52 protein-coding genes (2 of these 52 running past the window's edge) are annotated in these 56,501 nt (G+C 69.5%); 14 read left to right on the top strand and 38 right to left on the bottom strand.

The genetic code is table 11. The features are described 5' to 3' along the window. The 4 genes from NF681_14660 to NF681_14675 form a co-directional block, all read left to right on the top strand. Positions 1-492 carry the final stretch of a transglutaminase family protein gene (locus tag NF681_14660; GenBank protein ID UST53543.1) on the top strand. The gene continues 3,045 nt to the left of window position 1, outside the view, so the window shows 492 of its 3,537 coding nt (coding positions 3,046-3,537); its start codon lies beyond the left edge, outside the window; the stop codon is at positions 490-492. 71 nt (positions 493-563) lie between these two features. Further along, positions 564-3,290 carry a circularly permuted type 2 ATP-grasp protein gene (locus NF681_14665; GenBank protein UST53544.1) on the top strand — a complete coding sequence of 909 codons (2,727 nt, stop codon included), beginning with the start codon at positions 564-566 and terminating at the stop codon, positions 3,288-3,290. 4 nt (positions 3,291-3,294) lie between these two features. Next, positions 3,295-4,278 carry a transglutaminase family protein gene (locus tag NF681_14670; GenBank protein ID UST53545.1) on the top strand — a complete coding sequence of 328 codons (984 nt, stop codon included), beginning with the start codon at positions 3,295-3,297 and terminating at the stop codon, positions 4,276-4,278. Between the two features lie 82 nt (positions 4,279-4,360). Continuing rightward, positions 4,361-4,819: a RidA family protein gene (locus NF681_14675; protein UST53546.1), complete on the top strand. Its 459-nt coding sequence runs from the start codon at positions 4,361-4,363 to the stop codon at positions 4,817-4,819. A gap of 47 nt (positions 4,820-4,866) precedes the next feature. Here the strand turns inward: NF681_14675 and NF681_14680 are convergent, their stop codons facing one another. Genes NF681_14680 through NF681_14690 form a run of 3 tightly spaced genes read right to left on the bottom strand, consistent with a single transcriptional unit; the run spans position 4,867 to position 8,002 of the window. Further along, positions 4,867-6,033 (bottom strand): substrate-binding domain-containing protein, encoded by a 1,167-nt coding sequence (locus NF681_14680; protein UST53547.1) that lies wholly within the window; start codon positions 6,031-6,033, stop codon positions 4,867-4,869. Next, a complete protein-coding gene (locus tag NF681_14685) occupies positions 6,030-7,043 on the bottom strand; it encodes a D-glycerate dehydrogenase (protein UST55790.1) in 1,014 nt (337 codons plus the stop codon). The genes NF681_14680 and NF681_14685 overlap by 4 nt, the downstream gene beginning before the upstream one ends. A 41-nt stretch (positions 7,044-7,084) precedes the next feature. Beyond that, the gene (locus NF681_14690; GenBank protein ID UST55791.1) at positions 7,085-8,002 is read right to left on the bottom strand and encodes a sugar kinase; all 918 of its coding nucleotides are present in this window, start codon (positions 8,000-8,002) and stop codon (positions 7,085-7,087) included. A 371-nt stretch (positions 8,003-8,373) separates the two neighbouring features. Between NF681_14690 and NF681_14695 the strand changes: the two genes are divergently transcribed. After that, the gene (locus tag NF681_14695) at positions 8,374-9,465 is read left to right on the top strand and encodes an MBL fold metallo-hydrolase (GenBank protein ID UST53548.1); all 1,092 of its coding nucleotides are present in this window, start codon (positions 8,374-8,376) and stop codon (positions 9,463-9,465) included. Between the two features lie 5 nt (positions 9,466-9,470). Here NF681_14695 and NF681_14700 read toward each other — a convergent pair whose 3' ends face one another. The 4 genes from NF681_14700 to NF681_14715 are packed head-to-tail and all read right to left on the bottom strand — an operon-like array spanning position 9,471 to position 15,010. Further along, positions 9,471-9,665, bottom strand: coding sequence for a hypothetical protein (locus NF681_14700; protein UST53549.1), 195 nt, complete (start codon positions 9,663-9,665; stop codon positions 9,471-9,473). Between the two features lie 2 nt (positions 9,666-9,667). Continuing rightward, positions 9,668-12,064: a DNA topoisomerase IV subunit A gene (gene parC / locus NF681_14705; GenBank protein UST53550.1), complete on the bottom strand. Its 2,397-nt coding sequence runs from the start codon at positions 12,062-12,064 to the stop codon at positions 9,668-9,670. A 35-nt stretch (positions 12,065-12,099) separates the two neighbouring features. Continuing rightward, complete coding sequence (locus NF681_14710) at positions 12,100-12,966, bottom strand: lytic transglycosylase domain-containing protein (GenBank protein UST53551.1); 867 nt, start codon at positions 12,964-12,966, stop codon at positions 12,100-12,102. A 58-nt stretch (positions 12,967-13,024) separates the two neighbouring features. Further along, positions 13,025-15,010 carry a type IIA DNA topoisomerase subunit B gene (locus tag NF681_14715; GenBank protein UST53552.1) on the bottom strand — a complete coding sequence of 662 codons (1,986 nt, stop codon included), beginning with the start codon at positions 15,008-15,010 and terminating at the stop codon, positions 13,025-13,027. Between the two features lie 166 nt (positions 15,011-15,176). On the opposite strand from NF681_14715, the gene NF681_14720 reads away from it, so the two are divergent. The 6 genes from NF681_14720 to NF681_14745 all read left to right on the top strand — a co-directional run bounded on the left by NF681_14720 (position 15,177) and on the right by NF681_14745 (position 20,219). Next, a complete protein-coding gene (locus tag NF681_14720) occupies positions 15,177-16,400 on the top strand; it encodes an MFS transporter (GenBank protein UST53553.1) in 1,224 nt (407 codons plus the stop codon). A gap of 30 nt (positions 16,401-16,430) precedes the next feature. Next, a complete protein-coding gene (locus tag NF681_14725; protein ID UST53554.1) occupies positions 16,431-16,580 on the top strand; it encodes a hypothetical protein in 150 nt (49 codons plus the stop codon). Next, entirely contained in the window at positions 16,571-17,230 is a 660-nt protein-coding gene (locus NF681_14730; GenBank protein ID UST53555.1) for a class I SAM-dependent methyltransferase, read from the top strand. The genes NF681_14725 and NF681_14730 overlap by 10 nt, the downstream gene beginning before the upstream one ends. 81 nt (positions 17,231-17,311) lie before the next feature. Further along, positions 17,312-18,160 carry a 4-hydroxy-tetrahydrodipicolinate synthase gene (dapA, locus tag NF681_14735; protein UST55792.1) on the top strand — a complete coding sequence of 283 codons (849 nt, stop codon included), beginning with the start codon at positions 17,312-17,314 and terminating at the stop codon, positions 18,158-18,160. Positions 18,161-18,280: 120 nt separating this feature from the next. Continuing rightward, complete coding sequence (gene bamC, locus NF681_14740) at positions 18,281-19,366, top strand: outer membrane protein assembly factor BamC (protein ID UST53556.1); 1,086 nt, start codon at positions 18,281-18,283, stop codon at positions 19,364-19,366. A gap of 76 nt (positions 19,367-19,442) precedes the next feature. Further along, entirely contained in the window at positions 19,443-20,219 is a 777-nt protein-coding gene (locus NF681_14745; GenBank protein UST53557.1) for an MBL fold metallo-hydrolase, read from the top strand. 24 nt (positions 20,220-20,243) lie between these two features. On the opposite strand, the gene rlmB is transcribed toward NF681_14745, so the two are convergent. Both rlmB and NF681_14755 read right to left on the bottom strand, forming a co-directional pair. Beyond that, positions 20,244-21,002 carry a 23S rRNA (guanosine(2251)-2'-O)-methyltransferase RlmB gene (rlmB, locus tag NF681_14750; protein UST53558.1) on the bottom strand — a complete coding sequence of 253 codons (759 nt, stop codon included), beginning with the start codon at positions 21,000-21,002 and terminating at the stop codon, positions 20,244-20,246. Positions 21,003-21,085: 83 nt separating this feature from the next. Further along, positions 21,086-21,784, bottom strand: a complete 699-nt coding sequence (locus NF681_14755) for an ABC transporter ATP-binding protein (GenBank protein UST53559.1) — start codon at positions 21,782-21,784, stop codon at positions 21,086-21,088. On the opposite strand from NF681_14755, the gene NF681_14760 reads away from it, so the two are divergent. Beyond that, the gene (locus tag NF681_14760) at positions 21,783-22,448 is read left to right on the top strand and encodes an arylesterase (GenBank protein UST53560.1); all 666 of its coding nucleotides are present in this window, start codon (positions 21,783-21,785) and stop codon (positions 22,446-22,448) included. The two genes, NF681_14755 and NF681_14760, sit on opposite strands and share 2 nt — an antisense overlap. 115 nt (positions 22,449-22,563) lie before the next feature. Here NF681_14760 and NF681_14765 read toward each other — a convergent pair whose 3' ends face one another. The 22 genes from NF681_14765 to NF681_14870 form a co-directional block, all read right to left on the bottom strand. Beyond that, positions 22,564-22,767, bottom strand: a complete 204-nt coding sequence (locus tag NF681_14765) for a hypothetical protein (GenBank protein UST53561.1) — start codon at positions 22,765-22,767, stop codon at positions 22,564-22,566. Positions 22,768-22,837: 70 nt separating this feature from the next. Next, a complete protein-coding gene (locus tag NF681_14770) occupies positions 22,838-24,058 on the bottom strand; it encodes a PLP-dependent transferase (protein ID UST53562.1) in 1,221 nt (406 codons plus the stop codon). 14 nt (positions 24,059-24,072) lie between these two features. After that, the gene (locus NF681_14775) at positions 24,073-24,597 is read right to left on the bottom strand and encodes a phosphoribosyltransferase (protein UST53563.1); all 525 of its coding nucleotides are present in this window, start codon (positions 24,595-24,597) and stop codon (positions 24,073-24,075) included. Positions 24,598-24,611: 14 nt separating this feature from the next. Beyond that, positions 24,612-25,943, bottom strand: a complete 1,332-nt coding sequence (locus tag NF681_14780) for an adenylosuccinate synthase (protein ID UST53564.1) — start codon at positions 25,941-25,943, stop codon at positions 24,612-24,614. A 20-nt stretch (positions 25,944-25,963) separates the two neighbouring features. After that, a complete protein-coding gene (locus NF681_14785) occupies positions 25,964-27,130 on the bottom strand; it encodes an ATP phosphoribosyltransferase regulatory subunit (protein ID UST53565.1) in 1,167 nt (388 codons plus the stop codon). Positions 27,131-27,212: 82 nt separating this feature from the next. Beyond that, complete coding sequence (locus tag NF681_14790) at positions 27,213-27,401, bottom strand: DUF2065 domain-containing protein (GenBank protein ID UST53566.1); 189 nt, start codon at positions 27,399-27,401, stop codon at positions 27,213-27,215. 10 nt (positions 27,402-27,411) lie between these two features. Then, complete coding sequence (locus NF681_14795) at positions 27,412-28,302, bottom strand: protease modulator HflC (protein ID UST53567.1); 891 nt, start codon at positions 28,300-28,302, stop codon at positions 27,412-27,414. Between the two features lie 23 nt (positions 28,303-28,325). After that, entirely contained in the window at positions 28,326-29,693 is a 1,368-nt protein-coding gene (hflK, locus tag NF681_14800) for an FtsH protease activity modulator HflK (GenBank protein ID UST53568.1), read from the bottom strand. A gap of 75 nt (positions 29,694-29,768) precedes the next feature. Next, the gene (hflX, locus tag NF681_14805) at positions 29,769-30,938 is read right to left on the bottom strand and encodes a GTPase HflX (protein UST53569.1); all 1,170 of its coding nucleotides are present in this window, start codon (positions 30,936-30,938) and stop codon (positions 29,769-29,771) included. A gap of 69 nt (positions 30,939-31,007) precedes the next feature. Further along, positions 31,008-31,253, bottom strand: coding sequence for an RNA chaperone Hfq (hfq, locus tag NF681_14810; protein ID UST53570.1), 246 nt, complete (start codon positions 31,251-31,253; stop codon positions 31,008-31,010). Between the two features lie 219 nt (positions 31,254-31,472). Then, positions 31,473-32,816, bottom strand: coding sequence for a ribosome biogenesis GTPase Der (der, locus tag NF681_14815; protein UST53571.1), 1,344 nt, complete (start codon positions 32,814-32,816; stop codon positions 31,473-31,475). 21 nt (positions 32,817-32,837) lie between these two features. After that, entirely contained in the window at positions 32,838-33,986 is a 1,149-nt protein-coding gene (gene bamB / locus NF681_14820; GenBank protein ID UST53572.1) for an outer membrane protein assembly factor BamB, read from the bottom strand. A gap of 8 nt (positions 33,987-33,994) precedes the next feature. Continuing rightward, a complete protein-coding gene (locus tag NF681_14825) occupies positions 33,995-34,699 on the bottom strand; it encodes a tetratricopeptide repeat protein (protein ID UST53573.1) in 705 nt (234 codons plus the stop codon). Positions 34,700-34,705: 6 nt separating this feature from the next. Further along, on the bottom strand, positions 34,706-36,019 hold the full coding sequence (gene hisS, locus NF681_14830; GenBank protein UST53574.1) for a histidine--tRNA ligase: 1,314 nt from the start codon (positions 36,017-36,019) through the stop codon (positions 34,706-34,708). Between the two features lie 145 nt (positions 36,020-36,164). Next, complete coding sequence (gene ispG / locus NF681_14835) at positions 36,165-37,442, bottom strand: flavodoxin-dependent (E)-4-hydroxy-3-methylbut-2-enyl-diphosphate synthase (GenBank protein UST53575.1); 1,278 nt, start codon at positions 37,440-37,442, stop codon at positions 36,165-36,167. Next, positions 37,439-38,383, bottom strand: a complete 945-nt coding sequence (locus tag NF681_14840) for a helix-turn-helix domain-containing protein (GenBank protein ID UST53576.1) — start codon at positions 38,381-38,383, stop codon at positions 37,439-37,441. The genes ispG and NF681_14840 overlap by 4 nt, the downstream gene beginning before the upstream one ends. Further along, positions 38,376-39,227 carry a type IV pilus biogenesis/stability protein PilW gene (pilW, locus tag NF681_14845; protein ID UST53577.1) on the bottom strand — a complete coding sequence of 284 codons (852 nt, stop codon included), beginning with the start codon at positions 39,225-39,227 and terminating at the stop codon, positions 38,376-38,378. The genes NF681_14840 and pilW overlap by 8 nt, the downstream gene beginning before the upstream one ends. 4 nt (positions 39,228-39,231) lie before the next feature. Next, on the bottom strand, positions 39,232-40,386 hold the full coding sequence (rlmN, locus tag NF681_14850) for a 23S rRNA (adenine(2503)-C(2))-methyltransferase RlmN (GenBank protein UST53578.1): 1,155 nt from the start codon (positions 40,384-40,386) through the stop codon (positions 39,232-39,234). A gap of 23 nt (positions 40,387-40,409) precedes the next feature. Beyond that, on the bottom strand, positions 40,410-40,835 hold the full coding sequence (ndk, locus tag NF681_14855) for a nucleoside-diphosphate kinase (GenBank protein UST53579.1): 426 nt from the start codon (positions 40,833-40,835) through the stop codon (positions 40,410-40,412). Positions 40,836-40,955: 120 nt separating this feature from the next. Then, a complete protein-coding gene (locus tag NF681_14860) occupies positions 40,956-42,653 on the bottom strand; it encodes an rRNA pseudouridine synthase (protein ID UST53580.1) in 1,698 nt (565 codons plus the stop codon). After that, a complete protein-coding gene (gene scpB / locus NF681_14865; GenBank protein ID UST53581.1) occupies positions 42,650-43,276 on the bottom strand; it encodes an SMC-Scp complex subunit ScpB in 627 nt (208 codons plus the stop codon). Before scpB ends, NF681_14860 begins: the two co-directional genes overlap by 4 nt. A gap of 135 nt (positions 43,277-43,411) precedes the next feature. Next, entirely contained in the window at positions 43,412-44,380 is a 969-nt protein-coding gene (locus tag NF681_14870) for an RluA family pseudouridine synthase (protein UST55793.1), read from the bottom strand. Between the two features lie 80 nt (positions 44,381-44,460). On the opposite strand from NF681_14870, the gene NF681_14875 reads away from it, so the two are divergent. Continuing rightward, positions 44,461-45,270 (top strand): outer membrane protein assembly factor BamD, encoded by an 810-nt coding sequence (locus tag NF681_14875; protein UST53582.1) that lies wholly within the window; start codon positions 44,461-44,463, stop codon positions 45,268-45,270. 30 nt (positions 45,271-45,300) lie between these two features. On the opposite strand, the gene NF681_14880 is transcribed toward NF681_14875, so the two are convergent. Continuing rightward, positions 45,301-47,325, bottom strand: coding sequence for an ATP-dependent DNA helicase (locus tag NF681_14880; protein ID UST55794.1), 2,025 nt, complete (start codon positions 47,323-47,325; stop codon positions 45,301-45,303). Between the two features lie 416 nt (positions 47,326-47,741). On the opposite strand from NF681_14880, the gene NF681_14885 reads away from it, so the two are divergent. After that, the gene (locus NF681_14885; protein ID UST53583.1) at positions 47,742-48,527 is read left to right on the top strand and encodes a protein phosphatase 2C domain-containing protein; all 786 of its coding nucleotides are present in this window, start codon (positions 47,742-47,744) and stop codon (positions 48,525-48,527) included. Between the two features lie 28 nt (positions 48,528-48,555). Here the strand turns inward: NF681_14885 and NF681_14890 are convergent, their stop codons facing one another. The 6 genes from NF681_14890 to NF681_14915 all read right to left on the bottom strand — a co-directional run. Beyond that, entirely contained in the window at positions 48,556-49,197 is a 642-nt protein-coding gene (locus NF681_14890; GenBank protein UST53584.1) for a hypothetical protein, read from the bottom strand. Next, on the bottom strand, positions 49,197-50,294 hold the full coding sequence (gene zapE / locus NF681_14895) for a cell division protein ZapE (GenBank protein ID UST53585.1): 1,098 nt from the start codon (positions 50,292-50,294) through the stop codon (positions 49,197-49,199). The genes NF681_14890 and zapE overlap by 1 nt, the downstream gene beginning before the upstream one ends. 7 nt (positions 50,295-50,301) lie before the next feature. Continuing rightward, complete coding sequence (gene lpdA, locus NF681_14900) at positions 50,302-51,729, bottom strand: dihydrolipoyl dehydrogenase (protein UST53586.1); 1,428 nt, start codon at positions 51,727-51,729, stop codon at positions 50,302-50,304. A gap of 153 nt (positions 51,730-51,882) precedes the next feature. Next, complete coding sequence (gene odhB / locus NF681_14905; GenBank protein UST53587.1) at positions 51,883-53,154, bottom strand: 2-oxoglutarate dehydrogenase complex dihydrolipoyllysine-residue succinyltransferase; 1,272 nt, start codon at positions 53,152-53,154, stop codon at positions 51,883-51,885. A 96-nt stretch (positions 53,155-53,250) separates the two neighbouring features. Beyond that, positions 53,251-56,142 (bottom strand): 2-oxoglutarate dehydrogenase E1 component, encoded by a 2,892-nt coding sequence (locus NF681_14910; protein UST53588.1) that lies wholly within the window; start codon positions 56,140-56,142, stop codon positions 53,251-53,253. A 256-nt stretch (positions 56,143-56,398) separates the two neighbouring features. Continuing rightward, positions 56,399-56,501: the 3' portion of an isochorismatase family protein gene (locus NF681_14915; protein UST53589.1), read on the bottom strand. The gene runs 497 nt beyond the window's last position; only the last 103 of its 600 coding nucleotides appear in the window; its start codon lies beyond the right edge, outside the window — the gene reads right to left on this strand; it ends in the stop codon at positions 56,399-56,401.

Below are 56,501 nucleotides of genomic sequence, written 5' to 3' on the forward strand. Positions count from 1 at the left end.
CTCGAACCCTGGCACGTGATGGGCGAGGAAGGCTCCTCGGGCGGCACGGTGCGCTATGTGGACTCGTCGCTCGAACGCATCGAGGTGCGCGTGACCGGCCTCAACGAGAGCCGCCACGTCGTCACCGTCAACGGCAAGGTGCTGCCGCTGCAGCCCACCGGCACCACCGGCGAGTACGTCGCCGGCGTGCGCTACAAGGCCTGGAACCCGCCCTCCTCGCTGCATCCGAGCATCGGCGCGCACGCGCCGCTGACCTTCGATCTGGTCGACACGTGGATGAAGCGCTCGCTCGGCGGCTGCCAGTACTTCGTGGCCCACCCCGGCGGACGCAACTACGAGACCTTCCCCGTCAACGCCTACGAGGCCGAGAGCCGACGCATGTCGCGCTTCACCCGCATGGGCCACACGCCCGGCACGATGCGCACGCCGCCGGCAACGATCGAGCTGGCGGGCAGCCGCGAGTTTCCGTTCACGCTGGACCTGCGGCGCTGAGGGTCGGGGCCCCGGCGGCGATCCAGGATCGCCGCCGGGGCCCCTCCCGCAACGTTGACAATGTCGGTACCTTGGAACCGCACAACGAATCCCTCTTCGACGCGCACGCACCGGAATCGCCGGCCGCGCTGGCGGCCGCGCTCGCGCCGCCACCGCCGCCCGGTCATTTCGACGAACTGCGCGGCCGCGTCGCGACCGCCACGGGCGCCGCGACGCCCGACGAAGGGCCCCGCGGGGCACCGGCGGCACCGCTGCTCTACGACGTCGCGCAGCCCGCGCCCGCCGCCGCCGCGCCGGCCACGCCGCCGGCAGGCCGGTCGGGCATCGCCGACGCGCTCGCACCGCCCTGGTGCCGTTTCTTCGAGAACCTGGGCGACGGCGGCTTCACCGACCTGCCGCGCCGCGCCGTCGGACTGGAGCGCCAGATCCGCGACAACGGCGTCACCTACAACGTCTACGCCGATGCCGACGGCCCGCAGCGCCCCTGGTCGCTCGACCTCTTCCCGCTGATCATCTCGCCCGAGAGCTGGACGCAGATCGAGGCCGGCGTGCAGCAGCGCGTGCGCGTGCTCGACCGCGTGATGGCCGACGTCTACGGAGCGCAGGTGCTGCTCGCCGAAGGCCTGCTGCCGCCTGCGCTGGTGCGCGGCCACCCGGGCTACCTGCGGCCGATGCACGGCGTGAAGCCGCCGGGCGACACCTGGCTGCACATCGCCGCCTTCGACCTCGCGCGCGGGCCCGACGGCAACTGGTGGGTGGTCTCGCAGCGCACGCAGGCGCCCTCCGGCCTGGGCTACCTGCTGGAGAACCGCGTCGCCGTCTCGCGCCAGTTCCCGCAGGCCTTCGCCGAGCTGCAGGTGCAGCGCCTGGCCGCCACTTACAGCGCGCTCATGGAAGGCCTGCAGGGCCTGTGCCCGGCCGGCGCGCCGCCGCACATCGCGCTGCTCACGCCCGGCCCCTACAACGAGACCTACTTCGAGCACGCCTACCTCGCGCGCTACCTGGGCGTGACGCTGGTCGAGGGCAGCGACCTGACCGTGCGCGACCAGCGGCTCTACCTCAAGACCCTGCAGGGCCTGCGCCCGGTGCACGGCCTCATCAAGCGGCTGGACGACGAGTTCCTCGACCCGCTGGAGCTGCGCCCCGATTCCACGCTGGGCGTGCCCGGGCTGCTGCAGGCGATCCGCGCGGGCAACCTGCTGGTGGCCAACATGCCGGGTTCGGCGTTCCTCGAATCGCCGGCCCTGCTGGGCTTCCTGCCGGCGCTGGCGCGGCGCCTCATCGGCGAGAAGCTGCGCCTGCCGGCCCTGCCGACCTGGTGGTGCGGCGAACGCGCGGCGCTGGAAGCGGCGCTGCCGCAGCTCGATCAGGCGGCGATCAAGCCGACCTATGCCGGCAGCCGTCCGGGCCATGGCTTCCAGGCCGTGCTGGGCAGCCGCATGGGCCGGCGCGAACTCGACGAATGGGCCGGACGCATCGTCCGCCAGGGCGACGAGCACACCGTGCAGACCTACCTGCCGCTCTCGCAGATGCCGACCTGGGCACCGGACGCCGCGCTCGGGCGCATCGCGCCGCGCGCCATGCTGCTGCGCGTGTTCGCCGTCAGCGACGGCGCGCAGTCCTGGCGCGTGCTGCCCGGCGGGTTGGCCCGGCTGGCCGGCGCCGACGCTCAGATCGCCTCCATGCAGCGCGGCGGCAGCAGCGCCGACGTCTGGGTGCAGACGCACGGCACGGTCGACCGCAGCACGCGGCTGCAGCCGCACGCCACGCCGGCCTCGCTCGCGCGCCACCGCGCGCCGGTCACCAGCCGCGCGGCCGAGAACATGTTCTGGCTCGGGCGCTACACCGAGCGCGCGGAGAACGCCGTGCGCCTCGCGCGGCTGGCGCTCGACCTGCTCGGCGGCGAGGACCAGTCGTCCGCGCCGATCCTCGAATGGCTGCACAGGCTCGCCCTGCGCAACGGCCTGGTGCCGCGCGAGGTGCCGTCGGTGACGCGCTCGCGCCGCGTGTTCGAGCGCGCGGTCATCGCCGACCTGGGCAAGACCGACACCGGCAGCGTCGGCTACACGCTGCGCTGCGTGCGCCAGGCCGCGGCGGCCGTGCGCGAACGGCTGTCCCAGGAGCACTGGAACCAGATCGTGCGCGCCGAGACGGACTTCCTGCGCCGCTGCGCCGAACTCGGCGGCGAGCCCCGCACGCGCGAGAACAGCTTCGCCAGCGGCGCCGCGCTGCGCACGCTGGAATCCGCCAGCACCGCGCTGTCGGCCATGACCGGGGCGCAGACCGACCGCATGACGCGCGACGACGCCTGGCGGCTGCTGTCCATCGGCCGCCACATCGAGCGCCTGGCGTTCCTCGCCAACGCGCTGGCGGCCGGCTTCGAGGACGCGGCGGTGCACGAGGTCACCGGCTTCGAGGCCGTCGTCGCGCTGTTCGACAGCACCATCACCTTCCATGCCCGCTACCAGCAGCGCCGCGACGTGGCCACGCTGGTCGACCTGCTGGTGCTCGACGGCGACAACCCGCGATCGCTCGCCTGGGTCACCCAGACCCTGCGCGGACGCATCGCCCGGCTCGCGGGCAGCGCGCCGGGCAAGCTCACCGCGCTGTCCTACGAACTGCCCGACCCGGCCAGCTGGACGCTAGAAGCCCTGTGCGACCCCGGGCCCGACGGCAAGTACGGCGCGCTCGTCGCGCTGTTCCGCACCTGCGAGACGGCCGCCTACCACGTCTCCGACGCCCTGGGCACGCGCTACTTCACGCTGACTTCCGAGTCGGTGCGCTCGGTGGGGATGTAGGACCATGCTGCTCCACGTCACCCACGAGACGCGCTACGACTACACGCCGCCGGTCGAGACGGCGCAGCACCTGGCGCACCTGAAGCCGTGCGCCACGCCCTGGCAGCGCCTGCTCAGCCACACCCTCACCATCACCCCGACGCCCGCGCAGTGCCGCGAGGTGCCCGACCTGTACGGCAACACGCGCGCCTTCTTCGCGCTCGAATCGACGCACGACGAGCTGGTGGTGACGGCCGAGAGCCTGGTCGAGACCACCGAGCCGATGCTCTCGGCGCGCATCGCCCGGGAGCTCCCGTGGGAGCGGGTGCGCGAGCGTTTCCGCTATGGCAAGCACGCGCGTTTCGACCCCGCCTCGGAATTCGTCTTCGCCTCGCCCTACGTGCCGCGGCACGAGGATTTCGCGGTCTACGCGCGCGCGAGCTTCAACGCCGAGCGGCCTACCTTCGATGCCGCCATGGAGCTCACGCGGCGCATCTACCGGGAGTTCAAGTACGACGCCAGCAGCACCGAGATCAACACGCCCGCCATCGAGGCCCTCGCGCAGCGCAAGGGTGTGTGCCAGGACTTCGCGCACATCATGATCGGCTGCTTGCGCACGCTGGGCCTGCCGGCGCGCTACGTCAGCGGCTACCTGCTGACGCAGCCGCCGCCGGGCAAGGCGCGCCTGATCGGCGCCGACGCCTCGCATGCCTGGGTGTCGGTCTACCTGCCCGGCGAGGACCACCTGAGCGGGGACTGGGTCGACTTCGATCCGACCAACGGCCGCCAGCCCGGCGAGGACTACGTGACGCTGGCCGTCGGCCGCGACTACTCCGACGTCTCCCCGATGCGCGGCGTGCTGCATGGCGGAGCGCGCCACACGCTGGACGTCGGCGTGACGGTGCGGCCGCTGGAAGAACTGCAATCGCGATCGCAATCGCAGTCGCAGTCGCAATCGCGGAATGCCGGGCCGGGTCCCGCGACGCCCGGCGACCCCGGGCGCCGCTGAGCCGGCCGGACCCCACGCCGCCGCGCCGCGCCCGCTGCCCTTTCGTTTCCCTTTCGTTTCCATCCACGAGGTCGTTTCCATCATGAGCGTCTACGACAAGCTGTCGCAACTCGGCATCTCGCTGCCCCCGGTCGCGACACCCGCCGCCGCCTACGTGCCTTTCGCGCGGACCGGCAACCTGGTGTTCCTGTCGGGCCACATCGCCCGCAAGGACGGAAAACCGTGGGTCGGCCAACTCGGCGCCGGCATCGCCACCGACGAAGGCCGCCAGGCCGCGCGCGCCGTCGCCATCGACCTGCTGGGCACGCTGCAGGCGGCCGTCGGCGACCTGGACCAGGTCGTGCGCCTCGTCAAGGTGATGAGCCTGGTCAACTCGACGCCCGACTTCACCGAGCAGCACCTGGTCACCAACGGCGCGAGCGATCTGTTCGCCGAGGTCTTCGGCGCCGAGCGGGGCGCGCACGCGCGCAGCGCCTTCGGCGTCGCGCAGATCCCGATGGGCGCCTGCGTCGAGATCGAACTCATCGCCGAGATCGGCTGATCCGCGCGTCCGCGCTCCCCGGTCCGTGGCGGCGAGGTGGCGCGTGCTCAGCGCCGCCGCGACGAGGCGCGAGGCACCAGGGTGGCGGACAGGCGCAGTTCGCGCGTCGGGACGTCGAGGCCCCGGAGGCGTTCGACGAGCCGGGTGGCCGCGGCATGGCCGATGGCGTCGGTGGGCTGGGAGATGGCGCTCAGGCCGGGTCCCACCAGGGGCGCCCACTCGGCATCGTCGAAACCCACGAAGCCCAGGCCGCTCCCCCACCGCCAGCCGAGGCGCGCGACGGCGGCGGCGACACGCAGCGTGACGAGGGCGTTGCCGGCGATCACGGCGGCGGTCGTGGGTGCCGCGGCCCCGGCCCGGCGGCCGGCTGCGGGCCCGGCGCCCGCGCGGCGCGGGCCCGGCGCACCACCGTCGCTCTCTCCCGCCGACCGGCGCAGCTCCCGCAGGGCGGCGTCCAGGCGGGCGGCATCGGCGTCTGCGTCGCCCCCCTCGATCACCCGGCCCGTCATGTCGCCCGCGTGCGTCGCCAGGAACGCCCGGAACGCCGCCGCGCGCTCGTGGCGTGTGCTGATGCCGAGCAGGGGCTCGCTCGCATACAGCAGGTGCCGGTAGCCCTGCTCGCGCAGGTGCTCACAGGCCGACCGCATGGCGCCGGCGTTGTCGAGCGCGACGAGGTCGGCCGCCAGCCCGTCGTGCCGGCGATCGACCAGCACGGCCGGCCGGCCGTGCAGCGCCATCGCCGCGACGACCGAGGCGTCGTGGCCGTCGTCGTCGCGATCCGGCGCGCCGTCGGTGCCCGGTCCGCCGCCCAGCGTGTTGAGGATGAAGCCGTCCACCCGGTAGCCGGCCAGGGCCGCGATGGCCGCGCGCTCGCCGTCGGCCGCGGCCGTCGCGGCGTGGCCGAGGTTGAACAGCACCACCAGGTAGCCGGCCGCCTGACAGGCGCGTTCGGCGCCGCGCAGCACGGCCACCGAATATGGGTTGGCGATGTCCGCCACCACCAGCCCGATCAGGCGGGTGTGACCCCGGCTGAGCGCCTGCGCCATCGGATGGGGCGAGTAGCCGAGGGCGGCGATGGCCTGCGCCACGCGCGCGGCGATCGCCGGGCTCAGCAGCCGCTCGCGGTGGTTGAAGAAGCGCGAGACGGTCGCCTTCGACACGCCCGCCGTCGCCGCCACGTCGGCGATGGTCGCGCGCGCCGGGGCCCGGTTCAACCGGCGCTCGTGTCGTAGACGGCGCCGGGCCGCTCGCCGGCGAGCGCCTGCAGCAGGTTCGTCACGGCCAGCGCGGCCATGCCGTGGCGCGTCTCGTGCGTGGCCGAGCCGATGTGCGGCAGCGGCGTGACGCGCGGATGCGTGCGCAGTGGCGAATCGGCCGCCAGCGGTTCCCGGGCGAAGACGTCGAGCCCGGCCGCGCGCAGCGTGCCGTGGTCGAGCGCGGCGATCAGGGCGGCCTCGTCGACCGTGGCGCCACGCCCGCCATTGACGAAGATCGCGCCGGGCTTCATGGCGCCGAACACGCGCGCATCGACCATGCCGCGCGTGGTGGCCGACAGCGGCAGCATCGCGACCACGAAATCCGCGCCCGCCAGCAGTTCATCGAGCGGCGTGTGCAGGGCCTTGCCCTGCAGTTCGGGCGCCTGCGCGGCCAGGTCGACCGGGCGGCGCGCGTGATAACGCACCGGCATGCCGAAGCCCAGCGCGGCACGGCGCGCGATGGCCTGGCCGATGCGGCCGAAGCCGAGCAGGCCGAGCGTCTTGCCATGGACGTCGGTGCCGAACAGGTCGGCCTCGATGGCGCGCGTCCAGCGTCCCTCGCGCACCAGCGTCGCGGTCTCGACCACGCGGCGGGCCGTCGCCAGCAGCAGCGCGAAGACGGTGTCGGCCACCGTCTCGTCGAGCACGCCGGGCGTGTGGCACAGCACGATGCCGCGCTCGCGCAGCACGTCGAGCGCGTAGTTGTCGACGCCCACCGACACGCTGGAGACCACCTCCAGCCGCGGTGCGGCGTCGAGCAACGCCCGGTCGACCGGAAAGCTCGACCCGATCAGTCCCTGCGCCCCGGCCAGCGCGGCACGGAACGCGTCGGCCTGCGCCGGGATGCGCGGGTCGGCGACGGTGACGTCGTGCGCCGCCCGCAGTCGCGCGAGCTGGTCCTCGGGCAACGCGCGGAAGACCAGCACGTGCTTGCGCGCCGGGGTCGCGGCGCCGGCCGCGGCCGGCATGGTCGTCGTGGCCGTCGTGGCCGTCGTCTTGGTCGTCGTGGTCACAGTCCCGCCTCCTGCAGTTGCGCCCGCGTCGGCAGGCCTTCGGTGTCGCCCAGCACCTGCACGGCGCGCGCGCCGATCCAGCTGCCGCGCCGCACGGCGTCGACGACGCCGCGTCCCTCGAGCAGCGCACTGACCACGCCCGCGGCGAAGCCGTCGCCGGCGCCCACGGTGTCGATCACGCGCTCGACCGGAAAGCCCGGCACCCGTCCGGTGCCGGTGCCGCCGGCCGCGTCGCCGTCGTAATAGGCGCCTTCGGCTCCCAACTTGACCACGACCAGCTTCGCGCCGCGCTCGCGGTAGAAGCGCGCGATGCCCTCGGGCGTGGACTGGCCGGTCAGGATCAGGCCTTCCTCGATGCCGGGCAGCACCCAGTCGGCGCGCGTGGCCAGGTCGTTGATCGCCGCGCGCATCGCCTCGGTCGAAGGCCACAGCGTCGGGCGCAGGTTGGGATCGAAGGACACGGTGCGGCCGGCCGCGCGCATGGTGTCCATGGCGGCGACGGCGGCCTGCAGGCTGGTGGCGGACAGCGCCGCGAAGACGCCGGTGGCATGCAGGTGGCGCGCCGAGCGCAGCCACGCGGCGTCGATGTCGGCCGGGGTCATCCGGCTCGCGGCCGAGTCCTTGCGGTGGTATTCGGTGGGCGGGTCGCTGCCGTCGGTGACGCGGCCCTTGAACATGAAGCCGGTGCGCTGGGTGGCGTCGCACGCGACGTGGCTGCAGTCCAGGCCTTCGGCCCGCATGGCGTCGATGAGGTAGCGCCCCATCGAGTCGGTGCCCAGCCGGCTGGCCCAGCCGACCTTCAGGCCCAGGCGCGACAGGCCGATGGCGACGTTCGTCTCCGCACCGGCGGTGCGCTTGTGGAAGGACTCGGCCTGCTCGATCGGGCCCGGGCGGTCGGCCACCAGCATGAGCATCGCCTCGCCGAAGACCGCGACGTCGAAGACGGCGGGGACGGTGGGGATGACCGGATCGGAGAGGCTGGAGGGAGCAGAAGGAGGATTCATGCGGTGCGCGTTCCTGGCGACGTGGGGCCGACGGTGCGGCGGAGGGAAGCGGAGGACAGTATATGAAACCGGTTTCAGGATCGGATCGGGAGTTTCCCCCGGACGCGGCGAATGGTCTTGGGGACGCCCGGGTCTTCCACAGCGCGTAACCTGCGGGCCGGCCCTGCGGCGCCCCTTGCGCCATGGCGCCCCGCGTGACCTCCGCGTCCCTTCCCTCCATCGCCAAGGAACCCGTCTTGCACCTCCGACATCGCCGGCGCCCTCGCGTCCCCGCTCCACCGATGCGCGGCCTCGGGCTGCTGCTGGCCACCTTGGCCGTCGCGGGCTGTGCCCTCGGCACGCCCTGCCAGCCGCCCTCGGCCGCTGGCGGCCGTCCGCCCGTCGCGCCGTTCTCCCCCGAGGACTGCCGCTTCCGCAACCTGCCCAACCCCGACGCCCGCGCCTCCGAGAGCGGCTGGAAGATCTGGACGCGCTTCCTGACCGTCAGCAAGCAGGACAGCCGTCCGGTCGCGCCGCTGCCGGTGGTCGCGGTGACCCGCGCCCAGCTCGACGCGCTCGATCCCGGCGCGAACCACGTGATCCGCCTGGGCCACTCGTCGGTGCTGCTCAAGCTGCGCGGTGCCTACTGGCTGATCGACCCGATGTTCGGGGAGCGCGCCTCGCCGTTGTCGTTCGCCGGGCCGAAGCGTTTCCAGCCGACCCCCATCGCGCTGGCCGACCTGCCGCCGATCGAGGGCGTGATCCTCTCGCACGACCACTACGACCACCTCGACGCCGGCACCGTCGAGGGACTGCGCAAACGCGTGCGGCGCTACTTCGTGCCGCTGGGCGTCGGCGCGCGGCTGCGGGGGATGGGCGTGGCGGCCGATCGCATCGAGGAGTTCGACTGGTGGCAGCCGGGCCGCCTGGGCGACGTGCGGCTGACGGCCACGCCGGCGCAGCATTTCTCCGGCCGCGGGCTGTTCGACCGCGACCGCACGCTGTGGGCCTCGTGGGTCATCGAGAGCGGCGACCAGCGCATCTTCTACAGCGGCGACTCGGGCTATTCCCCGGCCTTCGGACAGATCGGCGAGCGCCTGGGCGGCTTCGACCTCGCGCTGATGGAGAACGGCGCCTACGACGGCTACTGGCCCTCGGTCCACATGCAGCCCGAGGAGAGCGTGCGCGCCTTCCGCGACGTGCGCGCCCGGGTGCTCTACGCCATGCACAACAGCGCCTTCGACCTGGCCCTGCACACCTGGCACGATCCGCTCGACCGGCTGGCCGACCTGTCCGAGCGCCAGGGCATCGAGCTGGCGACGCCCCGGCTGGGCGAAGTGCTGACGATCGGCCGGCCGCGCGAGAACGTGCGGTGGTGGCGGGGACTGCGCTGACCGCCCTACCCGCGCCCGCTGCGCTCCTTCGCGCGGCGCACCTGACGGCTCTGCGTCGCCGCTTCGGCGAGGCGCTCGCGCGCGGCGTGTTTTTCCTGCCGCTTGCGGCGCAGGTGGCGGCCGAGCACGAAGCTGCCGACCCCGGTGAGGGAGGCCAGCACCAGGCCGAGGGTGCTGAGGTCGAGGTTCGCGAGGTTCATGTTCACAGCACCCGCACGACGTTGGTCGGCTTGAAGCCCAGGTCGGCCGCCTTGCCCTTGCGCCCGCGCGGGGCGCGCGCGTTGTTCAGGGTGCGGATCTCCAGGGTCTCGTCGCGCTCCTTGCCGCCGCGCCCGATGCCCTCGACGCGCACGCTGCGCGTGTAGGCGGCGGCACCGGCGAGCGTGTCCCGGGGCTCGAGGTCGATCAGCATCAGGCCGCGCCCGCCCTTGGGCATGGCCTTGAGCTCGGCCATCTCGAAGGTCAGGATGCGCCCGCCGGTGGACGCGCAGGCCACGTGCGTGGCCATGGGCAGCGGTTCGGCGCCGCTCGCGCCGCCGGCGAGCGCCGGGCGGCACAGCTGCTCGCCCTCGCCGACGGCGACGAAGGCCTTGCCGGCGCGGTGGCGCGACATCATGTGCTCGATCTGCGCCGTGAAGCCGTAGCCGCCGGTGGTCGCGAGCAGCAGCAGCGCGCCCGCCGGGCCGGCGAAGCAGTGCGCCACGTGCGTGCCGCTGTCGAGCTCGATCAGGGTCGTCACCGGCTGGCCGTCGCCGCGCCCGCCGGGCAGCGAGGCCACCGGCACGGTGTAGACGCGCACGCCCTTGTCCTTGGCGGTGCCGAAGACCAGCAGCGTGTCGACCGTGCGGCACTCGAAGGCGCCGTAGAGCGCGTCGCCGGACTTGAAGCTGTATTCGGCCGGCGCCGCGCCGCCCTGCAGTGTCGCGCGCTCGCTGGCCCAGCCCTTCTGCGTGCGGACCCAGCCCTTCTGCGAGACGATCACGGTCACCGGTTCGTCGAGCACCTTCACTTCGGCCACCGCGCGCTTCTCGGCCTGGATCAGGGTGCGGCGCGGGTCCTCGAAGGTCTTCGCGTCGGCCTCGATCTCCTTGATCATCAGGCGCCGCAACGCGGCCGGGTTGCCCAGGATCTCGTCGAGCCGGCGCTGTTCCTCGCGCAGGTTCTTCAGCTCCTGCTCGATCTTGATGGCCTCCAGCCGCGCCAGCTGGCGCAGTCGGATCTCCAGGATGTCCTCGGCCTGGCGCTCGCTCAGGCGGAAGCGCTCGATCAGCGCCGCCTTCGGATCGTCCGCCGCGCGGATGATGGCGATCACCTCGTCGATGTTGAGCAGCACCAGCTGCCGCCCCTCGAGGATGTGGATGCGGTCGAGCACCTTGGCCAGACGGTGCTGCGAACGCCGCTCGATGGTCCGGGCGCGGAACGCGATCCACTCCTCGAGCATGCGGCGCAGCGACTTCTGCGTCGGCTTGCCGTCGCCGCCCACCATCGTCAGGTTGATCGACGAGGACGTCTCCAGCGAGGTCTGCGCCAGCAGCGTGGTGATGAACTCGTCCTGGCCGATGCGCGAGGTCTTGGGCTCGAACACCAGGCGCACCGCCGCGTCCTTGCTGGACTCGTCGCGCACCACGTCCAGCTGCGCCAGCACCAGCGCCTTGAGCTGCACCTGCTCGGCGCTCAGCGCCTTCTTGCCGGCGCGGATCTTGGGGTTGGTCAGCTCCTCGATCTCCTCCAGCACCTTCTGCGTGCTCACGCCCGGCGGCAGTTCGTTGACCACCAGCTGCCACTGGCCGCGCGCGAGTTCCTCGATCTTCCAGCGCGCGCGCACCTTGAGCGAGCCGCGCCCGGTACGGTAGGCGTCGGCGATGTCGCCGGCGCTGCTGATGATCTGCGCGCCGCCGGGGTAGTCCGGGCCCGGCACGATCGCGAGCAGTTCCTCGTCGGTGAGCTTGCCGTGGCTCTTGATGAGCGCGACGCAGGCGTCGGCGATCTCGCGCAGGTTGTGGCTCGGGATCTCGGTGGCGAGGCCGACGGCGATGCCGCTCGCGCCGTTGAGCAGCACGAAGGGCAGCCGTCCGGGCAGCAGCGCGGGCTCCTCGGTCGAGCCGTCGTAGTTGGGCACGAAATTCACCGTGCCCTCGTCGATCTCGTCGAGCAGCAGGCTGGTGATGCGCGCGAGGCGGGCCTCGGTGTAGCGCATGGCGGCGGCGCCGTCGCCGTCGCGGCTGCCGAAGTTGCCCTGCCCGTCGATCAGCGGGTAGCGCTGCGAGAAGTCCTGCGCCATGCGCACCAGCGCGTCGTAGGCGGCCTGGTCGCTGTGCGGATGGAAACGGCCGAGCACGTCGCCCACCACGCGGGCGCTCTTCACGGGCTTTGCGCCGACGTTGCCGTTGGCGCCGCCGAAGCCCAGCCCCATGCGCGACATCGAATAGAGGATGCGCCGCTGCACCGGCTTCTGACCGTCGCTGACGTCGGGCAGCGCGCGGCCCTTGACGACGGACAGGGCGTATTCGAGGTAGGCGGTCTGCGCGTAGTCGGCCAGGGTGAGCGCGTTGGGATCGTCCGCGGGGGCCGGAAGGTCGAGCGTGGTGGAGTCGTCCATGGATGTCGGGATCAGTCGGTCAATCGGTCAATCGGTCAGTCGGTGGGACGGTCGGCCCGGACGGTGGCGACGGGCGCGGGCGCGGGCGCGGACGCGGGCGCGGCACCGGCGAGTTCCATGCGCACGCGTTGCGGCGCCCGGCCGCCGCGCACGGCGGTCGTCCCGGAGGCGGCCGGGGTCGCCGCACCCGCGCCGGGCTTGAGGTAGGCGTAGATCTGCAGCACGGTCTTCACGTAGTTCTGCGTCTCGCGGTAGTCGGGGATGCGGTTGCCGGCGCGCTGCACGGCGCCCTCGCCGGCGTTGTAGGCGGCCAGCGCCAGCTCGATGCTGCCCTGGAAGCGCCCGATCAGGTCGCGCAGGTAGCGCGAGCCGGCGGCGACGTTCACGCGCGGGTCGAACAGCTTGAGCTCCTGCGTCGTGCGGGCGTCGCCGCGCACGCCGTAGCGCTCCGCGGTCGCGGGCATGAGCTGCATCAGCCCGCGCGCGCCCTTGGGCGACACGGCCTGGGCGTCGAAGCCCGACTCGGTCGCCACCAGGGCCTGCAGGAGTTCGTAGTCGATGTCGTGGGTGCGCGCGGCCAGCTGCAGCGCGGCCTTGGCGGCGCGGTGATGGGGCGAGGCCTCGAACAGCGCGAGCAGCGTGCGCGCGGCCGGTGCCACGGCGCCGTCGCCGGCACCGCCATCCGCCGCGCGGCCCGCCGACGGGCCCAGGCCCTGCGCGGTGTCGAAGCTCTGCCCGCCGCGGAAGAACAGCCGGTAGCGCGCGTCGAGCCGCTCGGCCGCGAAATGCGCCACGCCCTGCGCGTCGACGTAGCCGTAGATGTCCGCCGCACGCGCGGCATGTTGCGCCAGCGACAGCGCGGCGGCGAGGATCAGGGAGCGCAGCAGGGTGTGGGTCTTCACGTGGGATTCGATGCGGGCGCCGCGCCGACGGACGTCCGGCGTGGCGACATGGCGGTGGTCAGACGTCGATCTCGACGTCGTCGGCGCGCAGTTCCATCAGCTCGCGCCGCGCGGCGGCCTCGCCCTTGCCCATCAGCTTGGTGATCTCGCCCTGCGTGTCGGCGAAGCCGAAACGGCCGAGCCGGACCTGCAGCAGGCGGCGGGTGTCGGGATTGAGCGTGGTTTCCCACAATTGTTCCGCGCTCATCTCGCCCAGTCCCTTGAAGCGGCTGATGCTCCAGGCGCCCTCGCGCACGCCGTCCTTCCTCAGCTTGTCGAGGATGGCGACGAGTTCGCCCTCGTCGAGCGCATAGGCCTTGGAGGCGGGCTTGCGCCCCCGCGCGGGCGCGTCGACGCGGAACAGCGGCGGCTTGGCGACGTAGACGTGGCCGGCCTCGATCAGCTTGGGGAAGTGGCGGAAGAACAGCGTCAGCAGCAGCACCTGGATGTGCGAGCCGTCGACGTCGGCGTCGGAGAGGATGCAGACCTTGCCGTAGCGCAGGCCGCTCATGTCGGGCGTGTCGGCGGGGCCGTGCGGGTCGACGCCGATGGCCACCGAGATGTCGTGGATCTCGGTGTTGGCGAACAGCCGGTCGCGCTCGACCTCCCAGGTGTTGAGCACCTTGCCGCGCAGGGGCAGCACCGCCTGCGACTCCTTGTCGCGGCCCATCTTGGCGCTGCCGCCGGCGGAATCGCCCTCGACCAGGAAGACCTCGTTGTGGGCGATGTCCTTGCTCTCGCAGTCGGTCAGCTTGCCCGGCAGCACGGCCACGCCCGAGCCCTTGCGCTTCTCGACCTTCTGGCCGGCGCGCTGGCGCGTCTGCGCCGCCTTGATGGCGAGTTCGGCGAGCTTCTTGCCGTAGTCGACGTGCTGGTTGAGCCAGAGCTCCAGCGCCGGGCGCACGAAGCTCGAGATCAGGCGCACGGCGTCGCGCGAGTTCAGGCGCTCCTTGATCTGGCCCTGGAACTGCGGGTCGAGCACCTTGGCGCTGAGCACGTAGGAGGCGCGCGCGAACACGTCCTCCGGCAGCAGCTTGACGCCCTTGGGCAGCAGCGAATGGAACTCGATGAAGCTCTTGACGGCGTTGAACAGGCCGTCGCGCAGGCCGCTGTCGTGGGTGCCGCCGGCGCTGGTGGGGATCAGGTTGACGTAGCTCTCGCGCACCGGCTGGCCATCCTCGGTGAAGGCCACGCACCAGTCGGCGCCCTCGCCCTCGGCGAAGTTGTCGGCGTTGCGATCGGCATGGCCGGCGCCCTCGAACAGCGGGATGACCGGTTCACCGTGGAGCGTCTGCATGAGGTAGTCGCGCAGACCGCCCTTGTAGAGCCACTGCTGCTGGTCGCCGGACTTCTCGTTGACCAGCGTCACGGTCACGCCGGGCATCAGCACCGCCTTGCTGCGCAGCAGGTGCGTGAGTTCGCCCAGCGGCAGCGTGGACGACTCGAAGTACTTCGGGTCGGGCCAGGCGCGCACCGTGGTGCCGAGCTTGCGTTCGCCCGCCGCGAGCGGACGCACCACCAGCGGCTCGACCACGTCGCCGGCCGAGAACGCCAGCTTCGCCACCGAACCCTCGCGGTGCGAGGTCACCTCCAGGCGCGTCGACAGCGCGTTGGTCACGCTCACGCCCACGCCGTGCAGGCCGCCGGAGAAGCTGTAGGCGCCGCCCGAGCCCTTGTCGAACTTGCCGCCCGCGTGCAGCCGGGTGAACACCAGCTCGACCACCGGCGCCTTTTCCTCGGGATGCAGGCCGAACGGGATGCCGCGACCGTCGTCCTCGATGCCGACCGAGCCGTCGGCGTGCAGCACGACCCTGATCTTCTTGCCATGGCCGGCCAGCGCCTCGTCGGCGGCGTTGTCCAGCACCTCCTGGATGATGTGCAGCGGGTTGTCGGTGCGGGTGTACATGCCCGGGCGCTGCTTGACGGGTTCGAGGCCCTTGAGGACGCGGATCGAGCCTTCGGAGTACGCCGGGGGCGCGGAGGAGGTCTTGGGAGAAGTCGCCATGGAAGGATTGTAATGAGCGCGCATTCGGGCAACTGGATGTCCGTACAGTACCACCCGCCCGTCATGGGGTCGATGCGCGGAACGCATCGAAGTCGCGCCCGAATGTCATCGCCGCGCGTGTCGCCGGGGGGCTGCGCCGGACGGCGCGAATGACTACATTCGAAGGATGTCCACCCGCTCCGAACCCTCCCACCTGTCGATGCAGCAGGTGCTGCTGTGCGGCGCCCTCGTCGTCACGCTCTCCATGGGCATCCGCCACGGCTTCGGACTGTGGCTGCAGCCGATCACGCAGGAACAGGGCTGGACCCGCCAGACCTTCTCCTTCGCCCTGGCCATCCAGAACCTCTCCTGGGGCGTGATGGGTGTCTTCGCCGGCATGCTGGCCGACCGGCTGGGCGCCTTCCGCGTGCTGCTGATCGGCGCGGTGCTCTACGCGGCAGGTCTCGCGGGCATGGCGCTGTCGAGCACGCCGCTGACCTTCGCGCTGACCACCGGCATCCTGATCGGCGCGGCGCAGGCCGGCACCACCTATGCCGTGGTCTACGGCGTGATCGGGCGGCAGATCCCGGCCGAGCGACGTTCCTGGGCCATGGGCGTGGCGGCGGCGGCGGGCTCGTTCGGGCAGTTCCTGATGGTGCCGGTCGAAGGCCAGCTGATCGCGCGGCTGGGCTGGCACGACGCGCTGCTGGTGCTCGCCGCCGTGGTGCTGCTGATCGTGCCCTTCGCCTTCGGGCTGCGCGAGCCGCGCCGGACGGCCGGCGGCGTGGCGCGCCAGCAGAGCATCCTGCAGGCGGTGGGCGAGGCGTTCCGCTACCCGAGCTTCGGCCTGCTCATGGCCGGCTACTTCGTCTGCGGCTTCCAGGTCGTCTTCATCGGCGTCCACATGCCCAGCTACCTCAAGGACAAGGGCCTGTCGCCCGAGGTGGCAAGCTACGCGCTGGCGCTCATCGGCCTGTTCAACGTCTTCGGCACCTATGTCGCCGGGACGCTCGGCCAGCGGCTGGCCAAGCGCAAGATCCTGGCGGCCATCTACTTCGGCCGCGCCGTCGCCATCGCCGTGTTCCTGGCGGTGCCGCTCACCCCGGCGAGCGTCTACGTGTTCGCCGGCGTGATGGGCTTCCTGTGGCTGTCGACCGTGCCGCCGACCAACGCGCTGGTGGCGCAGATCTTCGGCGTGGCGCACCTGTCGATGCTCAGCGGCTTCGTCTTCCTGGGCCACCAGGTCGGCTCGTTCCTGGGCGTCTGGCTGGGCGGCTTCCTCTACGACCGCACGGGCAGCTACGACATCGTCTGGTACATCGCCATCGCCCTGGGGGTGCTCGCCGGCCTGGTCAACCTGCCGATCCGGGAGAACGCGATCGCGCGCGCGCCGGTGCCGCGTCCGGCCTGAGGCGCTCGCACCGCCCGAGCGCATCCCATCATGCCGCGCCATTCCCGCACCCGTTCCCGTTCGCTGTACCGCGCCGCCGCCTGGGCCGCGGGGACCTGCGCGCTGGCGGGCGTTTTCCTGCTCTACACGCGCCCGGCCTTCATGGTCACGATGATCGACCAGCTGTGGGCGTGCTTTTGACCACGGGGCCGACGTCGCCGTCGCGCGCCGCATCGGACGCCTCGCCGCCCTCGCCCTGGGTGGTGCGCTGGAGCCGCCTGGTCGCGCCCGGCGGCACCGTGCTCGACGTCGCCTGCGGCGGTGGCCGCCACCTGGGCTGGTTCCATGCGCGCGGGCACCGCGTGACGGGGGTGGACCGATCGGCCGAGGCGCTGCGCGCCCTCGCGCCGCTCGCACGCGCAGGTGCCGAGATCGTCAAGGCCGACCTGGAGGACGAACCCTGGCCGTTCGCGGCCCGGACCTTCGACGCCGTGGTCGTGACCAACTACCTCTGGCGCCCCTTGTTCCCCACGATCGTGGCCGCGCTCGCGCCCGGCGGCGTGCTGATCTGCGAAACCTTCGCGGCCGGCAACGAGACGGTCGGACGTCCGGCGCGCGCCGACTTCCTGCTGCGTCCGGGTGAACTGCTGACGGTGTGCGACGACCTGCACGTGGTGGCCTACGAGAACGGATTCCTGGAGGCGCCGGCGCGCTTCGTGCAGCGCGTCGCGGCGCTCCGTCCGAAGGCCGAGGACGCCTCCGGCATCGCCACCGGTCCGCCGCGCCACTTGTTGCAAACCCTTTCCAGTGACGCAGTCTCGGCGCCGATGCCCCGGACGGGCGCTCGGTAGAATGCCCGCTTTTCGTCCACCCGACAGAGAGATCCACCCTTGGAGCAATTGACAGGCAGCATCGTCGCGCTCGCCACGCCGATGCACGACGACGGCAGCGTCGACTATCCCGCCCTGCGAAGGCTGATCGACTGGCACATCGACGAAGGCACCGATTGCCTCGGCGTGGTCGGCACCACCGGTGAGTCGCCTACGGTCGATGTCGAGGAGCACTGCGAGATCATCCGCGTGTCCGTCGAGCAGGCCCGGGGGCGCGTGCCGATCATGGCGGGCTGCGGCGCCAATTCGACCCGGGAGGCCATCGAGCTGGCCCGGTTCGCCAAGGGGGTGGGCGCCGACTCGCAGCTGCAGGTCGTGCCCTATTACAACCGCCCGACGCAGGAAGGCCAGTACCGGCATTTCCAGGCCATCGCCGAGGCCGTGGGCGACCTGCCGATGGTGCTCTACAACGTGCCCGGCCGCACCGTGGCGGACATGGCACACGACACCGTGCTCCGCCTGGCCGAGGTGCCCGGCATCATCGGCATCAAGGAAGCCACCGGCAACATCGAGCGCGCCCAGTGGCTCATCCGCGACCTGCCCGCGCGCTTCGCCGTGTACTCGGGCGACGACCCGACCGCGGTCGCGCTCATGCTGTGCGGCGGCAAGGGCAACATCAGTGTGACGGCCAACCTCGCGCCGCGCAGGATGCACGAGCTGTGCGTGGCGGCGCTCGCCGGCGACATCGCCACGGCGATGCGCATCCAGTTCGAACTGATGCCGCTGCACCGTCACCTGTTCGTCGAACCCAATCCGGTCCCCCTCAAGTGGGCCATGGCGCGCCTGGGCCTGTGCGGCCCCGCACTGCGCCTGCCGCTCGTCGAACTCGGCGAGGGCCATCGCCCGACCGTCGAAGCCGCATTGCGCGCCTGCGGCCTGCTCAAGGACTGACGCGACCCTTCGATGCGTTCCGCGGACGGCCCGGCAAAACTTTTGCCGTCGCGCCGACTCACACCGCCGGACCATCCCGGGCACCGCCCGACCGAAACCGTTTCCCCAAGGAAGACAACGTTGAACACCACTTCGCGCTTCGCGCTGATCGCCCTCGTGGCCAGCCTGGCCGCCTGCTCCGTCATGCAGGGCGACAAGATCGACTACAAGAGTGCCGGCAAGGCGCCCACGCTCGAAGTCCCGCCCGACCTCACCCAGCTCTCCCGCGACAACCGTTACGCCGTTCCCGGCGGTGCCGTGACGGCCAGCGGTTTCCAGACCAGCGCCACCAGCGCCCCGGGACTGCCCGCGGCGGTTTCCTCGGTCGGCGACGTGCGCATCGAGCGCGCGGGCAACCAGCGCTGGCTGGTGGTGGGCCGCTCCCCCGACCAGCTCTGGGAGCCGGTGCGCGATTTCTGGCAGGAGAACGGCTTCCTGCTGACCACCGACCAGCGCAACCTGGGCATCCTGGAGACCGACTGGGCCGAGAACCGCGCCAAGCTGCCCCAGGACATCATTCGCGGCACGCTGGGCAAGCTCATCGACTCCGTCTATTCGACCGGCGAGCTCGACCGCTTCCGCACCCGCCTGGAACGCACGCCCAACGGCACCGAGATCTACGTCAGCCACCGTGGCATGGTGGAGGTCTACACGTCCACCCAGAAGGACCAGACCGTCTGGCAGCCGCGCCCGAGCGACCCCGAGCTCGAAGCCGAGTTCCTGCGCCGCCTGATGGTCAAGCTCGGCGTGTCCCAGGAGCAGTCCAAGGCGCTGATCGCCACCGGCACGCCGGTCCAGACGCCCCGCGCGACCACGGTCGCCGGCCAGCCGGTCGTGCAGATCGCCGACACCTTCGACCGTGCCTGGCGCCGTGTCGGCCTCGCGCTCGACCGCACCGGCTTCACCGTCGAGGACCGCGATCGCAGCGCCGGCACCTACTTCGTCCGCTACGTGACGCCGACCACGGACCGCAAGGAACCGGGGCTGCTGAGCAAGCTCTTCAGCTTCGGCCGTTCCAAGCCCAACGAGTCGCCGCTGAAGTTCCGCATCGTGGTGAAGAGCCAGGGCGACGGCAGCACGGTGTCGGTACAGAACGAAGCCGGCGTGCCCGACACCTCGGCCGATGCGCAGCGCATCGTCCAGGTCATCGCCGACGACCTCAAGTAGCACGCCCGGGACGTTCCATGTTCCCGTCCGACGCGCGCAGGACCGCGAACGGCTCGACCGTCCGGAACGCCGCCTGATGCTGCGCTTTCGCAGTCTGGGCAGCGGCAGCACGGGCAACGCCACGCTGGTCGAGGCCACCAGCGAGGGGCGCCGCTCGCTGTTGCTGATCGACTGTGGTTTCGGCATCCGGCAGCTCGACAAGCGCCTGGCGGGCGCCGGTCTCTCCGCGGGCGACATCGACGCCATCTTCATCACCCACGAGCACGGCGACCACATCGGCTGCGTGCAGCAGCTGGCCAAGCGCGAACGCATCCCGGTGTGGATGAGCGAAGGCACCTGGCTGGCCACCGGCGGCCACGACTACGAAGACCGACTGAACCTGGCGCGCGACGGCGAGCACATCCGGGTCGGCGACCTCGACGTGCTGCCGTTCACGGTGCCGCACGACGCGCGCGAACCCCTGCAGCTGCGCTGCAGCGATGGCGCTCGCACCCTGGGGGTGCTCACCGACCTCGGCCACGCGACGCCGCACGTGATGGCGCAACTGGTCGGGCTCGACGCGCTGGTGCTCGAGTGCAACCACGACGTCGACCTGCTGGCGTCGTCGGCCTATCCACCGTTCCTCAAGTTGCGCGTGGGCGGCAACTACGGCCACCTGTCGAACGCGGCGGCGGCGGACATCGCGCGCGCGGTGCACCACCCGGGTCTGCGCCACGTGGTGGGCGCCCACCTGAGCGAGCAGAACAATCGGCCCGACCTCGTGCGGCTGGCGCTGGCCGGGGCCCTGGGGGCCAGCGAGGCCGACATGGTCGCGGCCACCGCCGCCGCCGGATCGCCCTGGCTGGACGCCTGAAGCCGGGCGGCGAGCATTTCGCCCCTAGTAGGCGCCCAGGCCGCGCTGGCGCATCGCTTCGTAGAGGCACACCCCACTGGCCACCGACACGTTGAGGCTCTCCACGGCGCCCTGCATCGGAATGCTCACCAGCGCATCGCAGCTCTTGCGCGTGAGCTGGCGCATCCCTGCGCCCTCGGCGCCCAGCACCAAGGCCAGCGGGCGATTCAGGTCGCTCTGGTAGAGCGTGCCGGGCGCGTCGTCGCTGGTGCCGACGCACCAGATGTCGCGTTCCTTGAGCTCGCCGAGCGTGCGGGCCAGGTTGGTCACCATGAAGTACGGCACCGTCTCGGCGGCGCCGCTCGCCACCTTGGCGACCGTGGCATTGATGCCGGCCGCGTGGTCCTTGGGTGCGATCACGGCGTGCGCGCCGGCGCCGTCGGCCACGCGCAGGCACGCGCCGAGGTTGTGCGGATCGGTCACGCCGTCGAGCACCAGCAGCAGCGGGGCGGTGCGGGCCGCTTCGAGCCCTTCGAGCAGTTCGTCCAGCGAATGGGTCTGGGCAATGGGTTCGACGCGCGCGGCCACGCCCTGGTGGCCATGGCTGCCGCTGAGCTTGGACAGTCGCAGGCCGTCGGCCTCGACCAGCCGCACGCCCGCTTCCTGGGCGCGCGCGATGAACTGCTTCATGCGCGCGTCGCGGCGGCTGGCATCGAACAGCACCTCGAGCACCGAGGCCGGTGCGGTCTTGAGGCGGACACCCACGGCATGAAAGCCGAAGATCACTTTGGGGGGAGAGGACATCCCCGGATTATCCCTGCCGTGCCGTCAATGGCGCCGGGCGGACCCGCCCCCGGCCTCGCCAACCTCGCCCCGCCTCACCGGCGTCAGGTCCGGCGCTCGTCCGATGCGACACGGCCGGCATCGATGGTGATGCGTCGGTCGCAGCGCGCCGCAATGGTGCGGTCGTGCGTGACCAGCACCAAGGTCGTGCCAAGCTCGCGATTGAGGTCGAACATCAGTTCCATCACCTGCTCGCCGGTGGCGAAATCGAGGCTGCCGGTGGGTTCGTCGGCCAGCAGCAGTTGCGGTTGAACCACGAAGGCACGTGCCAGCGCCACACGCTGTTGCTCGCCGCCCGAGAGGACCTTGGGGTAGTGGCCGAGCCGCTGGCCGAGACCGACGCGACCGAGCATCTCGGCGGCGATGCGGCGCGCGTCACGGCGGTCGGCGAGTTCGAGCGGCAGCATCACGTTCTCCAGCGCGCTCAGGTTGGCGAGCAGCTGGAAGCTCTGGAACACGAAGCCGACCTTGCGCGCACGCAGCGCGGCACGCTCGTCCTCGTCGATGGCGAAGAGGTCCTCGCCGTCCAGATACACGGTGCCGCGCGTGGGCGTGTCGAGCCCGGCGATGATCGACAGCAGGGTGCTCTTGCCCGAACCCGATGCGCCGACGATGGCGGCGGTCTCACGAGCCCCGAGCGAGAAGTCGACGTCGCGCAGGATGTCCAGCGTGCCGGTGGAGTCCGTGACGGACTTGAAAACTTTTGCTACAGCAACAATTGCATCGACGGGGGCTGGCGACATGGAAAGGCTTGATGTGGTGAATCGACGCGACTTTATATTGGCCGGTGCGCTGACCGGCGCAGCGGGGTCTTGGGTCCATGCGCAACCGCGCGGTGCCGGGGCCCGCAAGCCGGCGGTGATCCTGGTGGTCGGGGACTCGCTCTCGGCCGAATACGGCCTGCAGCGCGGCCAGGGCTGGGTCACGCTGCTGGAGCAGCGCCTCGGACAGCAGCAGATCGACGCCCGCGTCGTCAACGCCAGCATCAGCGGCGACACCAGTTCGGGCGGCCGCGCACGCCTGCCGGCCTTGCTGCGGCAACACCGGCCGACGCACGTGGTGATCGAGCTCGGTGCCAACGATGCCTTGCGGGGCCTGCCGATCCCCAACACCGCCGACAACCTGACGCAGATGACGAAGGCCGCGCAGGCCGCTGGCGCGCAGGTGCTCATCGTGGGCATCCAGGTGCCACCCAACTACGGGGGCGACTACCTGCGACGCTTCGAGGCCATGTTCCTCGACGTGTCGAAGGCGACCAGGGCGGCGGTGGTGCCGTTCCTGCTGCGCGGGGTGGCCGATGGGCCGGACGCGGCCACGATGTTCCAGGCCGACCGCATCCATCCGGTCGCCGCGGCGCAGCCCCGCATGCTCGACAACGTCTGGCCGGAACTGCGCAAGCTGCTGTAGCCCGCTGTCTCGGATCGCCCGCTTTTCGATCCGATGTCCGTCACCGTCCGCAAAAAAGCCGCCGCCTGCGGCAGGCGCAGGCGGCGGCTTCGGGTTGGGACCGGAAGAAAGGCGATCAGCCGTTCTTGGTCGGGAGTTCGGGCACGGTGGGTGGATCGCGTTCCAGGGAAGCCACGTCGGTCTCCGGATCGCCGGGCGCCAGACCCTCGCTGCTCGGGCTGAGCTTGCGCTGGGCCTTGTCGCGAAGCTTCTCTTCCTTCTTCTTCTTCTTGGCCAGTTCTTTCTGGCGCTTCTCGTAGCCGTAATTGGGTGTTGCCACTTCTTCTCCTTGAGGCAGGGCAGTCCGGGTGACTGCGCGTGCTTCGACTGTAAGCGATAACCGAAAGCGCTCAGAGCGCGTCCAGCGCCTGCGCCAAGTCGGCCCGCAGGTCTTCCACGGCCTCCAATCCGATCGAGAAACGCACCAGCGTGCCCCGGTGCGGCCACCGCGCCACTGCGGGGTCTCGCATCAGCCCGATGTCGTAGGGCACCACGAGACTGATCGGCCCGCCCCACGAATATCCAAGGCGGAAAAGCCGCAGGCCGTCGCAGAAGCGATCGACCTGGTCGGAACTGAAGCGCTCGTCGAAGACGACCGAGAAGAGACCGGCGGCGAGATCGCTCGCGCCGCACAGGCGTGCCCAGTGCGCGTGTCCGGGCGAGCCGTCGAGGGCCGGATGCAGCACCTGCGCGATCTCCTCGCGCGTCTCGAACCAGCGCGCCAGCTCGCGCGCGGCGCGGTCGTGCGCCGCATACCGCAGGGCGATGCTCGGCAGCGCGCGCAGGATCGTCTCGACGTCTCCGACGCCGACGCCCCAGCCCATGCGCATGTGCGTGAGCTTGAGCGCCTGATGCAGGCGCGCGTCGCGCGTGGCGACACTGCCCATCAGCACGTCGCCACCGCCGCTCGGGTACTTGGTCAACGCATGCACCGAAAGGTCGACGCCCTGCCCGCTGCGCTCGAAGTCGAACGGATCGAACGCCAGGCCCGCGCCCCAGGTATTGTCCAGCACGCTGACGGCGCCGTGCGCGCGACACAGGCCCGCGAGCGCCATGAGGTCGGGAAACTCCATCGTCACCGAGCCCGCGGCCTCCAGCCACACGAGCCGGGTGCGCTCGCCGAGCTTGGCCGCCAGATCGGCCGGATCCATCGCGTCGTACAGGCGGTGCGTGATGCCGAAGTTCGCCAACTCGCCGGTCGCCAAGGCCTTGTTGGGACCGTAGGCGTTGTCGGGGATCAGCACCTCGTCGCCGCTCTTGAGCAGCGCGAACGACACCAGCGCGATGGCCGCGAGTCCGCTGGGCACCAGCAGGCATTCACTGGCGCCCTCGAGTGCGGCGATGCGCGCTTCCAGCGTGAAGGTGGTGGGTGTCCCGTGCAGTCCGTACGTGTAGCCGGCCTTGGTCTTCCAATCGCGCGCGCGCATGGCCGCCACGTCGGCGAAGAACACCGTCGAGGCCTTGTGGATGCCCGGCAACGGCGCGGCGAAGTTCGCCGGTGGCTGATAGGGGTGGTGGATCAGCCCGGTGATGGGCTGGTCGGGATGCTCGGACGGCGGAGGACGTGGCATGCGGGACGCGGCGGTCAGACCGACCACTTCTTCAGCAGCTTCTCGGCGCCCATGCTGTCGTAGCTCTCGAACGGCTGGTGGATCCAGGGGTTGGTCGCCAGGAATTCGACCGAGTAGTCGGGCGTGAAGGTCGACAGCGCCTTGGTCCAGAGCACGGCACTGCGCAGTTCGGTGATGGGCTTGTAGTTGGTACGCAGCAGGTCGACCACGGCGTGCAGGGTGTGACCCGAGTCCGCCAGGTCGTCCACCAGCAACACCTTGCCCGCCAGTTCGCCCTTGGGCGTGGTGATGAAGCGGGCGATGTCGAGATGGCCCTGCACCGTGCCGGCGTCGGCGCGGTAGGAACTGGTCGACATGATCGCCAGTGGCTTCTCGAAGATGCGCGAGAGCACGTCGCCCGGCCGCAGCCCGCCGCGTGCCAGGCACAGGATGGTGTCGAACTCCCAGCCCGACTGGTGCAGCTTGATCGCCAGTTTCTCGATCAGGTTGTGGTACTCGTCATAGCTGACGTAGAGATGCTTGCCGTCTTCGGTCAACATGGGTTCGGTCCTGCTCAGTCGGCCAGATAGGGATGGCGCATCATGATGGTGTGGTCTCGGTCGGGGCTGGTGGAGACCATGTGGATCGGCACGCCGGTGACCTGCTCGATGCGCTGCAGGTACAGCCGTGCGTTGACGGGAAGCCTGTCGTACTGGGTGACCCCGACGGTGCTGTCGGTCCAGCCTTCCAGGGTTTCGTAGATGGGCGTGCAGCGCTCGATCTCGTCGGCACCCATCGGCAGGATGTCGGTGGTCTCGCCGTCGAGCTCGTAGCCGGTGCACAGTTCGAGCTTCTCGATGCCATCGAGCACGTCGAGCTTGGTGATGCACAGGCCGGAGAGCCCGTTGACCTGCGCCGAGCGCTTGAGCAGCGCGGCGTCGAACCAGCCACAACGGCGGCTCCGTCCAGTGGTCACACCCTTCTCGGCGCCCACGGTGCTCATGTGGTAGCCCGGCGTGCCCGGTGCCTCCCAGTCCAGCTCGGTCGGAAACGGACCGCCGCCCACGCGCGTGCAATAGGCCTTGGTGATGCCCAGGACGTAGTGCAGCATGCCCGGGCCGACGCCGGAGCCGGCGGCCGCGTTGCCGGCCACGCAGTTGCTGGAAGTGACGTAGGGGTAGGTGCCGTGGTCGACGTCGAGCAGCGTGCCCTGTGCGCCTTCGAACAGCAGGTTGGCGCCGTTGCGGTGGGCGTCGTTGAGTTCGCGCGAGACGTCGGCCATCATCGGACGCAGCAGTTCGGCATGGCGCATCGCTTCCTCGAAGACGGTGTCGAAGTCGATGGCCGGCGCACTCAGCACCTGCGTCAGCACGTGGTTGTGCAGGTCGAGCAGCACGCGCAGCTTGGCCGCGAAGCGCTCGGGATGCTTCAGGTCCTGCACGCGCAGCGCACGGCGCGCGATCTTGTCCTCGTAGGCCGGGCCGATGCCGCGCCCGGTGGTGCCGATCTTCTCGATGCCGCCCTTCTCCCGGTAGGCTTCGCGCGCGATGTCCAGGGCGGCGTGGAACGGCAGGATCAGCGGGCAGGCCTCGCTGATGCGCAGGCGAGATCGCACCTCCACGCCGGCCTTCTCCAGGCCTTCGATCTCTTCGAACAGCTTGGCCGCCGACAGCACCACGCCGTTGCCGATGTAGCACTTGACGCCCGGTCGCATGATGCCGCTGGGGATCAGGTGCAGCGCGGTCTTCACGCCGTTGATGACCAGCGTGTGGCCCGCGTTGTGTCCGCCCTGGAAGCGGACCACGCCCTGCGCGCTCTCGGTCAGCCAGTCGACGAGTTTGCCTTTGCCCTCGTCGCCCCATTGGGTGCCGACGACGACCACGTTTCTGCCGGTGGTAACGCTCATGATGTTTTGCTTTTCAGGATTCAGATGGCTTGGACATGCCACTGCCCGGCACGCTCGACGAGCTCCCGGTCGCAGTGGAATTCATCGATTTCGCTGTCGTGGCCCGGCAGTGCGCAAACCACGGTCTCACCGCCGTCACGCAGCGCCGCGATGGCGGCCTGCAGACCGGGAGCGTCGCTCCACGGCGCGCGCACGACCGCGCGCAGCGGTCGCGCCGGCAGCACGCCGACGAGTTCGCGCAGGTCGACGCTGAAGCCGACGGCCGGCCGGTTGCGTCCGAACACTGCGCCGACCTCGTCGTAGCGCCCGCCGCGCACGACCGCGTCGGCGGCGCCCTCGACATAGATGGCGAAGCGCATGCCGCTGTAGTACGCGTAGCCGCGCAGATCGGACAGGTCGAAGCTCGCGCGCACGTCCGGCACGTCCCGCAGCCGGACGGCGAGCCGCCGCAGGTCGGCCAGGGCTTCGCGCACGGCGGTCGTGTCGGGCAAGGCGCGCGCGGCCTCGTCGAGCACGCCGGCGTCGCCGTAGAGATTCACCAGTGCCTGCAGACCATCGCGCGAGGCGGCGGGAAAGGCGCGGGTGAGCGAACGCAGTTCGCTGTCGTCCTTGGCCGCCAGCGCGGCGTGCACGCGCGCGAGCGCATCGGCATCGACCGGCACGCCCGCGAAAAGGGAACGCACGATGCGCGCGTCGGCCAGGTCCACCAGGGGCGCCCTGTCGCTCGAAAGGCCGGCCGAGCGCAGGCAGTCGAGTGCGAGCAGCAGGATCTCGGTGTCGGCCTCGAGTCCGGCGTGGCCGTAGATCTCCGCACCGAACTGCAGCGGCTCGCGCGTGGCGTGGGGGCCGTCGGGGCGCGTGTGCACGACCGGGCCGCAGTAGCACAGCCGCGCCACCCCCTGCCGATTGAGCAGGTGGGCATCGATGCGGGCGACCTGTGGCGTCGTGTCCGCGCGCAGACCCAGCGTGCGGCCGGAGAGCTGATCGACGAGCTTGAAAGTCTGCAGGTCGAGCGCTTCGCCGGTGCCCGAAAGCAGCGATTCGATGTGCTCGATCAACGGCGGCATCACCAGCTCGTAACCATAGCCACGGGCGGTGTCGAGCAGTTCGCGTCGAAGTTCTTCGATGTGGCGGGCCTCGGAAGGCAGCACATCGGCAATGTGATCCGGGAGGACCCAGGCGGACATGGCAGGCGGGACGTGGTTAAACCGGAATTCTACCGGGCGCGACCTCGAAGGGGCGGCCGGTGCGACACACCGGAGCTGCGACTCAGCCGACGAGCCAGAGGACGAAAAGACCGGCCGCGACCGCGCCCAGCCCGATGAAGCGCAACTGTCCGTCGCGCAGCTCGGCAAGCCGGGCGATGTTCAGGCGCCACCGGCCCGGCGAAAGCAGGGGCAGCAGTCCCTCGATCACCAGGACGAAGCCGAGCGCGCTCCAGAACGCGGCAGCGTTCACGACGGCCGTTTCAGCGCTGTGGCGAACCGGCGCCGCGGAAGGCGCGGAAGAACTCGGACGATGCGGGATCGACGACCAGCACGTCGCTCTTCTTGCTGAAACTCTGGCGATAGGCGTCCAGGCTGCGATAGAACTGGGCGAACTGTGGATCGCGGCCGAAGGCCTCGCTGTAGGCCGCGGCTGCCTGGGCATCGCCCTCGCCCTTGATCTTCTGTGCTTCGCGGTAGGCATTGGCCACCGTGACTTCACGCTGTCGGTCGGCATCGGCCCGGATCTTCTCGCCCTCGGCGAAACCGGTCGATCGCAACTCGTTGGCCACGCGCTTGCGCTCGGCTTCCATGCGTCGATAGACGGACTCGGTGATGGCCTCGACATAGTCGACTCGGGTGATGCGCACGTCGATGATGTCGACACCCCATGGCTTGGCACCCTTCACCACGGCCAGCACCTCGCGCTGCACGTCGGCCATCAGGGCCTCGCGACGCACGGAGATGAGATCGCGCACGGTGCGCTTGTTGACGTTCTCCTGAAAGGCGTTGCGGACCACGCGGTTGAGCTGCACGGCACCGGCGTTCTCGTCGAGCCCGACGTTGCGGATGTACTCCGAAGGGTTGGTGATGCGCCAGCGCACATACCAGTCGATAACCACGCGCTGCTTCTCGGCCGTAAGCATCGGCTCGGCCTCGAGACTGGAAAGCGTGAGCAGCCGTTTGTCGAGGTAAGACACGTTCTGGATCGGCGGGGGCAGCTTGAAGTTGAGACCCGGCTCGGTGATCACGTTCTTGATCTGGCCGAGCTGGTAGACCACGCCGAACTGGCGTTGGTCGACCACGAAGAGCATCGAACTCAGCAGCACGAGGGCTACGAGGATGGTCGATGCGATGAATCCGATTCTGTTCATTTTGTTTTGGTGTCCCAGGCGGATCAGCGGCCGTCACGGTCACGCGTGCGGCCGTCGCCGCGCACGCGCATGTCGTTGGTGTTGGGCGAGGTCGGGATCGCCGACGAGGGAGACGTCGTGGCGGGCGACGTCGTGGCACCCGCGACGCCAGGCAGCGAGGCATCGTTCGAAACACCCGGGCCGTTCGGACCCGTGGCCTGCATGAGCTTGTCGAGCGGCAGGTACAGCAGGTTGGAGCCTTGCTTCGAATCCACCAGCACCTTGGTGGTGTTGGCGTAGATCTGCTGCATGGCATCGGTGTACATGCGGTCGCGCGTCACCTGCGGCGCTTTCTGGTACTCGACCAGCACCGAGGCGAAGCGCCCCGCATCGCCCTGGGCCTGGGCCACGATGCGCGCCTTGTAGGCCTCGGACTCCTCCTTGAGGCGCGAGGCGGTACCGGTCGCGCGTGGCACCACGTCGTTGGCATAGGCCTGGGCTTCATTCTTGGCGCGCTCGCGCTCCTGACCGGCCTTCAGGACATCGTCGAACGCCGCTTGCACCTGCTCCGGCGGACGCACACCGCCCTGCTGCAGGTTGATGTTCACGACTTCCACGCCAACCTTGTAGCGGTCCAGGATGGTCTGCATCAAGGCGCGCACGCGCGGAGCGATCTGATCGCGTTCCTCGGCGAGGGCCGCGTCCATCCGCATCTTGCCCACCACCTCGCGCACGGCGGTCTCCGCGACCTGCACCACGGTGTCGGCCGGCGCCTTGCTCTCGTAGAGGTAGGCCCGTGCATCGCTCAGACGGTACTGGACGGCGAACTTGATCTCGACGATGTTCTCGTCCTCGGTCAGCATCGCCGATTCGCGAAGTCCGGTGGATCGAACGATGCTGTCACGACCGACGTCGGTCGAACGGATCTGCGTCACGACGACCAGTTCGTGTCGCTGGATCGGGTACGGAAGACGCCAGTTGAAACCGGCGCCCACGGTCGTCTTGTAGCGTCCGAACTGCGTGATGACCGCTTGCTGCCCTTCGTTGACGATGAAGAATCCGGTGCCCAGCCAAATCAGCACGGCGATCAGCGCCACGATGCCGATGCCGTAGCCGGCGTTCTTCATGTCGGGTCTGAAGCCCCCGCCACCGGGACGCTGGTCGTTGTTGTTGCCGCCCCCTTTGCGTCCGCCGCCGAACAGCCCACCGAGCTTGCGATTGAAATCGCGCCAGAGCTCGTCGAGGTCGGGAGGTCCCTGGTTCGGGCCCTGTCCCCTGGGACGGTTGTTCTGCTGGTTGTTGTTGTGGCTCGAAGGCGGCAGGTCGTTGTCGGACGGAACGGCGTTCGGGCGCTCACCGCCGGACGAAGGCTCGTCGCTTCTCCCCCAGCGTCCATCGTTCAGGTTGAACATGCCTTGCAGACGGCTCCATACTGGCTTTGCATTCATTCGATTCGCTTCTCTCGTCGGTGAGGAGATTGTGCCCAATCAGTCGGGCGCGTCGTGCAATGGGGCGTCCGGGTCTAAGGACATGTCCTCGACCACCGAGCCCGACCGACGGGCGAGTTCGGCGCGCAGGGCCGCCAGCCCCTCGCCGGACCGGGCGCTGACGAACAGGCGCGGCGTTCGCACGCCGTCGATCTCCATCTCGTCGCTCATGCAGGTCGGCCGCCGCCCCTCCTCCAGCGCATCGAGCTTGTTGAACACCAGCAGTTGGGGCACATCGCCGGCACCGATCTCGCCCAGTACACGCTGCACTTCGGCCAGCTGCTCGGGATGGTGGGGATTCGACGCGTCCACCACGTGCAGCAGCAGGTCCGCATCGACCGCTTCCTGCAGCGTGGCTTTGAAGGCATCGACCAGGCCGTGCGGAAGATCGCGGATGAAACCGACGGTATCGGAGATCGAGACCTGCCGGCGCGCATCTCCCAGGTAGAGTTGGCGCGTGGTCGTGTCGAGGGTCGCGAAGAGTTGGTCGGCCGCATAGGCGCGCGCCTTCACCATCGCATTGAAGATCGAAGACTTGCCTGCATTGGTGTAGCCGACCAGCGAGATGTTGAAGGTCTCTCGCCGCTCGCGCTGGCGCCGTTGCGTCCCGCGCTGCTTCTGTACCTTGGCCAGCCGTTCGCGCGTGCGCTTGATCGATTCGGAAATCATCCGTCGATCGAGCTCGATCTGCTTCTCGCCGGGACCCCCGCGTACGCCTGCCCCGCCGGTCTGACGCTCAAGGTGAGACCAGCGACGCACGAGACGCGTGCTCAGGTACTGCAGCCGCGCCAGTTCTACCTGCAGCTTTCCCTCGTGGGAGCGTGCACGCTGGGCAAAGATCTCGAGGATGAGGAAGGTGCGGTCGTAGACGGCGACATCGAGCGCGCGTTCGAGGTTGCGCTGCTGCGCCGGACTCAGGGACTGATCGAAGATCACCTCGCTCGCGCGATGCATTTCCGCGAGTTCGCGAATCTCGTCGGCCTTGCCGCTGCCCACGAAGAGTGCGGCGTCGGGGGCCTTGCGCCGGCACACGACGCGCTCGACGGGCGTCAAGCCTGCCGTTTGCGCCAAGAGACCGAGCTCTTCGAGTTCGTTGTCGAAATGAGGCAATCCGAAATCGACGCCGACGAGAATGACGGCGCCCTGTTGGCGGTTTATGACTTCAGACAAGCGGACTCGGGCATTTCAGAACAATGGGGCGATGCGATGGCCGGAAAGCCGTCACACCCTGAGAAACGCTCAAGCAGCGGCGTCTTCGCTCTCGGCAGCCGAGAAGTTGACCGCGCGTCCAGGGACGATGGTCGAAATGGCATGCTTGTAGACCATCTGCGTCACGGTGTTGCGCAATAGCACGACGTATTGATCGAACGATTCGATCTGGCCCTGGAGCTTGATGCCATTCACCAGGTAAATGGAAACCGGCACGTGTTCCCGACGCAATGTGTTCAGGAACGGGTCTTGCAAAAGTTGCCCTTTGTTGCTCACGATATTCTCCGTGTTCCAGGAAGAGTTGTTGGAAGAACGACCTTAACACAGCGATTCTGCGCTGCAGCATTCGCGGTGGAAGGCCTTTTCAAAATAAAGGCACTGCCAAAAGGCGCTCTGGACGGGCGTCCCGCAAGGGCTGCCAAACCTCGCGGTCGCATGCCGCAATGGGCAGGAGGCAATTGAACCACCGCGCTTGTCTATTGGACGTGACAGTCTTTAATCCTTCTCCTTGTCAGCATAAGGATTGTGCGAGGTCTTGAACTCGATCCGCATCGGCGTGCCCACCAGATCGAATTCCTTGCGGAACCTGCCCTCCAGAAACCGTTTGTAGGCATCGGTGACGTGCTCGAGCGAATTGCCGTGGATGACGATCACCGGCGGGTTCATCCCGCCCTGGTGCGCATAACGAAGCTTGGGTCGGAACATGCCCGCACGCTGGGGCGACTGGAACTGGACCGCTTCGAGCAGCAACCGCGTCAGCACCGGGGTCGACATCTTGCGCGTGGCCGATTTGTGGGCCTGCGCGATCGCCTGCCACACCGGACCGAGCCCCTGGCGCCGGATCGCCGAGATGAAATGCAGCGCCGCGAACTTCAGAAACGGCAAGCGCGTCTCGATCTGGCGGTGCAGCTGCTCTCGCTGGTAGCTGTCGACTGCGTCCCACTTGTTGATCGCGATGACGACGGCCCGTCCCGACTCCAGGATGTAGCCCGCGATGTGGGCGTCCTGGTCGGTCACGCCCTGGGTGGCGTCGAGCAGCAGCAGCACGACATTGGCCGATTCGATGGCCTGCAGGGTCTTGACCACCGAGAACTTCTCGATCGCCTCGAAGACTTTGCCCTTGCGGCGCAGTCCGGCGGTGTCGATGAGTTCGAAACGCTGGCCGTTGCGCTCGAACGGCACCGTGATCGCGTCACGCGTGGTGCCCGGCATGTCGAAGGCGACCAGCCGCTCCTCGCCGAGCCAGGTGTTGATCAGGGTCGACTTGCCCACGTTGGGGCGGCCAGCCACGGCGAGCTTGATGGGCTTGGCTTCGCCGTCGTCCTCGTCCTCTTCCGGCTCGGGCAGGGCGAGCGGCTCCAGCGCCAGATCGACGAGATCGCGGATCCCTTGGCCATGGGCCGCGGAGATCCCGTGCACGTCGCCCAGGCCCAGTTCGTAGAAATCGACCAGTCGCGTGCCGTCCTGCATCCCCTCGGCCTTGTTGGCCACCAGCACGCAGGGCTTGCCCAGTCGACGGAGTTCGTTGGCGATGTCGTGGTCCTGCGCGGAGATGCCTTCGCGTGCGTCGACGACGAACACGACCACGTCGGCTTCCGCGACGGCTTGACGCGTCTGCTTGGCCATCTCCTTGAAGATGCCGCTGCCCGCGTCGGGCTCGAAGCCGCCGGTGTCGATCACGATGAACTCGCGTCGTCCCTGACGGCCATTGCCGTAATGACGGTCGCGTGTCAGCCCCGCGAAATCGGCGACGATGGCGTCACGGCTTTGCGTGAGGCGGTTGAACAGGGTCGATTTGCCGACGTTGGGACGCCCGACCAGGGCGATGACGGGCTTCATGGCCGGACCTTCACGAGATGTTCATTCGGGACGATAGCCGAACACGCCGCCATTGCGGGTGACGACGACGACCGTGTTGCCTGAGAGCACCGGCGCGGCCACGATGGGCGAGCCGTCCGGCGTCAGGCGGTTGAGCGTCGAGCCGTCCTCGCGCGAGACGAAGTGCACGAGACCCTTGCCGTCGCCGATGACCAGGGAGCGACCGACCGCGAGCGGCGCGGTCAATTCACGGTACTTGAGGCGCTCGGAGGACCAGGCGCGCTCGCCGTCGGACCGGCGCCAGGCGACGACATCGCCGTTGGACTCCGTGCCGTAGACGAAATTCTCGTCGCCGCTCAGGCCCTCCGCGCCCGAAGCCGGCTTGCTCCACAGCAACACGCCACGCGCCGTGTCGACGCAGCCGACGTTCACGTAGTACGCCCGTGCGCAGACCGTGTCGCCGGTGCGGGCGACCGAACCGGTCAGGTCGACGAGGCGCTCGACGTCGTTGGTGCCGCGCGGTGCGGCGATGGGAGATTCCCAGCGCGAAGCGCCGTTGGCCGGACTCAGGCCGGCGAGTCTGCCGCCGATGCCGGCCACCAGCGTGTCGCCCACGGCCAGGAACACGCCCGGCTTGCGCAACACCAGATTCTCAGCGGTGCGGGGCTGGGCCCACAGGCGCCGGCCGCTTTCGCCATCCCAGGCGCTGATCGTGCGATCGGCCGTCTGAACGAAGACGCGTCGGCCGGCCACGAGCGGCGCGGTGTATCCACGCGCGGTGAGCTTCTGCTTCCAGAGCACCTTGCCCTCGCGCAAGGCAACGAGTTCGTTGGCCTCGGTGACCACGGCGGCCATCGAGCCATCGCTGCCGACGCCGGCACTCAGCGGCGCGCCGATGCTCGCGCGCCAGTTCTCTTGGCCGGAGCGGGAGTCGATGGACACCACGACGCCGTTGGCGCCGGCCACGGTCACGGTGTCGCCGCTGACGTTCGTCTGCAGGGGATAGGTGACGGCGGGAATGCGCAGGCTCCAGGCCTGGCGCACGCCGAGGGATGCCGGATTGGCCTGCAGTTCCGCCGGCTTGGGCTTGCCGGTGCTGGAACAGGCGGCCAGCGCGGCCAGCACGACCGCGGACATGGCCAGGCGCAAGGCGGGCGTCGTGGGCGAGGCGTAACGGAGGATCTTCAGCATGATTCGATTCACTGGGTGACCGCGGCGCCGGTGCCCGTGGCACCGGGGCTCGCCGACGCGGACGCCAGGGTCTTCGGGTCGACTCCGACCGCATTGAGCTTGATCTCGACCAGCCGCCGGTACTCGACACGCCGGTCGAAACCGGACCAGGCGTTCTGGTACTGCGTTCTTGCTTCGTCTCGCTTGCCCTGCGCCATGTAGATGTCGCCCTTGCGATCGGCCACCAACGCCTCGAATTCCTTGGGCACCGGCATGGCGAGCTGTTTGAGCGCATCGTCGTACGACTTGGCATCGAGCAGTTCGGCGGCCAGACGGAGCCTGGCGATGGCCTGGTAGCCCGGATCGATGGCGTTCTGGGCCACCCACTCGAGCGCGGCGCGGGAGGCCTCGGGCTTGTTCTTCTCGCGCAACGTCTTGGCCGCCAGCAGGCCGGCCTGCTGGGCATAGGAAGTGCGCGCGAACCTTTCCTTCATGTCACCGAGGACGCGTTCCACGCGCTCGGCATCGCCGGCCTGCGTGCTGCGTTCGACTTCGTCGTAGAGCGCCGAGGCCTGCGCGGCCTTGCTGCGCTGGTAGTACTGCCAGCCGTTCCAGGCCATGAAGGCGCCGGCCGCGAGCAGGACGATCCAGGTGATCAGCGTGCCGTAGGTATTCCAGAAATGCTTGAGCTGGTCGAGCTGTTCCTGTTCTTCGAGGTCGAGATGGGTGGCCATGCGATGTCAGGAGTTGGGAGCCGGGGATTGTAGGGTGGCGGCCCAGGCGGGGACATCGGCCAGCGGCCGGGCGATCTGGGCGGCGGCGCCACCGCCGCGCAAGGCCTTGACGATGACCTCGCCGCGTGCAAGTTCGTCGGCGCCGAACACGAGCGCATGGGCGGCGCCACTGGCATCGGCCTTCTTGAACTGCGACTTGAAGCTGCCCAGGCCGTCGACCGTGGCCGCGTGCATCTGCACGCGCACGCCGGCCTCGCGCAATTGGCCCAAGGTGCGCAACACCACCGGCATCGCCGCGGCATCGGGCACGACCGCATAGGCATCGGGCACCACCTGGGGTGCCACGGCGCCTTGCTCCTTCAGGAGTTCGAGCACGCGCTCGACGCCCATCGCCCAGCCGACCGCCGGCGCGCGCTTGCCGCCGATCTGCGAGATCAGATCGTCGTAGCGGCCGCCGGCGCAGACCGTGCCCTGGGCGCCGAGACGGTCGGTGACGAATTCGAACACCGTCAGGTTGTAGTAGTCGAGGCCGCGCACGAGGCGCGGATTGATCGTGAAGGCGATGTCGTTGGCGCGCAGGATGGCTTGCAGGCCCTCGAAATGCGCGAGCGAATCGGTGCCCAGGAAATCGATCAGCCGGGGCGCCGACTCGACCACGTCCTTCATGGCCGGATTCTTGGTGTCCAGGATGCGCAGCGGATTGCCGTGCAGGCGACGTCTGGCGTCCTCGTCGAGCCGCTCGGCATGCCGCTCGAAGTGCGCGATGAGCTGCGCGCGATGCTGCGCGCGTTCGGCCGGCTGACCCAGGCTGTTGAGTTCGAGCCGCACGTCGGTCAGGCCGATCGCCTTCCACAGCGCGTTCGCCAGCAGGATGAGTTCGGCATCCACGTCGGGGCCCGCGAAGCCCAGTGCCTCGGCACCGATCTGATGGAACTGGCGGTAACGGCCGCGCTGCGGCTTCTCGCGCCGGAACATCGGGCCGGTGTACCAGAGGCGTTTGGGGCCGTCGTAGAGCAGGTTGTGCTCGATCGCCGCGCGCACCAGACCGGCGGTGTTCTCGGGCCGCATGGCGAGGTGCTCGGCCTGGCCGTGCTTGTCGGAGCGGTCCTCGAAGGCATACATCTCCTTCTCGACGATGTCGGTCACCTCGCCGATGCCGCGCACGAACAGCGCGGTGTGCTCCAGGATCGGCGTGCGGACGTTGCGGTAGGCATGACGGCCCATGAGGTCGCGCACGATGGCCTCGAGCCATTCCCAGCGCGCCGATTCGGGCGGAAGGATGTCGTTCATGCCTTTGACGGCGGAAAGCTTGTCGGTCATTCGGAAAAAGATGAAATTGCTCGAAATTCGTTCCGCCGGGCGCCGGGAAACGCCGGGAAACGCCGGGAAACGCCGGGAAACGCCGGGAAACGCCGGGACGCGTCGCCCCGGCGCAGCCGGTGGCGACACCCGACGGCGCATGGCGTCAGACGCCGAAACGCTTCTCGATGTAGGTCTCGACCAGTTGGTGGAACTCGCGCGCAATGTTGTCGCCGCGCAGGGTCAGCGCCTTCTCGCCATCGATGAAGACCGGCGCCGCCGGCGCCTCGCCGGTGCCCGGCAGGCTGATGCCGATGTCGGCGTGCTTGCTCTCGCCGGGCCCGTTGACGATGCAGCCCATCACGGCCACCTTCAGGTTCTCGACGCCGGGATAGCGTTCGCGCCACACCGGCATCTGCTGGCGCAGATGGTCGTCGATCTGCTTGGCCAATTCCTGGAACGTGCTGCTGGTGGTGCGCCCGCAACCCGGACAGGCCGTGACGCTGGGAACGAACACCCGCAGGCCCAGCGCCTGCAGGATCTCGTTGGCGATCAGCACCTCCTGTGTGCGCGCCTCGCCGGGCTGCGGCGTGAGCGAGACGCGGATGGTGTCGCCGATGCCCTCCTGCAGCAGGATCGACAGCGCGGTGGCCGACGCCACGGTGCCCTTGGTCGCCATGCCGGCTTCGGTCAGCCCCAGGTGCAGGGCGTAGTCGCAGCGCTTGGCGAGTTCGCGGTAGACCGAGATCAGGTCCTGCACGCCGCTCACCTTGCAACTCAGGATGATCTGCTCGCCGCGCATGCCCATCGATTCGGCGAGCCGGGCGGAGTCGACGGCCGAGCTGATGAGCGCCTGGTACATCACGGATTTCGCCTCCCAGGGCTGGGCGCGCCGGCTGTTGACGTCCATCAGGTGCGCGAGCAGTTCCTGGTCGAGGCTGCCCCAGTTCACGCCGATGCGCACCACTTTGTCCCAGCGCATCGCGGCCTCGATCATCTGGCCGAACTGCTTGTCCTTCTTGTCGCCCTTGCCCACGTTGCCGGGATTGATGCGGTATTTGCTCAAGGCCTGCGCACAGTCCGGAAAGTCGGTCAGCAGGCGGTGGCCGTTGTAGTGGAAGTCGCCGATGAGCGGCACGTCGACGCCCATGCGGTCGAGTTGCTCGCGGATGTAGGGCACCTGCTGCGCCGCTTCGGGGGTGTTGACCGTGATGCGCACCATCTCCGATCCGGCCAACGCCAGCTCCTTCACCTGGATCGCGGTGCCGATGGCGTCCACGGTGTCGGTGTTGGTCATGGACTGCACCCGCACCGGCGCGTCCCCGCCCACGGTGACGGTGCGTGCGCCCCAAACCACCCTCGCCTGTCGCGAGCGGCGCGCCTTGGGCGCCGCAGGCTCGATCGGGAATTCGTCGAAATTGACGGCTTTTGCAATGTCGTTCATGGCTTGATCTCGAAACGGGCCACGCCACCGGAACCGGTCTGCGGTCCGAGGTCGAAGGGCTGTCCGCGCACCGACACGTCGACGCTGGCCGCGCGACCGATCACGACCGACATCGGCAAGCGGCCCGACAAGCCCACGGTCTCGTCGGCCTGCAGGCTGCGGCGCAGCAGTTGGCGCCCGCCCGCCTCGGTCACGGTGACCCAGGACGGAGCGCGGGCCACGATCACCAGCACGTCGCTCGAAGCGGGTGCGGCCGGCGTGCCGGCGGACGTGGATGCGGCGGTTGCCGGCACGGGCGAAGCGGCGGAGGCCGGCGTGGCCGATGACGTCGACGGCGCCACGAGGCCCGGAACCACGGGTTCGGTGACCATGCCGGGCTGTGCGGGTGCCGACGAAGCGTCACCCGCCGCACCGCTTGCGGCCTCGGCGCCCGATGTGGACACGGCCCCGCCCGGCAGGGCCGCGCTCAGGCGCCCGAACGCACCCGGCGGCAGCAACCACAGGAGCAACGCGCCGATGAGCAGCAACGCCACCACGACGAGCAGCGTTCGCGACGGCCGACCGCCCGGCGCGACGCCGCGCGTGCGCGGTGCGCCCGACCGAAAGCTGCTGCTGATGGTCTGATCGGCATCGGCGAGTCCGGGCTTGAGCGCGCCCGGCAGCTTCGCCAGTACCGGCGCCGGATCGACGCGCAGCGCCCGGCAGACGCTGGCTGCCAGAGCGCGTGCGAACACCGGATCGGGCAACGCGCCGATGTCGTCGTCCTCCAATGCCTGCAGCTTCCGCGTCGGCACCTTGAGGGCCGCGGCCACGACGTCGATCGGCAGGTTGTGTGCCTCGCGCGCCTCGCGCAGCAGGGTGCCGGCGCTCCGGTCGGCGTGGCCGACCGGCGTGTTTGGCGCGACCGGCGCAGGGCCGGCATCGCTCGCCCGTTCAATCATCGAAACTCCCGCGTTCGAGGGCCATCGCTTCCCGGGATTCGGGGAAGCGACGCCGCAATTGCATTCCGAGTTGCGCCTGGGCTTCCCGATTCTGGAGCGCACGCTCGATCCTGATGCCCAGCCACAGCGTCTCGGCGTTGGCCGAAGGCCCGTTGTTGACGCGCCGGATGTAGAACTGGGCGCGCTGGGGGTCGCCCCGCTCCCGCATCAGCAGGGCGAGGTTGAAACCGACGACCGGATTGCCGGGATCGAGCTCGTGGGCCTGCAGCAGGCTGCGCTCGGCACCGGCGCGATCGCCGGCCTTGACCTGGCACAGGCCCTGGGTCATCAGCGTCTTGGCCTTGTCGGCATAGCCGGGAACCGCCAGCGCGAGGGCGAACTGCGCGCTCGCATCGCCGTGGCGGCCCTGCTGGCACAGCAGCCAGCCGTAGTTGTGCAGCGTGTTCGGCTCGCGCGGATTCAGTGCGATGGCGCGACGGAAGCTGTCCTCGGCCAGGGCGGCCTCGTCCAGGCGCATGTAGATCAGTCCACGCAGGTTGTAGGCGTCGGCGAATTTCGGATCGATGACGAGCGACTGCTTGGCCTCCTCGAGCGCCACCGCGGTCTGTCCGGCCTGGAAGTAGCCCACGGCCAGTTCGAGGCGCAGCCGCGCGCGGCGGCGCTCGCTGGGCTCGTCGGACGCGCTGACGATGTTCGCGCCACCGCTGTTCACGTCGTTCGGCAGCACCCGGGACGTCCGGGTGGACGTGCAGCCCGCGACCAGGGCGATGGCGCCCGCGATCGCGAGCAGGCGTGCCACGCGGCGCACCGAGGGCGACAGGCTCGAACGCACGAGGCGACGCATCGCTTCAGCGTCGTTGCGCCGGCGCGGCGTCGGCGGCTGCGTCGGCACGCACCGGGTGCAGCATGACGGTCCGCCGCCCGGCCATGCGCTCGGCGGCACGCGTGCGATCCCTGACGTCGCCGGCCAGCTGGCCGCAGGCGGCGTCGATGTCGTCGCCGCGCGTCTTGCGCACGGTGGTCACCAGGCCGGCCTCGCTGAGCACTTTCGCGAAGGCCACGACCCGCGCCTGCGGCGAACGCAGCAGGCCCGAGGCCGGGAAGGGGTTGAAGGGAATCAGGTTGAACTTGCACGACACCCCCTGCGCGCGCACCAATGCGACCAGTTGCGCCGCATGCTCGGGCGTGTCGTTGACCCCGTCGAGCATGCAGTACTCGAACGTGATGAAGTCGCGCGGGGCGTGCGCGAGGTAGCGCCCGCAAGCCTCGAGCAGTTCGGCGATGGGGTACTTGCGATTGAGCGGCACGAGATCGTCGCGCAGGTTGTCGTTGGGCGCGTGCAGCGAGACGGCCAGGGCCACCGGGCAATCGCCGCCCAGGCGATCGATCATCGGCACCACGCCCGACGTGGACACCGTCACGCGGCGGCGCGACAGGCCGTAGCCGTTGTCGTCGAGCATCGTGCGCAGGGCCGGCACCAGTGCCGCGTAGTTCTGCAGCGGCTCGCCCATGCCCATCATCACGACGTTGGAGATGACGCGCTCGTCACGCTTCAGGTGACGGCGCAGGAAATGTTCGGCGAACCACAGCTGCGCGGTGATCTCGCCGGTCGTCAGGTTGCGGCTGAAGCCCTGGTGGCCGGTCGAGCAGAAACGGCAGCCCACCGCGCAGCCGGCCTGGGACGACACGCACAGCGTGCCCCGGTCGTCCTCGGGAATGAAGACCGCCTCGACCGCATCGCCGCCACCGACGTCGAACAGCCACTTGATGGTGCCGTCCTTGGATTCGTGCTGCGCGGACACCGGCAGCGCCTCGATCCGCGCGGTCGTCGCGAGCTTCTCGCGCAGCGACTTCGCCAGATCGGTCATCTGCGTGAAGTCGCTCGCGCCGCGCTGGTGGATCCAGCGAAAGAGCTGGGTCGCGCGGAAACGCTTCTCGCCCAGCCGTTCGCAGAACGCGGCCAACCCCTCCAGATCGAACTCGAGCAGATTGACGGTGGTCATGGCGTCGGGCCGGGCAACCGGGCTCAGCGTGCGTAGACGCTCAGGCCGGCGAAGAAGAAGGCGATCTCGTTGGCAGCGGTCTCGGCGGCGTCGGAGCCGTGCACGGCGTTGGCGTCGATGCTGTCGGCGAAGTCGGCGCGGATGGTGCCGGCGTCGGCCTTCTTCGGGTCGGTGGCGCCCATCAGGTCGCGGTTCTTGGCGATGGCGCCCTCGCCCTCGAGCACCTGCACGAACACGGGGCCGGAGATCATGAACTCGACCAGATCCTTGAAGAAGGGACGGGCCTTGTGCACGCCGTAGAACTGCTCGGCCTCGGCACGGGAGAGCTGGACCAGCTTGGCGGCGGCGATCTTCAGGCCGGCGGCTTCGAAACGGGCGACGATCTGGCCGATGGCGTTCTTGGCGACGGCGTCGGGCTTGATGATGGAGAGGGTGCGTTCGATGGCCATGGAAATGCTTTCTGAGCTGTTGATTTTCGAGGGATCCCGCCGTGCGGCCCGCGGGGCGGGCGTTGTGGCAAAGCCCGTGATTTTAGACCGGCGCGGTCATCCCGACCCGCGCCCGGGGGTCTAGCGGCCGCGCCGCTTGCCGCCGCCGGGACCGCCGAAGCCGCCACCGCCGCCGGGGCCGCCGCTGCGGCGTGGTGGTCCCTGGCGCTGCTCCTTGCGCTGGCGCGAGAAGCTGTCGGCGCCGATGTAGCCGAGCGAGGTCTTCATCGGATCGGGCTGGCTGGCGCCACCCGGGGCCGCCGGAGCATCGCCGCGCCGACCGCCGCGCTGCCCGCCGGCGCCATTGCCCGGCCCGGCTGCGCCGGGTCCCTTGCCGTAGCCCGTGAAGCCACCGCCACCGCCGCCACGGCGTCCCTGCGGCAGTCCGCCCGCGTTGCCGGCGGCCTTGCGGTTGGTGGTGTCGTTGCCGCGCCGGGGACCGCGCCCGCTGCGCCCGCCTGCGCCGGCATCGGCGTTCGGTCCGCGCGGGCCGGCACCGGGCCGGGGCGCGTTGCGTTCGGCGCGCTCCCCGCCCCCGGCGGCCTGGAACAGGGACCGGATGTCGCGGTCGTCGAGTTCCATCCAGGCACCGCGCTTGAGGCCGCGCGGCAGCAGCATCGCGCCATAGCGGATGCGGATCAGCCGGCTGACCGCGTGGCCGACCGACTCGAACAGGCGGCGCACCTCGCGGTTGCGGCCCTCTGAGATCGTCACCCGGTACCAGTGATTGGAGCCTTCGCCGCCGCCCTCCTCGATCGTGCCGAACTGCGCCATGCCGTCGTCCAGGCGCACACCCTCGAGCAGCTTCTTCTTTTCCTCGGCGTTGATGGCGCCGAGGACGCGCACGGCGTATTCGCGCTCCAGGCCGAAGCGCGGATGCATCAGCTGGTTGGCCAGATCGCCCGAGCTGGTGAACAGCAGCAGGCCCTCGGTGTTCAGGTCGAGGCGGCCGACCGACTGCCACTTGCCCTGGTGCAGGCGCGGCAGCTTGCGGAACACGGTCGGGCGGTTCTGCGGATCGTCGTGCGAGACCACCTCGCCGACGGGCTTGTGATAGGCGATGACACGCGCCGGGGGCGGGTCGATGCGGTAGCGGATCGGCTTGCCGTTGACCTTGATCTGGTCGCCGAACTGGATGCGCTGGCCGACGTGCGCCGGCTCGCCGTTGACCGAGATGCGGCCCTGCACGATGAGCGCCTCCATCTCCAGGCGCGAGCCCAGCCCGGCCTGCGCGAGCACCTTGTGCAGCTTGGGCGAGTCGGCCTCGGGCAGCAGCACGCGCTTGAGGGGCGGCACCTCGGGGCTTTCCTCGTCGGCGTCGAACTGGCCGGAGATGACGTCGACGAAGCGGATCGGCTGGGTCGGTGGCGCGTTGCGGCGGGCGCGGTCCAGCGCGCGGCGTTCGCGATCGAGGTCGTCCTCCTCGTCGTCGGGTTCCTCTTCGTCCTCGTCCTCGTCATCGACGACTTCGACGTTCGCGACATCGCCCTGGATGCGGGCAGCGACCGGGAGCACCGGTGCCACCTCCACCTCCACCGCCATCGGCGCAGGTACAGGCGCGGACGCCGGAGCGACTTCGGCGACGGCCGGGACCGCTTCCGGCGTCGGGGCCGTGATCACGTCGGCCTCCGGCGCCGCGACGGGCTTGCGGCGGCGCGGACGCTTCTTCGGCTCGGTACCGGGGACGGCATCGGCCTCGACCGGCGCGGCGGACGCCGGCGTGGAACGGGGATCTTCGGCGGCGGATGCGCCGGTGTCTTCGGGGACCGAGGAACTCATGGGAGATGTCTTCCGGATGCCGGGGTCGGCGGGGTGGATGTCCCGTGGCCGACGGGCGCGGCGCGGGGATCGACGACGGCGGACACCGCGTCGGTTGCAGGCGCGGGCGCGCCCGGAGCCTCGATCAGGGGAAGCTGGTCGATCGAGTCGAGCCCCAGGTCGTCGAGGAACTGACGCGTCGTCGCGTAGAGCGCGGGACGGCCGACGGTCTCGCGATGGCCGATCACCTCGACCCAGTTGCGATCCTCGAGTTGCTTGAGGATGAGCGAATTGATCGTCACGCCGCGGATGTCCTCCATGTCGCCACGCGTGACGGGCTGCCGGTAGGCGATGATGGCCAGCGTCTCGAGGACGGCGCGCGTGTAGCGCGGGGGTTTTTCGGGATGCAGGCGGTCGAGGTGCTCGCGCATCTCGGGGCGGCTCTGGAAGCGCCAGCCGCTCGCCACGCCGACGAGTTCGAGCCCGCGCTGGGACCAGTCCTCCTGAAGTTCGGCGAGCAGGGCCTTGATGGCGTCGGCGTCGAGTTCGTCCCCGAACAGCACGCGCAGCTCGCGCACCGGCAGGGGTTGCGTCGAACAGATCAGGGCGGTCTCGAGAATGCGCTTGGCATCCGCCGTATTCATGGTTCGCGTGGTCCAGGCGCCCAGGGCGCGCGTTCGGGTGGATCGAGAAAGAAAGAGAGAAGCGAGAAGCGCGTCCGGCCCGTGGCGGGTGGTTGCGCTGGGGCCGGCAGGGAGGGCCGGCGGACCCGGGGGCCGTCAGGCGCGATTGTAGTCCAGACCCCAGGCCGCGAAGGCGTCGGCCAGGTCGGACGGCGGCGGCGCGAGGAAGACCATCGGCGTCCCTGTCATCGGATGGACGAAGGCCAGCCGGTACGCGTGGAGTCCCTGGCGGTACAGGCCCGCGGCCGGCGCCCCGCCATAGAGCGCGTCACCCACCAGCGGGTGACCCAGGGACGCCATGTGCACGCGGATCTGGTGCGTGCGACCGGTCTCCAGCGTGCAGCGCACCGCGCACCCGTCGGCATGGCTGTCGAGCCGCTCGATCAGCGTGCGGGCAGTCTTGCCGGGATGGCGCGCCAGGTCCACCACCGCCATGCGCAGGCGGTTGCGCGGGTCGCGTCCGATCGGCGCATCGACCTGGCGAGCGGCGCCGCCCTGCCACGAACGGTGCGCCAGCGCGATGTACTGGCGCTTGACGTCGCGCGCCGCGATCAGGGCGACCAGCGCGTCCATGGCGGCGCGGCTGCGCGCCACCACCATCAGCCCGCTGGTGTCGCGGTCGAGCCGGTGGACGATGCCGGCGCGCGGCAGGTCGGCGGCGCTCGCATCCAGCGCCAGCAGGCCGTTGAGCAGGGTGCCGCTCCAATGCCCCGGAGCCGGGTGCACGACGAGCCCGGCGGGCTTGTCGATGACGCGCAGGTGGGCGTCCTCGTGCAGCACGCGGATCGCCATCGGCTCGGACTTGAAGGCCCGGCTCTGCGGGGTCGGGCGCAGTTCGACGCTGCCCGCCTCGCCCGCGCGCACGGTCGCCGCGGCCTTGGTGGCGGGTCGGCCCCGCAAGGTGACGCCGCCGGCCTCGATGAGCTGCTGGAGGTAGCTGCGCGAGAACTCGGGCACCAGCACGGCAAGCGCCCGATCGAGGCGCGCGCCATGCTGTTCGGGGCCGACGACGAAGTCGCGCGTCTCGGCCGAATCGGCCGGATCCGCACCCTCGTCGATGTCGATCGGGACGGCCGCGCGGGTATCTTCGCGCCGAGGGGCGGTCGATATAATCGAAGGCTCTTGTTTCAAGGAAGCTTCATAAGATGGTTCGTGCCAAATTATCGACGGCCTGCGGCTGGCTTACGCTCGCGATGGTCGCGGCCACACTGGCCGGATGCGGCACCGCCAAGGTCGACGAGACCGCCAAGTGGAGCCCCAACCGCATCTACAGCGAAGCCAAGGACGAGGCGGGCTCGGGTGCCTACGACAAGGCCATTCCGCTGTTCGAGAAGCTCGAAGGCCGCGCCGCAGGCACGCCTCTGGCCCAGCAGGCCCAGCTCGACAAGGCCTATGCCCAGTACAAGGCCGGCGAACGCCCCGGCGCCATCGCCACGCTGGATCGCTTCATCAAGCTGCACCCGGCCAGCCCCGCCCTCGACTACGCGCTCTACCTCAAGGGCATCGTCAACTTCAACGACGACCTCGGCCTCTTCGCCTCGCTGACCCGCCAGGACCTCTCCGAGCGCGACCAGAAGGCCGCCAAGGAGTCCTTCCAGTCCTTCAAGGACCTCGTCACGCGCTTTCCCGACTCGCGCTACACGCCCGATGCGCGGGCGCGCATGAACTACATCGTCAACTCGCTCGCGCAGTACGAGGTCCACGTCGCGCGTTACTACTACAACCGCGGCGCCTACCTCGCGGCGATCAATCGGTCCCAGCTCGCGCTGGCCGACTACCGCGAGGTGCCGGCGCTCGAGGAAGCGCTCTACATCATGGTGCGCTCCTATGACGCCCTGGGTCTGACCGACCTGCGCGACGACGCTCAGCGCGTCCTGACCACCAACTATCCCCGCAGCGCCTACCTCACGCGCGGCTTCCGCGCCAAGGACGATCCATGGTGGAAGGTCTGGTGAGCGCCCGCGGCTGAACACCGCAGCGCGTCTTCAGCCGCCGTCGTCGAGACCGGTCTGCAGCGCGCCGATCGCGGCCGCGAACTCCGCCTCGTCCTTGAGGCGCCGCATCGGCGGCAGCGCCGCCAGCAACCGGCGGCCATAACCCATCGTGGCGAGCCGGGTGTCGCAGATGGCCAGCACACCCGCATCGCTTTCCCGCCGGATGAGACGTCCCGCGCCCTGCTTGAGGGCGACGGCCGCTTCAGGCAGGGCGTAGTCGCCGAACGCGCTTCTTCCCTGCGCTTCCAGGCGCTGCGATCGGGCTTCCACCAGCGGGTCGTTGGGGGGCGGAAACGGCAGCTTGTCGATGACGACGAACTGGAGCGCATCGCCCGGCGCATCGAAACCTTCCCAGAACGACGCCGAGGCGACCAGCACGCAGCCCGCGCGTGCGCCGCCCTGCGGCCCGGCCGCCGCCGCGCCCTCGCGGAATCGGTCCATCAGCACGCGCTTGGGCAATTCGCCCTGCACCAGTACCTCGGGGCGGCCTTCGGCGGGCTCGAGTTCCAGGTGGCGGCGCAACGCGTCGGCGATGGTCCGCAAGGCGCGCAACGTGGTGGTGAGCACCAGCGTGCGCCCGCCGAGCGCGGCCGCGCCCCGTGCCGCCAGTCGCGCGACGCGCTCGCCGTGCGAGGGATCGTTCGGTTTGGGGAAATCGCGCGGCACGTAGAGCGACGCCTGCCGCGCGTAGTCGAACGGACTGTGGACGCGCAGGACCTCGGCGTCGTCGAGTCCGCACGGCTCGGTGAACCAGCGCAACCGCGTGTCGTCGCCCAGCGTGGCCGAGGTGAACACCCAGGCCCGGCCCCTTCCCTCGGCGTCGCCGTCGGCATCGACCTGCTCGCCGAGCACCCGCGTGCGCATGGCCTCGGCGATGTCCAGCGGCGATTCCACCAGGCGCAGCTGTTGAGCGACGTCGACCCAGCGCACCGAACCCAGCGCGCAAGGCCGCGCGAACCGGGCCGCGCGCTCGGCCAGCCGGAGCGCGCGTTCGTGCAGGCGAATGAAATCCGGGGACAGTTCGCTGACCGTGTCCAGGCCTTCTGCCGCGGCCTCGAAGGCCTCCTGCATCAACTGCAACGCCTCGTTCCATGGTCCATGCGCGATGCCTTCGGGCGCCGTGGTCGCGGTGCGATCGTCGTCTGACGATCCGCCGGGCTCGTCGTCAGGCTCGCCCCGGCGGGTCGATGTCACGGCGCTGCTCCAGCGCAGCCGCGTGCCGGGCCGCTGCGATCCGGCAGCGAGCCTCAAGGCGCGCGCGCTGCGCTCGACCTCCGCCATCAGCCCGGTCCAGTCGACCAGCCCGCGGGCCTGCTGCAGACCGGCCGCCAGCAGATCGCGCGCGAAATCGAGCGCCTGACCGGTGCCCATCTGCGTGCCGAGGAATTGCACGCCGGTCTCGTTGAGCTGGTGCGCCTCGTCGAAGACCACGACGCGCACGCTCGGGAGCAGTTCGGCCATGCCGGACTCGCGCACGGCCAGGTCGGCGAAGAACAGGTGGTGGTTGATCACCACCACGTCGGCTGCCAATGCCTCGCGGCGGGCGAGGTTGACGTGGCAGGGCCTGAACTGGGGACATTGCTGGCCCAGGCAGTTCTCGCGCGTCGAGGTGATCAGCGGGATGAGCGGCGAGCGCTCGTCGAGCCCGGGCAATTCGGCCAGATCGCCGGTCCGCGTGGCCTGGGCCCACTGCTCGATCCTGGCCAGCACGCGCACCCCGCCCCGCTCGGGCAGCGAGGCGTCGTGGCGCGCCAGGCCCAGCCGGTGCAGGCAGAGGTAGCTCGCACGGCCCTTGAGCAGCGCGGTGCGGACCGGCAGCCCGAGCGCGTCGACCAGGCGCGGCAGGTCACGGCCGAAGAGCTGGTCCTGCAGGGTCTTGGTGGCGGTGGACAGCAGCACGCGCTCGCCGCTCAGGAGTGCCGGGACGAGGTAGGAAAAGGTCTTACCGACGCCGGTGCCGGCCTCCACCACCAGGGCACCGCCGGTCTCGATGGTGCGGGCCACGGCCAACGCCATCTGGGTCTGACCGTCGCGTTCGCGGAACTGCTCGGCCGCGCGCGACAACACCCCACCCGGCTCGAACGCCTTCAGCACCTGGGAGGCGAGGGGTTCGTGGTCGGTTTCGGCCGAATTCGAAGGGGCGGGAATCGGAGCGTCCAAGGATTGCGGAGGTCGTGCCGGAGCGCTGGAAAGCGGACCACGGCGGTGGGGTGGAAGGAGACGGGACGCAGTGGCCGGGAGAAACGGTCGCCGTCGAACGATCGGACCGCCGATGTCTTCAGACGGCGAGGACCGCCTGTCCATCCGGACTTCCGGCACCGCGCCCGCTCCACCATCGCACCCGGCTCGGCGGTTGCGTCCTCGCCCGATAATACGGCCCCGCATCGGTTCTCCGATTCTCTTCGACCCAGCGCCCCAGGCGCCTCCGCGTCATGACACGAGGCTTTAGATTCGCTGCCGCCACCGGCCTTCACAAGGGCGATCGCCCCTACCAGCAGGACCAGGTCCTGGTCATCGACCATCCCCGTGCTTCCGGGTGTCTCCTCGCGGTGGTGGCGGACGGGATGGGAGGTCGCAGTGGAGGCCGAAAGGCGTCCGACCAGGTCCTGATGACCGCGCGCCAGCTGTTCGCGCGCCATCGGCCCGAACACGACGAGCCGGCGGCCTTGCTGCGGCAGCTGCTCGACGACGCGCACATGGTCATCAAGCTCACCGCGCTGTCCAGCGAACAGGAGCCCCACAGCACGCTTGCGGCCTTCCTGGTGACGCCGCGCGGCGAAAGCACCTGGATCCATGCTGGCGATTCGCGCATCTACCACTTCCGCCAGGGCCGGCTGCTCAAGCGCACGCGCGACCATTCCTATGTGCAGATGCTGCTGGACCGCGGCGAGATCACCGAGGCCCAGGCCGCCGGTCATCCGCAGAGCAACATCCTCATGGGTTGCCTGGGCATGACCGCGGTCGCGCCGCCCGTGACGATCGACACCAGCGAACTGCTGCAGCCCGGCGATGTGCTGATGGCCTGCAGCGACGGGCTGTGGCAGCACTTCCAACCCTCGGAGATGGGTCCGGTGCTGGCGCAGCATCCGCCCCGCGTGGCGATCGAACTCCTGATGGCGGAGGCGCGGGAGCGGTCGCGCGGCACGGGCGACAACATCTCGCTGGCCGTCCTGAAGGTCGAGCCCCTGGTCCGGGCCTCGACGGACGCAGGCGCCTGAATCCTCGGGACGGAACGCGCGCGGTCGCTCAGGGTGCGGGTGCGGGCAGCGGCGCCGCGTTCTTGGTGCGCTCGGCATTGCGCCGTTCGCGGTCCGCCTTGCGCCGTTGCGCCTCTTCGAGACGACGCTCGTAAGCGGCTCGACGCTCCGGCGCATCCTCCCGCAGGCGGGCGGCGCGCTCCTGTTCTCGGGCGTTGGCGGCCTGGCGCCGCGCCAGGGCCTCGCGGTTGGACTGGGCCTTGGACACCGCCTCGTCGCGCTGCTGCGCGTGGTCGGCGGCGCGTTGCTCGCGGTCCTGCTGCGACTGCACTGCCTGATCGCGTTCGGCCTGGGAGCGCGGTGCCTCCTTCTGCTCCAGGCGATCGAGCTGGGCCGCGCCGCGCTGCTTGCGCTCGATGTCGCGGATGGCGGCCTCCTGGCGCCGGAGGTCGTCGTCCTCGGTGCGCCGACGCTGGCGGCTGTCCTTGAGGCAGTCCTCGACGGCGAATCGCTGGTAGCACGCGACCTGCTCCGCCTTCACGCGGCGATCGAGCGCGGCACGCTCGCTCGAGAGCCGATCGCGCTCCGCCTTGAGGTCGAGCGCGCCCGTGGTGGCGAGCGTCTGGGCCGTGGCCGGCACGACGGCCAACAGGATGGCGAGGGACCCGAGGGTCTTCTGGAGGGGCGTCATCAGGTGAGGCGGGTGTCGACGGTGCGGCGCTCCAGCGCCAGGAACTCGGCCGACTGCATCTCGTTGAGCCGGGAGACGGTGCGCGGGAACTCGTGGGCCAGTTGGCCTTCCGTGTACAACGCCTCCGGAGCCACCTGGGCCGACATCACGAGCTTGACGCGGCGATCGTAGAAGACGTCGACGAGCCAGGTGAACCGGCGCGCCTCGGAGGCCCGGTTGGCCGACATCGCCGGCACGTCGGACAGCAGCACGGTATGGAACTGCGTCGCGATCTCGAGGTAGTCGTTCTGCGAGCGCGGACCGCCACACAGCGTGCGGAAATCGAACCACACCACACCGCCAGCCTTGCGCCGCGCCGGGATCTCGCGCTGCTCGATGTGCAGCACCGGGGCCTCGTCGGCCGTCTCGGCCAGCTTGTCGAAGGCGACGGCCATCTCCGCATCGGCCTCGGGGCCGTTGGGCGTGAGGTACATGCGCAGCTGTTCGAGGGTGCGGCGACGATAGTCGGTGCCGTTGTCGACGCTCAGCACTTCCAGCTTCTCGTTGAGCAGCGCAATGGCCGGCAGGATGCGATCGCGGTGCAGGCCGTCGGGATAGAGGTCGTCGGGCTTGAAGTTCGACGTCGTGACGAAACCCACGCCGTTGTCGAACAACGCCGCCAGCAGGCGGTGCAGGATCATCGCATCGGTGATGTCGGCGACGTGGAACTCGTCGAAGCAGATCAGCTTGAAGCGCTTGGACATCCGCCGACCGAGTTCGTCCAGCGGATTGACGATGCCCTGCAGTTCGGCGAGCTCACGGTGCACCTCGCGCATGAATTCGTGGAAATGCAGGCGCGTCTTGCGCCGGATCGGCACCGCGTTGAAGAAGCAGTCCATGAGGAAGCTCTTGCCGCGACCCACGCCGCCGTACATGTAGACGCCCCGCGGCACCTGCGGACGGTTGATGAGCTTCTTCAGCGCGTTGGAGCGCTGCGTCTTGTAGGCCGCCCACTCGCTGGCGCAGCGTTCCAGGGCGGCCACCGCGCGCAGTTGCGCGGGATCGCTCTGGAACCCGCGCGCGGCGAGTTCCGCCTCGTAGGCTTGCTGGACGCTCAAGGGAGGGTCAGAAGTTCAGCGTGCGCTTGTCGACCGCCAGCGCCGCTTCCTTGGTCGCTTCGGACAGCGACGGGTGGGCGTGGCAGATGCGGGCGATGTCCTCGGCGCTGGCCTTGAACTCCATCGCGACCACGGCCTCGGAGATCAGTTCGCTGACCTGCGGACCGACCATGTGGACGCCCAGGATCTCGTCCGTGGCGGCATCGGCCAGGAACTTGACCATGCCGGTCGTGTCGCCCAGCGCGCGGGCGCGGCCGTTGGCCAGGAACGGGAAGGTACCGGCCTTGTAGGCGCGGCCGCTGGCCTTGAGCTGCTGCTCGGTCTGACCCACCCAGGCGATCTCCGGATGCGTGTAGATGACCCAGGGGATGGTGTTGAAGTTGACGTGTCCGTGCTGGCCGGCGATGCGCTCGGCCACCGCAACGCCCTCTTCCTCGGCCTTGTGCGCGAGCATCGGGCCGCGCACCACGTCGCCGACCGCCCAGACGTTGGGCAGGTTGGTCTTGCACTCGTCGTCCACCACGATGGCGCCGCGTTCGTCGAGCGCCAGGCCCACGGCTTCCGCGTTCAGGCCGATGGTGTTGGGCACGCGGCCGATCGAGACGATCAGCTTGTCGACCGCGAGCGTCACGGCCTCGCCCTTGGCGGTGGTGTAGGCGACCGACACGCCGTCGTCCGACGCGGCGATCTCGCCGACCTTCACGCCCAGTTCGATCTTCAGGCCCTGCTTGTCGAAGGCCTTCTTGGCTTCCTTGGCGATCTGCTCGTCGACCGCGCCGAGGAAGGTCGGCAGGCCTTCGAGCACCGTGACTTCGGCACCCAGACGGCGCCAGACCGAACCCATCTCCAGGCCGATGACGCCGGAGCCGATCAGTGCCAGCTTCTTGGGCACCGCGCCGATGCGCAGCGCGCCGTCGTTCGACAGGATGTTCTTCTCGTCGAAAGGCGCGCCGGGCAGCGCACGGGCGTTGGAACCGGTGGCCACGACGATGTGCTTGCCCGAGATGCTTTCCTCGGTGGCACCGGCGACCTTGAGTTCGTAGCCGGTCTCGTCGGTCTTCACGAACGAGGCGCGGCCGTGGAAGAAGGCGATCTTGTTCTTCTTGAACAGGTAGAGGATGCCGTCGTTGTTCTGCTTCACGACGTTGTCCTTGCGCGCGAGCATCCGGGCCACGTCGAGGCTCAGGCCTTCGACGCCGATGCCGTGTTCGGCGAACGAATGGCCGGCCTGCTCGAAATGCTCGGACGACTGCAGCAGCGCCTTCGACGGAATGCACCCGACGTTGGTGCACGTGCCGCCCGGTGCAGGGCCGCCCTTGGCATTGGTCCACTCGTCGACGCACGCGACGTTGAAGCCGAGTTGCGCGGCGCGGATCGCCGCGATGTAACCGCCAGGACCGCCGCCGATGACGACGACGTCGAATTGCTTGCTCATGTGATCTCTCGATTCAAATCTGGGAACGGGACCTTGCGGCATCCGCGAGGTCCCGTCCGGAAACACCGCGCGACCGGCCCTGCCAAGCCGCGGGTGTCGCCCCCCTCGGGGGTCGGGCTCGGCGACACGAAGACGCGCGAGGACGGGAACAGGTCAGATGTCGAACAGCAGGCGAGCCGGGTCTTCCAGCGCTTCCTTCATGGCGACCAGGCCCAGGACGGCTTCGCGGCCGTCGATGATGCGGTGGTCGTAGCTCATGGCGAGGTAGTTCATGGGGCGGATCACGATCTGTCCGTTCTCCACCACCGCGCGGTCCTTGGTCGCGTGCACGCCCAGGATGGCCGACTGCGGCGGGTTGATGATGGGCGTCGACAGCATCGAGCCGAAGGTACCGCCGTTGGAGATGGAGAACGTGCCACCGGTCATGTCCTCGATGCCGAGCTTGCCGTCCTGGGCCTTCTTGCCGAACTCGGCGATCTTCTTCTCGATGTCCGCGAAGCTCATCTGGTCGGCGTTGCGCAGGATCGGCACCACCAGGCCACGCGGCGAGCCCACCGCGATGCCGATGTCGAAATAGCCGTGGTAGACGATGTCGTTGCCGTCGACCGACGCGTTGATGACCGGGAACTTCTTGAGGGCGTGCACCGCCGCCTTGACGAAGAAGCTCATGAAGCCCAGCTTCACGCCGTGCTCCTTGGTGAAGGAGTCCTGGAACTTCTTGCGCATGTCCATGACCGGGGCCATGTTCACTTCGTTGAAGGTCGTGAGGATGGCGTTGGTCGACTGCGACTGCAGCAGGCGCTCGGCGATGCGCGCGCGCAGGCGGCTCATCGGCACGCGCTGTTCGGGACGCTCGCCCAGGTCCTTGGGCGCCGACGGCGCGGCGACCTGCTGGAGGGCAGGCTTGGCGACCGGCGCGGGAGCGACGGCGGGCGCCTTGGCGGTCGTGCCAGAGGCCACGGCGCCCAGCACGTCGCCCTTGGTGACGCGGCCGTCGCGGCCGGTGCCGGAGACATCGCCGGCGGTGAGCTGGTTGTCGGCCAGCAGCTTGGCCGCGGCCGGCATGGCCACGTCCGACTTCGAGCCACCCGATGCGGCGGGCGCAGCAGCGGCGGCGGCTGGGGCGGCAGCGGCAGCGGCGGGTGCGGCAGCAGGCGCGGCGGCGGGTGCGGCCGCGGCCTTGGCGTCGGTGTCGATGCGCGCGATGACCTGTTCGGCCACCACCGTGGCGCCATCGGCCTGGACGATCTCGGCGAGCACGCCGGCCGACGGGGCCGGCACTTCGAGCACGACCTTGTCGGTCTCGATCTCGATGAGGATCTCGTCGACGGCGATGGCGTCGCCGACCTTCTTCTTCCAGGTCAGCATGGTGGCTTCGGCCACGGATTCGGACAGCTGCGGGACTTTGACTTCAACGATGGACATGGTGCTTGTTCTCTTCGTTATGGCTTGTGAGGTGACGGGAGGGCGAGCGGCGGGGAGACGCAGGCGCGCGACGGCGCCCGGCACCCCGGACCCGGCTTACTTGGTGAGGACGAAGCCCTTGAGCTTGGCGAAAGCGGCATCGACCAGGGCCTTCTGCTGCTCCTGGTGCAGATGGGAGTAGCCTACCGCCGGCGACGCCGACGCGGTGCGCCCGGCGTAGCCGAGCTTCTGGCCTTCGGCAAGGTTCTCGTGGATGTAGTGCTGCACGAAGAACCAGGCACCCTGGTTCTGCGGCTCGTCCTGCGTCCAGACGACGTCCACCAGGTTCGGATACTTGCGGATCTCGTTGGCGAACGCCTTGTGCGGGAACGGATAGAGCTGCTCGACACGGATGATCGCCACGTCGTCGACGCCCTTCTCCTCGCGCTTCTTGGCCAGGTCGTAGTAGACCTTGCCCGAGCACGCGATCACGCGGCGGACCTTGTCGGCCTTCAGATTGCGGCTGTCGGGGATGACGGTCTGGAACGAGCCCTTGGTGAACTCCACCAGCGGCGAGGTCGCGTCCTTGTTGCGCAGCAGCGACTTGGGCGTCAGGATGACCAGCGGCTTCCTCAGGTTTCGCACCATCTGGCGACGCAGCAGATGGAAGATCTGGCTGGCGGTGGTGGGCTGCACGACCTGCATGTTGGTGTCGGCGCTCAGTTGCATGAAGCGCTCCAGGCGCGCCGAGCTGTGCTCCGGGCCCTGACCCTCGTAGCCGTGCGGCAGCATCATGGTCAGGCCGTTGACGCGGCCCCACTTCACCTCGCCGGAGGCGATGAACTGGTCGATCACGACCTGCGCACCGTTGACGAAATCGCCGAACTGCGCCTCCCAGATCACCAGCGTGTTCGGGTCGTTCGAGGCATAGCCGTATTCGAAGGCCAGCACGGCCTCCTCCGACAGGATCGAGTCGATCACCACGAACGGTGCCTGGTTGTCGGTCACGTTCTGCAGCGGCACGTAGGTGCCCTCGTCGAACTTCTCGCGGTTCTGGTCGTGCAGCACGGCATGGCGGTGCGTGAACGTGCCACGGCCGCAGTCCTCGCCCGACAGGCGCACCGGATAGCCGCTCGCCACCAGCGAGGCGAAGGCCATGTGCTCGCCCATGCCCCAGTCGACGTTGACGTCGCCGCGACCCATGGCGGCACGGTCGTCGAGCACCTTCTTGACCAGCGGATGCACCGTGAAGCCGGCGGGCACGGTGGTGATCCGCTCGGCCAGACGCTTCCATTCGGCCGTCGGCAGCGCCGTGTCGGCGGCATCGGTCCACTTGCGGTTGAGGTAGGGGCTCCAATCGACGGCGAACTTGCTCTTGAAGTTCGTCAGCACCGGGTTGGTGGTGTTCTGGCCGGCATCGAAGGCCGCACGCTGCGCCTTGACCATGTCGTCGCCCAGCGTGTCGCCAAGGCCCTGGGCAGCGAGTTTGTCGGCGTAGAGCCGACGCGTGCCCGGATGCTGGGCGATCTTCTTGTACATCAGCGGCTGGGTGAGCGAAGGCGTGTCCTGCTCGTTGTGGCCCAGCTTGCGGAAACAGATGATGTCGACCACGACGTCCTTCTGGAACTCCATGCGGAAGTCCAGTGCGAGCTGCGAGGCGAGCACCACGGCTTCGGGATCGTCGCCGTTCACGTGCAGCACCGGCGCCTCGATCATCTTGACGATGTCCGAGCAGTACAGCGTCGAGCGGCTGTCGCGCGGGTCGCTGGTGGTGAAGCCGATCTGGTTGTTGATGACCATGTGGACCGTGCCGCCGGTGTGGTAGCCACGCGTCTCGGCGAGCGCGAGCGTCTCCATGACGACGCCCTGGCCGGCGAAGGCCGCATCGCCGTGCACGATGATCGGCAGCACCTGCTTGCCCTTGGGGTCGCCACGGCGGTCCATGCGCGCGCGCACCGAGCCCTCGACCACCGGGTTGACGATCTCCAGGTGCGACGGATTGAACGCCAGGCTCAGGTGGACCGGGCCACCGCGGGTGGTGACGTCGGAGCTGAAGCCCTGATGGTATTTCACGTCGCCGCTGGGCAGCTCCTCGGGCGCGGTGTGATCGAACTCGGCGAACAGGTCGGCCGGCAGCTTGCCCAGCGAGTTCACCAGCACGTTCAGGCGGCCGCGGTGGGCCATGCCGATCACGATCTCCTGCACGCCCTTCTCGCCGGCGCCATTGATGATCTCGTCCATCGACACGATGAAGCTCTCGCCGCCCTCGAGCGAAAAACGCTTCTGGCCGACGTACTTGGTGTGCAGGAAGCGCTCCAGGCCCTCGGCCGCCGTCAGGCGCTCCAGCACGTGCCTCTTCTGGTCGGCGTTGAACTTCGGGTTGGCCCGGTCGCTCTCCAGCCGCTGCTGCCACCAGCGCTTCTGGTTCTGGTCGGTGGTGTACATGTACTCCACGCCGATCGTGCCGCAGTAGGTCTCGCGCAGGGCGTTGAGCAGGTCGCGCAGGGACATCGTGTCCTTGCCGAAGAAGGTGTTGCTGGTGTTGAACACCGTCTCGAGGTCGGCGTCGGTGAAGCCGTAGAACGACGGCTCCAGCTCGGGGATCGAGGGGCGCTCGGTGCGCTTGAGCGGATCGAGGTCGGCCCAGCGGGCGCCGACGTTGCGGTAGGCGGCGATCAGTTGCTGGACGGCGGTGCGCTGGCGGCCGAGCTCGGAATCCGCGCCACTCGCATGCACCACGCGCGTGGTGCCCTGCTTGGCGCGTTCGGCGAAGGCGTTGACCACCGGCAGGTGCGGGACGTCGCGGGTGTTGCGTCCGTCGGCCGACGGCACGTGCTGAAGGGCGTCGAAATAGGTACGCCAGTTGTCGGGCACGCTGCCCGGGTTGGCGAGGTAGTTCTCGTACATCTCCTCGACATAGGGCGCATTGCCGCCGAAGAGATAGGTGCTGCCTTCGTAGCCCTGGTAGATTTGGCTGGCAGACGCCGAGGGCGTCGTTGAATCGCTCATTATTCCGCTGACCTTCGCTCTCCTCTGGAGAGCATTAGCTGGTTTGAGAAACCTTCCGCGACACGGCTGAACCGATTGGCGGATGCGACTGTGGCTGGGGAAGGGCCTAGTACACCGCGATTGTGCCACGGCATGTCCAACGCCCTTCGATTCGCATGTCGTCGCAATCCGACAGTCTCTCGTGGACCGGTCGGCTGTGCAGGAAGGTGGATGGGATTGCTGGCATCACCCTAACCCAGGTGGGTGACGGCGGCAATCACCGGATCAGTTCGAGGAATTCCCGGAAGCGCGGATGCTCGGCCGTGCCGAGCCATTCGAAACCCACCATCTCGGTGGTCACCAGCTCGGCGCCGGCGCCG

Source organism: Comamonadaceae bacterium OTU4NAUVB1 (assembly GCA_024372625.1).
Taxonomy (GTDB): Bacteria; Pseudomonadota; Gammaproteobacteria; order Burkholderiales; family Burkholderiaceae_C; genus Variovorax.

What these genes read in the sequence shown, in the direction of transcription:
- NF681_14755 (UST53559.1), bottom strand. Translation starts at nt 21,784, where the DNA reads ATGTCGCCAGCCCCCGTCGATGCAATTGTTGCTGTAGCAAAAGTTTTC.
- NF681_14775 (UST53563.1), bottom strand. Translation starts at nt 24,597, where the DNA reads ATGTTGACCGAAGACGGCAAGCATCTCTACGTCAGCTATGACGAGTAC.
- NF681_14720 (UST53553.1), top strand. Translation starts at nt 15,177, where the DNA reads ATGTCCACCCGCTCCGAACCCTCCCACCTGTCGATGCAGCAGGTGCTG.
- NF681_14760 (UST53560.1), top strand. Translation starts at nt 21,783, where the DNA reads ATGGAAAGGCTTGATGTGGTGAATCGACGCGACTTTATATTGGCCGGT.
- NF681_14675 (UST53546.1), top strand. Translation starts at nt 4,361, where the DNA reads ATGAGCGTCTACGACAAGCTGTCGCAACTCGGCATCTCGCTGCCCCCG.
- NF681_14770 (UST53562.1), bottom strand. Translation starts at nt 24,058, where the DNA reads ATGCCACGTCCTCCGCCGTCCGAGCATCCCGACCAGCCCATCACCGGG.
- rlmB (UST53558.1), bottom strand. Translation starts at nt 21,002, where the DNA reads ATGTCCTCTCCCCCCAAAGTGATCTTCGGCTTTCATGCCGTGGGTGTC.
- lpdA (UST53586.1), bottom strand. Translation starts at nt 51,729, where the DNA reads ATGAGCAAGCAATTCGACGTCGTCGTCATCGGCGGCGGTCCTGGCGGT.
- pilW (UST53577.1), bottom strand. Translation starts at nt 39,227, where the DNA reads ATGCGTCGCCTCGTGCGTTCGAGCCTGTCGCCCTCGGTGCGCCGCGTG.
- NF681_14890 (UST53584.1), bottom strand. Translation starts at nt 49,197, where the DNA reads ATGACGCCCCTCCAGAAGACCCTCGGGTCCCTCGCCATCCTGTTGGCC.
- NF681_14725 (UST53554.1), top strand. Translation starts at nt 16,431, where the DNA reads ATGCCGCGCCATTCCCGCACCCGTTCCCGTTCGCTGTACCGCGCCGCC.
- NF681_14780 (UST53564.1), bottom strand. Translation starts at nt 25,943, where the DNA reads ATGAGCGTTACCACCGGCAGAAACGTGGTCGTCGTCGGCACCCAATGG.
- hflK (UST53568.1), bottom strand. Translation starts at nt 29,693, where the DNA reads ATGTTCAACCTGAACGATGGACGCTGGGGGAGAAGCGACGAGCCTTCG.
- NF681_14745 (UST53557.1), top strand. Translation starts at nt 19,443, where the DNA reads ATGCTGCGCTTTCGCAGTCTGGGCAGCGGCAGCACGGGCAACGCCACG.
- NF681_14785 (UST53565.1), bottom strand. Translation starts at nt 27,130, where the DNA reads ATGTCCGCCTGGGTCCTCCCGGATCACATTGCCGATGTGCTGCCTTCC.
- NF681_14670 (UST53545.1), top strand. Translation starts at nt 3,295, where the DNA reads ATGCTGCTCCACGTCACCCACGAGACGCGCTACGACTACACGCCGCCG.
- hisS (UST53574.1), bottom strand. Translation starts at nt 36,019, where the DNA reads ATGACCGACAAGCTTTCCGCCGTCAAAGGCATGAACGACATCCTTCCG.
- rlmN (UST53578.1), bottom strand. Translation starts at nt 40,386, where the DNA reads ATGACCACCGTCAATCTGCTCGAGTTCGATCTGGAGGGGTTGGCCGCG.
- ispG (UST53575.1), bottom strand. Translation starts at nt 37,442, where the DNA reads ATGAACGACATTGCAAAAGCCGTCAATTTCGACGAATTCCCGATCGAG.
- NF681_14840 (UST53576.1), bottom strand. Translation starts at nt 38,383, where the DNA reads ATGATTGAACGGGCGAGCGATGCCGGCCCTGCGCCGGTCGCGCCAAAC.
- NF681_14795 (UST53567.1), bottom strand. Translation starts at nt 28,302, where the DNA reads ATGAACAGAATCGGATTCATCGCATCGACCATCCTCGTAGCCCTCGTG.
- bamB (UST53572.1), bottom strand. Translation starts at nt 33,986, where the DNA reads ATGCTGAAGATCCTCCGTTACGCCTCGCCCACGACGCCCGCCTTGCGC.
- NF681_14685 (UST55790.1), bottom strand. Translation starts at nt 7,043, where the DNA reads ATGCCGGCCGCGGCCGGCGCCGCGACCCCGGCGCGCAAGCACGTGCTG.
- NF681_14860 (UST53580.1), bottom strand. Translation starts at nt 42,653, where the DNA reads ATGAGTTCCTCGGTCCCCGAAGACACCGGCGCATCCGCCGCCGAAGAT.
- der (UST53571.1), bottom strand. Translation starts at nt 32,816, where the DNA reads ATGAAGCCCGTCATCGCCCTGGTCGGGCGTCCCAACGTCGGCAAATCG.
- NF681_14690 (UST55791.1), bottom strand. Translation starts at nt 8,002, where the DNA reads ATGCTCATGCTGGTGGCCGACCGCCCGGGCCCGATCGAGCAGGCCGAG.
- NF681_14700 (UST53549.1), bottom strand. Translation starts at nt 9,665, where the DNA reads ATGAACCTCGCGAACCTCGACCTCAGCACCCTCGGCCTGGTGCTGGCC.
- NF681_14695 (UST53548.1), top strand. Translation starts at nt 8,374, where the DNA reads ATGCGCGGCCTCGGGCTGCTGCTGGCCACCTTGGCCGTCGCGGGCTGT.
- scpB (UST53581.1), bottom strand. Translation starts at nt 43,276, where the DNA reads ATGAATACGGCGGATGCCAAGCGCATTCTCGAGACCGCCCTGATCTGT.
- NF681_14880 (UST55794.1), bottom strand. Translation starts at nt 47,325, where the DNA reads ATGGCGTTGGCCGTGGCCCGCACCATCGAGACCGGCGGTGCCCTGGTG.
- odhB (UST53587.1), bottom strand. Translation starts at nt 53,154, where the DNA reads ATGTCCATCGTTGAAGTCAAAGTCCCGCAGCTGTCCGAATCCGTGGCC.
- NF681_14910 (UST53588.1), bottom strand. Translation starts at nt 56,142, where the DNA reads ATGAGCGATTCAACGACGCCCTCGGCGTCTGCCAGCCAAATCTACCAG.
- NF681_14825 (UST53573.1), bottom strand. Translation starts at nt 34,699, where the DNA reads ATGGCCACCCATCTCGACCTCGAAGAACAGGAACAGCTCGACCAGCTC.
- parC (UST53550.1), bottom strand. Translation starts at nt 12,064, where the DNA reads ATGGACGACTCCACCACGCTCGACCTTCCGGCCCCCGCGGACGATCCC.
- dapA (UST55792.1), top strand. Translation starts at nt 17,312, where the DNA reads ATGCACGACGACGGCAGCGTCGACTATCCCGCCCTGCGAAGGCTGATC.
- NF681_14875 (UST53582.1), top strand. Translation starts at nt 44,461, where the DNA reads ATGGTTCGTGCCAAATTATCGACGGCCTGCGGCTGGCTTACGCTCGCG.
- ndk (UST53579.1), bottom strand. Translation starts at nt 40,835, where the DNA reads ATGGCCATCGAACGCACCCTCTCCATCATCAAGCCCGACGCCGTCGCC.
- NF681_14715 (UST53552.1), bottom strand. Translation starts at nt 15,010, where the DNA reads ATGGCGACTTCTCCCAAGACCTCCTCCGCGCCCCCGGCGTACTCCGAA.
- NF681_14885 (UST53583.1), top strand. Translation starts at nt 47,742, where the DNA reads ATGACACGAGGCTTTAGATTCGCTGCCGCCACCGGCCTTCACAAGGGC.